This window comes from Streptomyces sp. NBC_01471, assembly GCF_041438865.1.
Classification (GTDB): domain Bacteria; phylum Actinomycetota; class Actinomycetes; order Streptomycetales; family Streptomycetaceae; genus Streptomyces.
Genome location: NZ_CP109450.1, coordinates 857930 through 915194, shown reverse-complemented (window position 1 = coordinate 915194; position 57265 = coordinate 857930). Strand labels below are relative to the sequence as shown.

Genomic DNA, 57265 nt, shown 5'->3' with positions numbered 1-57265 from the left:
CCGTTGCGTGAGACCAGCTGGCGGTACGCGGTGGAGTTGACCAGGCCGGGGGCGGCGGCCTCCTCCCAGCTGAGGTGGCCGGGCTTGGGCATCAGCTGGTTGGACTTGACGAGAGCGATCTCAGCGAGGCCGCCGAAGTTGGTCTCGAAGCCCCAGATGCGCTGCTCGGGGTCGAGCATCGTGTCGTTGTGGCCGTCGGAGCTCTCCAGCTCCACCGAGAGGCAGTGCGCGACGACTTCGTCGCCCGGCTGCCAGGCGTTGACGCCGGGGCCGGTCCGCAGTACGACCCCCGCCAGGTCGGAGCCGATGACGTGGTACGGCAGGTCGTGGCGCCTGGTGAGTTCGCTGAGCTTTCCGTACCGCTCCAGGAAGGAGAACGTCGAGACGGGCTCGAAGATCGAGGTCCAGACGGAGTTGTAGTTCACCGAGCTGGCCATGACGGCCACCAGGGCCTCGCCGGGGCCGAGTTCGGGCACCGGCACGTCCTCGACGTGCAGGGACTTGCGGGGGTCCTTGTCGCGGCTTTCGAGGTCCGCGAACATCTCGGCCTCGTCCTTGTGCACGGTCACCGCGCGGTACGAGTCGGGGAGGGCCAGGGCGGCGAAGTCGGCCGCCGTGGCAGCGCTGGAGCCGCTTGCTGTGTCGGTCCGCGACTGGATCGCGTCCAGGATTTCCTTCACGGTGCTGCCTCCGGCGAAGCGTGTTGGGGGAGGTGGTCGGGGTGCGCCCCGCGGGAGGCGGGGCTGCTGCTGTGGAGGTGTGCCGTCGGTTCGGCGTGAGGTGGAGCGGCCGCGCCGTGGTGGGGCGCTGAAGGTGCCTGTGACGCAGGCGTCCGGGCGCGTGAACACGTGGTTCACGGGGACAGCCGGATTGCGAAGGTCGCTGCACGCCGGCCGCTCGGACACCTTCAACGTATGGCACCCCGTGCCAAGCCGCAAGACACTGAGTGCCAACAAATTCTCTCAGTTGTCACCCACGGGTCACGGATGAGCAAAACCCGATGGGAGCCCGATGGGACCCGAGAACCCGATGGGAACCCGGAAAACGGCCGCACCCGCAGGGGCGGCCGTCACGGTGCGGATCGGCTGGGTACTGGTCGGGTCGCGTTCAGCGCTTCCGCAGCGCCTGCTCGATGGTGCGCATGACCTCGTCGAGCGGGGCGTCGGTACGCGCCACCGTCACCAGCACCTCACCACTGCTCCGCACGGTCGCGGCCGGGGTGCGCTCAGCGGTACGGCCGGCGCCTATCCCGGTGCCGAAGGTGTCCCGGACGATGGCGAAGGCGTGGTCGAGCCGGGCCTCCACGTCGCCCTGGCCGCCGGCCCGCAGCCAGCGGCGCAGCACATGGTTGTGCGCGGTGACCACGGCGGACGCCGCCACCTCGGCCAGCAGCGGGTCGTCGTTGCCGTCGTGCTGCTCGTGCTCGTCGAAGTGGCCCAGCAGATAACGGGTGAACAGCCGCTCGTAGCGGGCCACCGAGGCGATCTCCGCCTCCCGCAGGGTCGGCACCTCACGGGTCAGCTTGTACCGCGCCACCGAGACCACCGGCGACGCCGCGTACATCCGCATGACTTCCTTGATGCCCCGGCACACGGTGTCCAGCGGGTGCTCGTGCGGCGGCGCCGCGTTCAGCACCGCCTCGGCCCGCACCAGTGTGTCGTCGTGGTCCGGGAAGATCGCCTCTTCCTTGGAGCGGAAGTGCCGGAAGAAGGTCCGGCGGGCCACCCCGGCCTGCGCCGCGATCTCGTCGACGGTCGTCGCCTCGTACCCCTTGGCCGCGAAGAGCTCCATCGCCGCCGAGGCCAGTTCGCGGCGCATCTTGAGCCGCTGAGCGGCCGCGCGGCTGCCTGCGGCGCTCTCAGGGGCGTCGGACGACGCCTTCTTGCGGACAGGCCGTCGGACGGGGCCGGTGAGCTCGGGCATGGTCCGAACGTACTGCATCGGGCTGTCGGAACGTGGCGCCGGGCTGCTGGAACCGGGCCGCTCGCCCGGTTCCAGCAGCCCGCCCCAGTCGCCCTGCGCATCAGCGACGGGCATACTCGCGGAATCCGCGCCCGGTCTTGCGGCCGAGGCAGCCCGCCGCCACCAGATGTTCGAGCAGGGGCGCGGGGGCGAGGCCCGGGTCGCGGAACTCGCGGTGCAGCACCCGCTCGATGGCGAGCGAGACGTCCAGGCCGACCACGTCCAGGAGCTCGAAGGGGCCCATCGGATAGCCGCCGCCCAGCTTCATCGCCGCGTCGATGTCGTCGAGCGTCGCGTAGTGCTCCTGGACCATCTTGACCGCGTTGTTGAGGTACGGGAACAGCAGCGCGTTCACGATGAAACCGGCCCGGTCGCCGCAGTCCACCGGGTGCTTGCGGACCTTCGCGCAGACCTCACGGACCGTGGCGTGGACGTCGTCGGCGGTGAGGACGGTACGGACCACCTCGACCAGTTTCATCGCCGGGGCCGGGTTGAAGAAGTGCATCCCGATGACGTCCTGCGGGCGCGAGGTGGCCCGGGCGCAGGCGATGACCGGCAGCGACGAGGTCGTGGTGGCGAGCACCGCGCCCTGCTTGCAGACCTTGTCGAGCGTCTCGAAGAGCTGCTGCTTGACCTCCAGGTCCTCGGCCACCGCCTCGACGGCCAGATCCACCCCGGCGAACGCGTCGAGCGAACCGGCCGGGGCGATCCTGGCCAGCGTCTCGTCGCGGGCCGCCGCGGTCATCCGCCCCTTGTCGACCGAGCGGGCGAGCGACTTGGCGACACGGGCCTTCGCCGCATCGGCCTTCTCCGGGCTGCGGGCAGCGAGCACCACGTCGTAACCGGCCTTGGCGAAGACCTCGGCGATGCCCGACGCCATCGTCCCCGAGCCCGCGACGCCCACCGACGTGACCGGGCGGGCGGCGGTGGCCTGCGCACCGTCGAGCGGGGTGAGGGCGTCCCGCACCACGTCGGCACTGCCAGGCTCCTCGTACGAGTAGAAACCGCGGCCCGACTTGCGCCCGGTCAGCCCGGCGTTGCTGAGCTGCTTGAGGATCGGGGCGGGGGCGTGCAGCCGGTCCCGGGACGCGGCGTACATCGCCTCCAGGACGGTGCGCGCGGTGTCGATGCCGATCAGGTCGAGCAGCGCGAGCGGGCCCATCGGCAGCCCGCAGCCGAGCCGCATCGCCGCGTCGATGTCCTCGCGGGACGCGTACTTGGCCTCGTACATCGCCGCTGCCTGGTTGAGATAGCCGAAGAGCAGTCCGTCGGCGACGAAACCGGGGCGGTCGCCGACCGCGACCGGCTCCTTGCCGAGGTCGCGGGCGAGTGCGGTGACGGCGTCGACGGCCGTCGGCGCGGTCAGCACCGAGGAGACCACCTCGACCAGTTTCATCGCCGGGGCCGGGTTGAAGAAGTGCAGGCCCAGGACGCGTTCGGGGTGCGCGGTGTCGGCGGCGAGCCGGGTCACCGACAGGGCGTTGGTTCCGGTGGCCAGGACCGCGCCGGGGCGGACGATCCCGTCCAGGGCGCGGAGGACCTGCTGCTTGGTCTCGTACGACTCCGGCACGACCTCGATCACCAGGTCGGCGTCGGCCGCGGCCTGCAGGTCGGAGAAGGTGCGGAACCGCGCGAGGACGTCCAGCCGCTCCTGGCCGGTGAGGCGCTCCCGCCGCACGGCGCGGGCGGTGGAGGATTCCAGCGCCGTCACGGCGCGGGCCGCCGCGTCGGCGCTGACGTCGATTCCGATGACCTCGCGTCCGCCGCGGGCCAGGACTTCGGCGATGCCGGTGCCCATGGTGCCGAGGCCGACCACGGCGATGGTGTGGAGAGGGATGTCCATCAGGGGACTCCAGGGATGAGTGACGACTGAGGGGCCGCACGCGGTGCCGGCCGTACACGGGGTGCGCCGGGGCGTGCGTGAGGTGTCGTGAGAGGGGCCGACGGGCCCGGTCCCGGGGCCACGTCGTACAGAACTGCGGGAAAATCGCTGAGAACAGCTGAACCGACAGACACTCGTGGCGGCTGCGTCACCAGGCCGCGCCGAGGTGGTACGAGCGGGGGTGGTGTCCCGCTCACTTGAGAGTAACCGGCGAGTAACGAGCGCGCCATACCTGGTGGATGGTGATCTGGATCGCAAAGGCCCCGTTCGTGGCCCGCGAGAGGTTCTACGCTGCTGGCATGGACTCCGGTGAATCCGCCACGGATGAGGAATTCCGGTCGCTCAATGACCGGCTGCGTACCGAGGCGGGAGGCTCCGCGGCGTACGAGCGGCTCGCCGCCACCGCGGACCACGAGGAGCTGGCCGGGGTCCTGACCGAGGCCGGACGGCCGCTGTGGGCCAGGGAGCTGGCGGCGTTCCGGCTGGGCTGCGCCGGGGACCGCCGGGCCTTCGAGGCCCTGGTGCTGCTGCTGAACCACCGTGACCCGGAGCGCTGCGTCCCGGCGGCCCACGCGCTCGCCCGGCTCGGCGACCCGCGCACCGCCCGCGCCGCAGCGGCCCTCGCGACCAATCCGCTGCGCACGGCGTACGCGCTTCAGCCGGTGCGGCTGCTCACGGAGTTACGGGCCCCCGAGTCCGCACCCGCGCTGATCCGCACGCTGGCGCCGCTGCTGGCACCCGACGGCCCCCATCCGCGGGTCGCGCTCGGCTGTGTCGAGGGGCTGGGGCTGCTCGGCGACCCGCGCGCCCGTCCGGTGCTCGAAGCGGCGCTGGCCCGCCCGGTGCTGCACGCCGCCGCGGCACGGGCGCTGGGGCTGCTCGGGGAGGGGATCCCGTCCGGGCCGGGCCCGGCGAGCCCCGCCTGATCGAATCGAAGGGCCCGCGGGGCCCGTTCAGATCAGTGCGAGCTGGGTGGGCGCCGCGGGTGAGGTCTCCGGTGGCGCCGGGATCCGGCGCGGCACACCGCGCTGGGCGGGGCCGATGCCGTACTCGGCGGCCAGTTCGTGCACCTGGCGGGTGATCCGGCGCTGGTACCACTTGGGGGCGTACGCCCCCTCCGCGTACAACCGCTCGTAGCGCCTGACCAGTTGCGGATGGTGCTCGCCGAGCCAGGACATGAACCATTCGCGCGCCCCGGGCCGCAGATGCAGCACGAGCGGGGTCACCGAGGTCGCCCCGGCGGCCGCGACGGCGCGGACCGTGGCGCGCAGCTGGTCCGGGTGGTCGCCGAGGAACGGGATCACCGGCGCCATCAGCACACCGCAGCCGATTCCGGCGTCGGTCAGGGTGCGTACGGCACCGAGCCGGCGCAGCGGTGCGGGGGTGCCCGGCTCCACCGTGCGCCACAGCTCCTCGTCCACGAAGCCGACCGAGACGGAGACGCCGACGTCGGTGACCCGGGCGGCCTGCTGGAGCAGCTCCAGATCGCGCAGGATCAGCGTGCCCTTGGTCAGGATGCTGAACGGGTTCGCGTAGTCGCGCAGGGCCGAGATGATGCCCGGCATCAGCCCGTACCGTCCCTCCGCCCGCTGGTAGCAGTCGACATTGGTGCCCATGGCGATGTGCGCGCCCTGCCACTGGCGGGAGGCGAGCTTGGCGCGCAGCAGCTCCGGCGCGTTGGTCTTCACGACGATCTGCGAGTCGAAGCCGAGTCCGGTGTCGAGGTCCAGATAGCTGTGGGTCTTGCGGGCGAAGCAGTACACACAGGCGTGGCTGCAGCCCCGGTAGGGGTTGACCGTCCATTCGAACGGCATGCGGGAGGCGCCGGGCACCCGGTTCACGATCGAACGGGCCCGCACCTCGTGGAAGGTGATCCCGCGGAACTCCGGGGTGTCGACGGTGCGGGTGATCACGGAGTCCGCCCCGAACAGTGCGGCGTTCTCACCGGTTCCGGCGTCCCCCGCGGTGCCGTTGTTCCCGCCGTTCTCGGTCAGCTGGTCCCAGCGCATGGCGCCTCCTCGATAGCACGTACTCGTGAATAGAACACCTGTTCCCATGATTCGTGCAACCCGGATTTCCGTGCCCGCACCCGAGGTGGTTGGCTCAGCACGCGGTTCATCACACCGACCGAAGAACGACAGCTGGAGGAACTGGTATGGCGCAGGTAGAGGCCACCACGGAGCGGATCATCGCGGCGGACGCCGAGGCGGTGTTCGACGCACTCGCCGATTACAGCGGCACGCGCGAGAGGCTCCTGCCCGCCCACTTCAGCGAGTACGAGGTCCGGGAGGGCGGCGACGGCGACGGCACGCTCGTCCACTGGAAGCTCCAGGCCACCAGCAAGCGCATCCGGGACTGCCTGCTCGATGTGACCGAGCCGACCGACGGTCAGCTTGTCGAGAAGGACCGGAACTCCTCCATGGTGACCACCTGGACGGTCACCCCCGCGGGGGACGGCAAGTCAAAGGCAGTCGTCTCCACCGTGTGGAACGGCGCCGGAGGCATCGGCGGCTTCTTCGAGAAGACCTTCGCCCCCAAGGGCCTCGGACGCATCTATGACGAGATGCTCGCGAAGCTCGACGCCGAAGTGGCCAAGTAGGCCGCCCTCCTGCGGTCTCGCCAACCCGCCGCGTAACCCCTTCGGGCGGAAATGATGCTCACCGGTTCGAGTGGTTTTCTGTACGGCCCCGTTGTGCGCCGTAGGGGCTCCCACCGGCCCTGAAGCCCCCGGCGTGCGCCTCGCGCGCCAATCGTCGCGCTTGCACCCCTTGTCGTCGAATGCGAGAAAAGGGCGGCGCAGGCGCGACGAGGGGAGCGGTACGTGGGTGGAATCACTCTGGTGAAGGACGGTCCGGACGGCCGGACCGATGTCCTGACGGAGGCGGCGGTCGTCCCGCCCCCGGCACCCCCGGCGGCGGGGGAGCAGCCCGAACTCAGCCCCAGCCGGGTGCGGATGGTCTTCTTCGGGCTGATGCTGACGCTGCTGCTCGCGGCGCTCGACCAGATGATCGTGGCGACCGCGCTGCCGAAGATCGTCGGTGAACTGCACGGCCTGGACAAGATGTCCTGGGCCGTCACGGCGTATCTCCTCGCTTCCACGATCGGCCTGCCGGTCTACGGAAAGCTCGGCGACCTCTTCGGCCGCAAGAGCATCTTCATGTTCGCGATCATCGTCTTCGTGATCGGCTCGGCCCTGGCCGGCTGGTCCCGGACGATGAACGAACTCATCGCCTTCCGCGCCGTCCAGGGCATCGGGGGCGGCGGCCTCATGATCGGCGTGCAGGCGATCATCGGCGACATCGTGCCGCCGCGTGAACGCGGCCGTTTCATGGGGCTGATCGGCGCGGTCTTCGGACTCGCGTCCGTCGCCGGGCCGCTCATCGGGGGCTTCTTCACCGACCACGCGTCCTGGCGCTGGTGCTTCTACATCAACGTGCCGTTCGGCCTGATCACGCTGGCCGTCATCGCGGTCGTGCTGAAGCTTCCGAAGCCGACTGCCAAGCCCCGCCTGGACATCCTCGGCGCCCTGCTCCTGGCCGCCGCCTCGACCTGTCTGGTGCTGCTGACCACCTGGGGCGGCAACGAGTACGCCTGGGGCTCGCACACCATCGTCGGTCTTGCCGCCGGATGTGCCGTGTCGACCCTGCTCTTCCTGGCCGTCGAGCACCGGGCGCCCGAACCGATCATCCCGCTGCGGCTGTTCCGTGACGCGATCTTCAATGTGACGGCGCTCGTCGGGGCCGTCGTCGGGGTCGCGCTCTTCGGCGCCGCCAGCTATCTGCCGACCTTCCTCCAGATGGTCGACGGTGCCAGCGCCACCGAGTCGGGGCTCTTCATGCTGCCGATGATGGGCGGTGTCGTCATCGCCTCCATCGTCTCCGGACAGCTGACCAGCCGCACCGGGCGGTACAAGATCTTCCCGGTGCTCGGCAGCGCGATCTCGGCCGTCGGGATGTGGCTGCTCTCCCGTCTGGAGACCGACACCCCCCAGCTCACGTACAGCATCTGGATGGCCGTGCTGGGCATCGGTATCGGGCTGATCATGTCGGTCCTGGTGCTGGCCGTGCAGAACTCCGTGGCACCCCGCGACCTCGGCACCGCCACCAGCGCCAACAACTACTTCCGGCAGATCGGCGGCAGCGTCGGCGCGGCCATTTTCGGCGCGCTCTTCGCGGGCCGCCTCACGGACGCGCTCAAGGTCCGCATCCCGTCCGGCGCGCAGCTGCCCGACCCCGAGTCGATCACTCCGCAGCTGGTCCGCTCACTGCCGCCCGCGCTGCGGGACGGCTACATCCGGGCGTACGCCGACGCCATGCCCCGGATCTTCCTCTACCTGGTGCCGGTGCTCGTGCTCGGCCTGTTCATCGCCTTCTTCCTCAAGGAGAAACCGCTGGTGTCCCACAACGTCCCCACCGCCGCACCGGATGCCGCCGTGCCCGCCGCCCGAGTCCCGGAAGCCGCGTACGTCCCGGGCGTCCCGGTCTGCGGGACCGTCCAGCACTACGACGGATCCACCGTGCCGCGCGCCGCACTCACCCTCATCGACATCACCGGACGCCAGATCGGGCGCGGTGCGAGCGGCGAGGACGGGCGGTACGCGCTGAGCGTGCCCGGATCCGGCTCGTACGTCCTCATCGCGGCGGCGGGCGGTCACCAGCCGCAGGCCGTCAGCGTCACCGTCGGCGAGCGCCCCGTCGACCTCGACGTGGTGCTCGGCGGCGCCGGACGGCTGGCCGGGACCGTGGTCACCGCGGACGGCACGCCGGTGCACGACGCGGCCGTGACCCTCACCGACGTACGCGGCGAGGTCGTCGCCTCCACCCGCAGCGGGCGGGAAGGCGGGTACGTCATCAACGAGTTGGTGGCCGGCGAGTACACCCTCGCCGGAAGTGCCCCCGCGTTCCGCCCCGCCGCGATGCCGGTGAGTGTGCAGGCAGCACGGGAGACCCGGCAGGACGTCGAACTCGCCGGTGGCGCGGTGCTGCGCGGCACCGTGCGCGCCAGCGGCGGCAGGCCGGTCGAGGACGCGCGGGTGACGCTGCTCGACGCGGCGGGGAACGTGGTGGACACCCTCACCACGGGCCCGGACGGCACGTTCCGTTTCGTGGATCTGTCGTCCGGTGAGTACACGGTGATCGCGGCGGGCTACCCGCCGGTGGCAACGGTGCTCCAGGTCGCGGGCGGCGGGCGCACCGAGCGCGATCTCCAGCTCGGACACGAGGACTGATCCACCGGGACCGGCTCGTGCGGTTCGGCCCCGCGGCGGGTGCGCCGGGCCCGGCGCACGCCGGGCGCACCACCCGCAGGGGCCGATTCCGCCGATGCCCCCCGGGCGCCGCGGGCGGAGCCGTACGGTGGAGCCACGTACCGCAGAGCCATGCGGCCGGGAAGGAGCCTTCCAGCCATGGACGTTGGTGTACCACCGCAGAGGCCGGACCGGCGGCGTGATGCCGCGGCGGGCCGTGTGCCGCTCGCCGTGGTGGTCGTCGACGCCGAAGGGCTGGTCTCGCACTGGTCGACGGGTGCCCGCCGGCTCTTCGGTGTCCCGCGGCAGGACGCGGTCGGCTGCGCCGCCGGTGAACTGCTCCCGGTCTCCGGGGTGTTGCGCCGGGAGGGGGAGCGCGGGCCGGACGGTTCGTACGCGGACTTCGGCCCCGAACTCGACAGCTCGATCAGCGGGATCGTCGCCTATCCGTCAGCCGGCCGGGCCCGGCTGGACGAGCCGCTGCACGGCCGTATCGACGTGCTCTGGTGGGCGTACCCACTGATCGGCCCCGATCCCGGGCGCCTCCTCGTCCTCGCGGCCGACGCGGCGCTCTTGGCGGACGGCGGCGAGGGCGGAGCCCCCGGGACCATAGCCCCGGCCTTCGCGCTCCACACGGACTTCCCGGGCTACCGGGAGCTGGCCGGACGGCTCCCGGAGATCCTGCCGAACATGAGCGTCCGGGAAGCGACCGGGATCGTCGCCCAGGTCCTCGAACTGGGCTATCCCGTAGTGGAGTTCAGCCGACGCGAACAGGCCCCCGTCACCCCGGACTGGGGTGTGCCGCGACACACCCCGCGCGGCCCGGCCGGTGACGGTCCCCGGGACACGCCCGACGCCTCCCTCGCGGTCCGTGCGGCGCCCCGCCCCGAACTCGACCTGGAGTACGCCGCGGTCCGCGAGCGGCTGGAGTTCCTCAACGAGGCCAGCGGGCGGATCGGGACCTCCCTCGACCTGGAACGCACCATCCGCGAGGTGACCAGCGCCGCCGTTCCGCGCTTCACCGACTTCGCGGGCACGCATCTGCGCGCCGCGGTGCTCGCGGGCGAAGGCTTCCCCGACGGACCGCCCGACGTCACCACCGTCTGGCACCGGGTCTGGGTCGAGCACAACGACGAACCGGGCCGCTGGGACGACACCGTGCCGGTGGGCGAGGCCATCGCGTTCCCCGAGCACACCCCGTTCTTCCAGTGCATGGTCACCGGCGAGCCCGTTCTCGTGCGGCACGTGGACGAGGAGCTGAGCAACCGGATCTCCGGCGAGTTCGAGAAGCGCGACCTGCGGCCGCTGATCACCCACCGGTCGCTGCTGATCGTGCCGTTGAAGGCCCGTGACGTGGTGCTCGGCTTCATGGTGCTGATGCGCCGGCCGGGCCGTGAGCCCTTCGACGCCATGGACCGCACCACCGGCGCCGAACTCGCCGCCCGCGCCGGGCTCGTCCTCGACAACGCCCGTATGTACACCTATCAGGAGAACGTCGCCGAGACGCTCCAGGACAGCATGCTGCCCACGGTCGAACCGCGGATGGCCGGCTGTGACATCGCCACCCGCTATCTGCCGGGCGCCCGGCTCGGACGCGTCGGCGGCGACTGGTTCGACTCGGTGAAGCTGCCCGGTTCGCGGACCGCGCTCGTCGTCGGTGACGTCATGGGGCACGGGCTCAACTCGGCCGCGATGATGGGCCAGTTGCGCACGGCCGTACTGACCATGGCCACCATGGAGATGCCCCCCGCCCAGCTGCTGCGCAACCTGGACGACCTGGCGCAGCGGCTCGGTGAGACGTATCTGGCGACCTGTCTGTACGCCGTCTACGACCCGATCCGCGCCGAACTCCAGATCGCGAACGCCGGACACATCCCGCCGGTCCTGGTCCGTGCCGCCGACGGCCGGGCCGAGCTGCTCGATCTGCCGACCGGTGCGCCCATCGGCGTCGGGGGTGTCGCCTTCGAGACCGCGACCGTACGGGTGAGCCCCGGTGACCGGCTGGTCCTTTGCACCGACGGTCTGGTCGAGGTGCGCGGCCAGGACATCGGGGCCGGGCTCGCCGCGCTCTGCGCATCGGCCGCGCACCCCGCCGCCTCCATGGACGACGCCTGCGACACGATCATCCGGGCGCTGAACCCGAGCGGCGGCCGCAAGGACGACGTGGCGCTGCTGATGGCCAGGGTCAACGGGATCCCCGCCGACGACGTCGCACAGTGGCGGCTCGCCCTCGACCCCCGCGAAGTGGCGCGGGCCCGGCGGCTGGTCCGCGGGCAGCTGCTCGACTGGGGACTGCCGGACGCGGTGGGGCAGGCCGAGCTGATGGTCAGCGAACTGGTCACCAACGCCGTCAGGCACGGCCGTACCCACGACGTCGGGCTGCGGCTGGTCAGGACGGCCGCCCTGCTCTGCGAGGTCAGCGACGACGAACCGGCGCCCGCCGTGCTGCTCGGCGCGTCCGGCGACGACGAGTCCGGCCGCGGGTTGCTGGTGGTGAGCGGTCTCGCCCGCGAGTGGGGCACCAGCGCCACCGCGCACGGCAAGACGGTCTGGTTCGAACAGACGCTGACCCGGATGGCGCACTCCGGAGCCGGCACCGGGTGAGAGGGGCCGCCACGGACGTCCGAGTCCGTCCGCGCTCTTGCCCGCATCCACGCCGGAGCGGTAGTCGTTCTCCGGCAGAGCACCGCGGGTGTCATGGACTTTGGGAGTACGTATGGACGTGTCGTCGCAGTACCGGAAGGCGTGGGAAGGGTTCTGGTCGGCCACATCGGACACCCCGGGCGAGGCGATCTGGGACTCGGATCCCTCGCTCACCTCCGTACCGCACACCGAGCTGCTGCTGCCGTACGCCGACACCGCACTGCCGGTCGTGGACCTCGGCTGCGGTAACGGCACCCAGACCCGCTACCTGTCCACCGTCTTCGCCCGCGCGCTGGGCGTGGACCTCTCGCACGCCGCGATCGGGCACGCCCGCCGGGCGGACACCGCGGGCGTGGCCGAGTTCGCGCAGCTCGACCTGGTCGACGCGGACGCGGTGCGGGACCTGAGCCGGCGGATCGGCGACACCAACGTCTATATGCGGGCGGTCATCCACCAGAGCGAACCCGAGGCGCGCCCGGCCGTCGCCGCGGCTGTCGCGGCGCTGCTGGGCGCGCGGGGGCGGGCCTTCGTCGTGGAGCTGACGCCCGCGTCGAAGGAGCTGCTCCAGAAGGCGTCGGAAGCCCTCGGCGGGCCGCCCGGGAAACTGCGCAGGGTCATCGAACACGGGCTCAAACCGGCCGACGCCTCGGAGGAGGAGGTACGCGAACTGCTCCTCGGCGCGGGGCTGACGGTGCTGGCGAGCGGTGACACGGCGCTGGCCCAGACCGAACACCTGGCCGACGGCACCCGGATCGATCTGCCGGCCCGCTGGTTCGTGCTCGCCGCCGCTTCCTGAGAACACTGCTTCCTGAGAACACCGCTTCCTGAGAACACCCGGGTGGGTGGGTCAGCCGGGTCCGTCGTCGTAGGGCGGCAGGATGTCCACCTGCCCGGGAGCGAGCTGCTCGACCAGATCGGCCAGTTCCAGACAGGCCAGCTCGATCTTGCCGCGGATGTTCTTCTGCTCGGTGACGATCGCGGACAGCAGCAGGGCGGTCAGCGCCACCGAACCGTTGAACACGGCCACATTGGCCGTCGCCTCGAACAGGGTCCGGTGACTGAAGGGGCCGTTGTAGCCGGTCGCCGCGAGGACGGCGAGCACGGAGGCCAGACAGGCGCAGGGTGCGCTGCCCGGCAGCTCGAAGCGGAGTGCGGCCCAGATGAGCAGCGGGAACACGAGGAAGAGAAGGGCGAGTGTGCTCCGCGTGGCCACCACGGTGACCACGACCGCGACGACGGCCAGTGCGCTCGCCTCGAGCCACCGGTCGGTGGCCCGGGGGAGCCTGGCTCTGCGCAGCACGAGCAGGACCGGAGTGGCGACGAGCACCCCCATCGCGTCACCGGCCCACCACGCCGACCAGACCGGCCCGAAGTCCCGGAGGGGGAGCTTGCCGGTCGCCGCCAGCGTGCCGCAGCCGACGCTCGCACTGACCAGCATCGCCACCATGGCGCCCAGGAAGACCAGAGCCACACCGTCCCGCAGCCGGTCCAGCTCCGGGCGGAAGCCCACCCTGCGCAGCAGCAGGAACGCGCAGACCGGAGCCAGGGTGTTGCCTGCCGCAATGGTGACACCGGGCTCCGTGAGGGTGTTGTTGATCGTGGCGATGGACAGCAGGGCACCGACGGCGATGCCGGGCCAGATACGCAGTCCCAGATAGAGCAGGGCGCTGAGTGCGACACCGGTGGGCAGCCAGAGCGGTGTGATCACCGCACCGTCGACCACCACCTCCCTGAGGAGGCCGAGGCGCGCCGCTCCGTAGTACGCGGCGGCCACCAGCAGCAGCTGCACGGCGACCACTGTCGGCCGCCGGGTGTCCGGTGCGAACAGAGCAGTCGCCATCAAGTGCGCCCCGGGGAGAAGAGTCGATTTGATCCGGTATTCCCCGTGCGACCCGTGGATGCGCAGGATCCCGGGAAGTTAGCTGATCCAGACCAACCGGACCGCTGGCGCGTGCCCCGATGTCCCGCCGCGGGAAGCGCGAGGCGTCCCCGCCGCCCGAACTGGCGGGGGACGGGGGCGCTCCGTGTTGTGTCGGCCCTGCCCGAGGGCCGGAGAACCGGTGCCAGTGGTGTGTACCTCTGGTGGCCGCACAGTCCCTGGCCTGGGCATTCACCGGCGAGTACGGTGGGGCGCTATGAAGATCCTCATCAGCGCCGACATGGAGGGCGCGACCGGTGTGACCTGGCCCGGTGACGTGCTGCCCGGCAGTGCGCAGTGGGAGCGCTGCCGGTCCCTGTTCACGTCCGACGTGAACGCCGCCGCCCTCGGGTTCTTCGACGGGGGCGCCGACGAGGTGCTCATCAACGAGGCCCACTGGTCCATGCGCAATCTCCTGATCGAGCAGCTCGACGAGCGGGTCCAGATGCTCACGGGCCGTCATAAGTCGCTGTCGATGGTGGAGGGCGTCCAGCACGGCGACGTCGACGGGATCGCCTTCGTCGGGTACCACACCGGCGCCGGCATGGAGGGTGTACTCGCCCACACCTACCTGGCCAACTCGATCACCGGGGTCTGGCTCAACGGCGTACGGGCGAGCGAGGGCCTTCTCAACGCACATGTCGTCGCCGAGTACGGAGTCCCCGTGGTGCTCGTCACCGGCGACGACCTGGCCTGCGCCGATGCGCTGGGCTACGCGCCCGGGGCCCGTACGGTCGCGGTGAAGGACCACGTATCGCGGTACGCGGCGGTCTGCCGCACCCCGGCCCGTACGGCCTCCGACATCCGGTCGGCCGCGGCGGACGCCACCGCGCTCGCCGTGCGACACGAACCCGTGACCGGTACGGCCTTCACGGTGGAGCTGGAGTTCGACGCGGAGCATCTGGTGGGTGCGGCGACCGTCGTTCCGGGGGTCAGGCGCACGGCCGAACGGCGTGTCGCCTACACGAGCGAGACGATGTATGAGGGCATTCGGACCTTCAAGGCGGTCACGACGCTCGTCTCGTCCGCGGTGGAGGAACAGTATGGCTGACGTGAACCCGATGGAAGCGGTCCCGCTGGATGTCCGGGCGCTCGACGAGGTGGTGGACTTCACCTCGGAGCTGATCCGGATCGACACGACCAACCGGGGCGGCGGCGACTGCCGGGAGCGGCCCGCCGCGGAGTACGTCGCCGAGCGGCTGGCCGGTGCGGGGATCGAGCCGACGCTCCTGGAGCGCACTCCCGGACGTACCAACGTGGTCGCCAGGATCCCGGGCACCGACCCGTCGGCGGACGCGCTGCTGGTCCACGGGCACCTCGACGTGGTGCCCGCCGAGCCGGACGACTGGTCCGTGCACCCGTTCTCCGGAGAGATCCGGGACGGGGTGGTCTGGGGCCGCGGCGCCGTCGACATGAAGAACATGGACGCGATGGTCCTGGCGGTGGTGCGGGCCTGGGCGCGGGAGGGCGTGCGCCCCCGGCGCGACATCGTCATCGCCTACACGGCCGACGAGGAGGCGAGTGCCATCGACGGCTCGGGCTTCCTCGCCGACCACCACGCCGCACTCTTCGAGGGCTGTACCGAGGGGATCAGCGAGTCCGGTGCCTTCACCTTCCACGCGGGCCCCGATCTGCCGGTCTACCCCATCGCGGCCGGTGAGCGCGGCACGGCCTGGCTCAAACTGACGGCGCACGGCAGGGCGGGACACGGCTCCAAGGTCAACCGGGACAACGCGGTCAGCAGGCTCGCCGCCGCCGTCGCCCGGATCGGCGAACACGAGTGGCCGGTGCGGCTCACCCCGACCGTGCGGGCCGCGCTCACCGAGATCGCCGCACTGCACGGCATCGAAGTGGACACCACCGATCCGGACTTCGACGTGGACGCACTGCTCGCGAAGCTGGGCCCGTCCGCCGCGCTGGTCGAGCCGACCGTCCGCAACAGCGCCAACCCGACGATGCTGGACGCCGGTTACAAGGTCAATGTGATCCCCGGGCACGCGACGGCGTACGTCGACGGCCGGATGCTGCCCGGCGGCGAGGACGAGTTCCGTACGACCCTCGACCGGCTCACCGGGCCGGACGTCGACTGGGAGTTCGACCACGGCGAGGTCGCGCTCCAGGCACCGGTCGACTCGCCCACGTACGCGAAACTGCGCGCGGCCGTCGAGAAGTTCGCCCCGGAGGGGTATGTGGTGCCCTACTGCATGTCGGGGGGTACGGACGCCAAGCAGTTCTCCCGGCTGGGGATCACCGGGTACGGGTTCTCGCCGCTGCGGCTGCCCATCGGCTTCGACTACCAGGCCCTGTTCCACGGGGTCGACGAGCGGGTGCCGGTGGACGCGCTGCACTTCGGCGTCCGGGTGCTCGACCACTATCTGCGTACTGCATAGGGGAGTTGTCAGCATGACATCCACCGGAGCCTACGGAACGTGGCCTTCGCCGATCGACGCCGCGCTCGCCGCGTCGCAGGACGGCCGTCCCGAGTTCGTCGGCACGGTCGGTGAGGAGGTGTGGTGGACCGCGCCGCGCCCCGCCGAGGGCGGCCGCCGCGCGCTGGTGCGGCGGCGGGAGGACGGCAGCGAGGAGACGGCGCTGCCCGCTCCGTGGAACGTCCGGAGCCGGGTCATGGAGTACGGCGGACAGCCCTGGGCCGGGGTGGCGCGTCCCTCGGGCGGACCACTCGTGGTCTTCGTCCACTTCGCCGACCAGCGGCTCTACGCGTACGAGCCGGACGCGCGGGGCGGCACGGCGCAGCCGAGGCCGCTCACCCCGGTCTCCGCCGTGGGCGGCGGGCTGCGCTGGGTGGACCCGGCGATCCACCTGGACCGCGGTGAAGTCTGGTGCGTACTGGAGGAGTTCACCGGCGGATCGCCGACCGATGTACGCCGGGTGATCGCGGCCGTACCGCTGGACGGCTCGGCCGCCGGGGACCGCACGGCCGTACGTGAACTCTCCGACGGCGGGCACCGCTTCGTCACCGGCGCACGGCTCTCGCCGGACGGGCGGAGCGCCGCGTGGCTGGGCTGGGACCATCCGCGGATGCCGTGGGACGGGAGCGACGTCATGGTCGCCGACGTCACGGGCGACGGCCGCTTCGAGGGGGCCCGGCACTTCGCCGGAGGACCCGACGAGTCCGTCGCCCAGGTCGGCTGGGCGGCGGACGGGCGGCTGCTGTTCGCGTCCGACCGCACCGGCTGGTGGAATCTCTACCGGGCGGATCAGGACGGCACCGCCGTCGCACTCTGCCCCCGCGACGAGGAGTTCGGCGGACCGCTCTGGAAGGTCGGCCAGAAGTGGTTCGAGCCGCTGGACGACGGACTGATCGCGGTCGTCCACGGAGCGGGCACCACCTCGCTCGGTGTGCTCGACCCGGAGACCGGCGAACTCGTCGACGCGCCGGGCCCCTGGAGCGAGTGGGCCCCGGCCCTGTCCGCGGACGGCAGCCGGGTGGTCGGCCTCGCGGCAGGCCCGCGCTCCACGTTCGAAATCGTGGAGCTGGACACCGGCACCGGCCACACCCGCGTCATCGGCGCCCCGCACCGGGACGCGGTGGACCCCGCCTACTACCCCGATCCGCGCAGCCGCACGTTCACCGGGCCCGGCGGCCGCGAGATCCACGCCCACATCCACCCGCCGCACAGCCCGGACCGGACCGCGCCGGACGGTGAACTGCCGCCCTTCGTGGTCTGGGCGCACGGCGGCCCCACCAGCCGTACGCCGCTCGTCCTCGATCTGGAGATCGCCTACTTCACCTCGCGCGGCATCGGCGTGGCCGAGGTGAACTACGGCGGTTCGACCGGCTACGGACGGGAGTACCGCAACCGGCTGCGCGCCCAGTGGGGCGTCGTGGACGTGGAGGACTGCGCGGCCGTCGCCGGGGCGCTCGCGGACGAGGGCAGCGCCGACCGGGCGCGGCTCGCGATCCGCGGCGGCAGCGCGGGCGGCTGGACCTCGGCCGCCTCGCTGGCGTCGTCCGGCGTCTACGCCTGCGGCACCATCATGTACCCCATCCTCGATCTGACCGACTGGGCGTCCGAGGACGGCACCCACGATTTCGAGTCCCAGTACCTGGAGACCCTCATCGGCCCGTTCGCCGAGGTCCCCGACCGCTACCGCGACCGCTCGCCCGCCCAGCACGCGGACCGGGTGTCCGCGCCGTTCCTGCTGCTCCAGGGGCTGGACGACGTGATCTGCCCGCCCGTGCAGTGCGAGCGGTTCCTGGAGCGGATGGCGGGCCGGGGCGTACCGCACGCGTACCTCACGTTCGAGGGTGAGGGGCACGGATTCCGCAGGGCCGACACCATGATCCGCGCGCTGGAGGCCGAACTCTCCCTGTACGCGCAGACCTTCGGCATCGAGCGGCCCGACATCACCGCCCTGGAGCTGAACAAGTGAGCAGCCCCCCGGCACCCCGCACCACGGCACCCCTCGCACAGCCGTCCCTCACGCTGCCGTCCGCCGCTGCGCCCGGTCCCGCGCCGCCCGGCCGCACCGCGCCCGCCCTCGTCCCGCTGACCCGGCCGGCCCGGCTGCGGCCGGGGGCCAGGGTCGCCGTCGTGTCGCCCAGCGGGCCGGTCCCGGAGGAGCGGCTCACGGCCGGGCTCGCCATCCTCCGCGGCTGGGACCTGGACCCGGTGGTGATGCCCCATGTGCTCGACAGGCACCCGCGGTTCGGATATCTGGCGGGCGCGGACGAGGCGCGCGCCCGCGACCTCCAGACGGCCTGGTGCGACCCGGGGTTCTCCGCGGTCCTCTGCGCGCGCGGCGGATACGGCGCACAGCGCATGGCCGACCTGGTGGACTGGGCGGCGATGCGCGCCGCCGGGCCCAAGGTGTTCGTCGGCTACAGCGATGTGACCGCGCTGCACGAGGCGTTCGCGGTGCGGATGGGCCTCGCCACCCTGCACGGACCGATGACCGCGGCGCTCAGCTTCATCGAGAACGCGGAGACGCAGGAGTCCCTGCGCGCCACGCTCTTCGAGCCCGACACGGTCCGCACGCTCGGCCTCGGCACCGCCCGCACCCTGGTCCCCGGGCGGGCGGCCGGCGTCACCTTCGGCGGCTGCGTCTCGCTGCTCGCCGCCGAGCTCGGCACACCGCACGCCCGCCCCACGGGGCGCGGCGGGCTGCTGCTGATCGAGGACATCGGCGAGGAGGGCTACCGCATCGACCGGATCCTCACTCAGCTGCTCCGCTCGGGGCTGCTGGACGGGGTCGCGGGCATCGCACTCGGCTCCTGGGAGGGCTGCACTCCGGGCGACGAGGTGCGGGCGGTGCTGCTGGACCGGCTCGGCGGTCTCGGTGTCCCGGTGGCCGGGGAGTTCGGCTTCGGGCACTGCTCCACGGCGCAGACGATGCCGCTCGGCGTCCCCGCCGTCCTCGACGCCGGTGCGGGCACCCTCACGCTGGACGTCCCGGCCCTGGTCTGAAGCGTCGGGCGAGACCGTAGCCTGGCCCGATGTCAGACACCATCGCATATCTCGCCTCCGGGCCCCGGGTGGGCGTACGCCCCTTCTCGTACGAGGACGCCGGGGAATTCACCGCGCTGGTACGCGAGAGCAGGGAGCTGCAGCAGCCCTGGCTCGCCCCGCCCGCCGACCAGGAGAGCTATCTCGTCTACGCCCGGCGGCTGATCGAGGACCCCGCCAAGGCGGGCTTCCTGGTCTGCGAACGCGAGGGCGATGCGGCCGGACGCATCGCGGGGTTCATCAACATCAACAACATCGTCGAGGCCGCGTTCCGCAGCGGGGCGCTCGGTTACGGCGCGTTCGCGCACGCCGCGGGCCGGGGCCTGATGGGGGAGGGCCTGCGCCTGGTGATGGCGTATGCCTTCGGGCCGCTCGGCCTGCACCGCCTCGAGGCCAACGTCCAGCCCGCCAACCTGGCATCGCTGGCGCTGGTCCGCCGCGCCGGCTTCCGGCTGGAGGGGTACTCGCCGGACTTCCTCTTCATCGACGGAGCCTGGCGGGACCACGAACGCTGGGCGTTCACCGCGGAGATGACGGTCCGCTGACAGCTGTGCCGCCGGACGATCGGTGGCCAGCTCCTGGACGGGGCCGGGCTGCTGCCGGGCCGGTCAGCGGCCCTTGCGGTTGATCTTCATGGTGTCCATGTCCGTCACGGTCGAGCGCAGCGGCCCGAAGCCGTGCCCCAGCTCCTTCAGCGCGGACTCGGCCCGGTCCTCGGCGATGGCGCCCGCCATCTCCTCGCCGTCCGCCGCGTCGGAGACGACGACATAGCGGAACGAGAAGTGCTTCAGCGCCTTGTCGTAGGTCAGCGACCCCTGCTCGGTGAAGTGCATCTGCGTCAGACCGTGGTCGTCCACATCGGCGAGCAGCCGGGTCCGCGAAGTGTCCGTCAGCCCGTCCCAGGTGCCCCGCACGATGACCCGGTAGGTGTGCGGCTCGGCCGGCTCGGCCATCTCGTCAGTCCTTGTCTCGTTCGTACACCGTTCCCGGTGCAGGGTACGGGGCGGGCCGCGGCCGGTGTCCACTCTTTTTCGGGGGCGCCCCTGCGGACCTGCCGTCGGGGCGTCCGGCAAATCGGCCGGCGGGAACCCCTGGTCAGACCCGCCCCGCCGGTGTTCCATGGTCATCAGGGGAGGGGCCGGGCGGACGGCTGCCCCCACGAGCGAGTGAGGTTGCCTTGGCCACGACCGTGCGACGTGCCGTAATGACGCTGCCCGCTGCCCCGCTGGGGCCGGAGAACCCGCTTCCGGCGCTGCGCCCGCTCGACGAGACGCACACCGTGGACGCCGAGGGGCGCGCCGGACTCCCGCACGACATGGCCCGCCAGGTCGGGTACGAGCCGCTGACCAGCGTGCTGCCCGTGCGCGTCCTCGACGGCTACGGCAGGGAGCGCACGCCCACCGGCATCGACACCATCGTGATCGAGAACGACCGGCTGCGGGCCACGGTGCTGCCCGGCCTCGGCGGCCGGATCCACTCCCTGTTCCACAAGCCGTCCGGCCGGGAGCTGCTCTACCGCAACCCCGTACTCCAGCCCGCCGACTTCGCGCTCAACGGCGCCTGGTTCTCCGGCGGCATCGAGTGGAACATCGGCGCGACCGGACACACCGCGCTCAGCTGTGCCCCGCTGCACGCGGCGCTGGTGACCGCACCCGACGGCGGTGAGATGCTGCGGCTCTGGGAGTGGGAGCGGCTGCGCGACCTGCCCTTCCAGGTCGACCTCTGGCTGCCGGCCGACTCCGACTTCCTCCACGTCGGCGTCCGGATCCGCAACCCGCACGAGCAGCCGGTGCCCACCTACTGGTGGTCCAACATCGCCGTGCCCGAGGGTCCGTCGACCCGTGTCCTCGCCCCTGCCGACGAGGCCTGGCACTTCGGCTACGAGCGCAGCCTGCGCCGCGTCCCGGTGCCGGACTGGAACGGGGCCGACCGCACGTACTCCCTCCGCAGCGAGTACCCGGCCGACTACTTCTACGAGGTTCCGCGCGAGGCGAGGAAGTGGATCGCCTCGCTGGACGGGGACGGCCGGGGCCTCGTCCAGACATCGACCGACCAGCTGCGCGGCCGGAAGCTCTTCCTGTGGGGTTCGGGCACCGGCGGCCGGCGCTGGCAGCAGTGGCTGACCGAACCGGGCACCGGTGGGTACGCGGAGATCCAGGCGGGTCTGGCCCGCACCCAGCTGGAGCACGTACGCCTGGAAGCGGGCGCCGAGTTCAGCTGGCTGGAGGCATACGGGCCGCTCGAAACGGATGCGTCGGCCGTCCACGGCGACGACTGGGCCGCGGCCCGCGGCGAGGCGGCGGCCCGGCTCGAAGCCGTGCTGCCCAGGGCCGCGGTCGAGGCCGCCTTCGAGGCGTGGCGCGGCTGCGTGGACCGTGAGCCGCACACGATGCTCGCCACCGGGTCCGGCTGGGGCGCGCTCGAAGTGCTGCGCGGCGGACACCAGCTGCCCGGGACGCCGTTCGACGCGTCGGCGCTCGGCGAGGACCAGCAGCCGTGGGTCGAGCTGTACCGCTCAGGTGCTTTCCCGGCGCCGCGCAAGGACACCCCGCCCGGCCCCTCCCTGGTCTCCAGGCACTGGCGGGACATGCTGGAGACGGCGCTCGCCGAACCCCTGACCGAGTACCACCTGGGGATCGCCCAGTGGCACGGCGGCGACCGGGCCCAGGCGGTGCGCAGCTGGGAGCGCGGCCTCGAACTGGCCCCGTCCCGCTGGCCGCTGCTGCGCTGCCTCGCGGTGGCCGACCGGTACGAGGGCCACGACGGGCGGTCGGCCGACCGCTGGGCCGAGGCCTTCGACGACCTCTGCGCGGAGCCCCGCGACGGCGGGACCTGGACGGCGGTCACGGCCGCCCTGGGGCGCGAGGCGATCGATGTCCTGCTCACGGTGGGACGCACCGCGGACGCACGGCGCGTCTGGGACCGGCTGGACCCGGAGACCCGCGCCCGCGGCCGGTTCCGTCTGATCGAGGCCCAACTGCTGCTCGCCGAAGGGGACTCCGGGGCGGCGCGCGCGGTCTTCGACGCGGGCTTCGAAGTGGCGGATCTCCGCGAGGGCGCGGAGATCCTCAACGAGGTCTGGTCGGCCCTCACGGACGATCCGCTGCCGGAGGAGTACGAGTACCGGATGCGGCCGCAGAGCTGACGCCGCAGAGCTGACGCCGCGGAACTGACGGCCCCGGCAGCCGTACGGCTGCCGGGGCCGTACGGCTCAGGCGGTGGAGCCGGTTCCGGTTCCCGCCCCGTCCCCGTTCCTGTCGACGTACTCGAACACCGACCCGTCGGGGTGGACCGCGATCAGATTGCGGCCCACCGGGGTCGGTACCGGCCCCGCGATGACCTGTGCGCCGACCTCGGTGAGCGTGACGAGAGCCTCGTCGACATCACGTACCGCGATGGTGGCCGTCACCTTGCGCAGAATCTCCAGCTCCGACTCCGGACCGCTCATCAGAAGGAAGAAGCCGACCGCGGCGACGGACACCCCGCCGCGCTCGAAGCGCAGCGCCTTGGCGCCGGTCAGGCGTTCGTAGAAGAACACCGAAGCTTCGAGGTCGTCGACGCAGATACGCAGCGTGGTTCCCAGGATCTCCATGCGGAGAAGCCTAGTTGACGCGGAATCGGGCCGGCGGCCCGGAACCGGCGGGCCCGCTCCGGCCGGTGCCTCAGACCCGGCAGAGGACCTCGCCGTGCGGTACCAGGAACCAACCGTCCTCCTGCGCGCCCCATTCGCGCCAGGCGCCGGCGACCGCCGCCAGCTGCTCCGGCGTCGCGTGGCCGCCCTCGACCGCCTGCTGCGCGTAGACCGACTGGGTCGTACGGTCCGCCCACAGCCCGCTCCACCAGGCCCGCTCCTTCTCGGTGGCGAAGACCCAGTTGGTGGCCGTCGACCTGATGTCGGTGAAGCCCGCCTGCCTCGCCCAGGAGAACAGCCGCCGCCCGGCGTCCGGTTCGGCGCCGTTGCCGCGGGTGACCCGGTGGTACAGCTCCAGCCAGTCGTCCATCACCGGGGACTCCGGATACCAGGTGAACGCGCCGTAGTCGCTCTCGCGCACGGCGACGATTCCGCCGGGTTTCGTGACCCGCCGCATCTCGCGCAGCGCCTGCACCGGATCGCCCACGTGCTGGAGCACCTGATGCGCGTGGACCACGCAGAAGGTGTCGTCCGGGTAGTCCAGCGCGTGCACGTCCGCGACCGCGAAGTCGGTGTTGTCCAGGCCGCGTTCGGCGGCCAGCGCACGCGCCTTGTCCAGTACCGCGGGCGCCCTGTCCACACCGGTGACGCTGCCCTGCGGCACCAGGGCCGCCAGATCGGCGGTGATGGTGCCGGGGCCGCAGCCGATGTCCAGGATCCGCATGTGGGGCTTGAGCTCGTCCACCAGGTACGCCGCGGAGTTGGCGGCGGTCCGCCAGGTGTGCGAGCGCAGCACCGACTCGTGGTGGCCGTGGGTGTAGACGGCGGTCTCTTCCGGCATGGCGGATCTCCCTGTTCGACGTCGAACTCATCCGAAGTGGTGCCACCACCGTAGATGTTCTTGCCGAATAGTGAGATATGTATCTCGCATTCTGATACGCGCGATCGTGCGCCGATCACTTCGCGGGGGGAGGGCCGGGGACGGCGCCTGCCGCCAAGCCGGGGAAACGTGTGCGCGTCGCGGCTCACCGGGTACGCGGTGCTGTGCGACCGGGACAGGCTGAGCAACCGGGTACGCCCACGGAGGGCGCGGCCCGCTCGACACCGCACCGCCGGCCCCCTGAAGGTCCGGTCGCGGGAAGGGAACAGCAATGACCACGGATCAGAACGCGGAACTCTTCGAACTGGCCCAGCAGCTCCGCGTGGACGCGGTGCGCGCCGCGGACGCGGCAGGCTCCGGGCACCCCACCTCATCGATGTCCGCGGCGGATCTCGCCGCCGTACTGCTCGCCCGGCACCTGCGCTACGACTTCGGCCGGCCCGACCGTCCCGGCAACGACAGGTTCGTCCTCTCCAAGGGGCATGCCACACCGCTCCTGTACGCGATGTACCTCGCGGCGGGGGCCATTGACGACGACGAGCTGCTCACCTTCCGCAAGAAGGGCAGCCGCCTCGAAGGACATCCGACGCCGCGCATCCCCTGGGTCGACGTGGCCACCGGATCACTGGGGCAGGGGCTGCCGGTCGGAGTGGGCATGGCGCTCGCGGGCAAGTGCCTGGACCAGCTGGACTACCGCGTCTGGGTGCTGAGCGGGGACAGCGAGATGGCCGAGGGCTCCGTCTGGGAGGCGGCCGAGCACGCCGGATTCGAGAACCTCGGCAATCTGACCCTCATCGTCGACGTGAACCGGCTCGGACAGCGCGGGCCCACCCGGCACGGCCGGGACCTCGCGGCGTACGGGCGCAGGCTGCGCGCCTTCGGCTGGCACACGGTGGAGATCGACGGACACGACATCGCCGCCGTCGACGCCGCGTACGAGGAGGTGCGCGCCGTCACGGACCGCCCCACCGCGATCATCGCGGGCACCCGCAAGGGACGCGGGGTGGCCGACGTCGAGGACCGCGAAGGCATGCACGGCAAACCGCTGCCCGACGCGGCCGCGGCCGTCGAGGAGCTGGGCGGCCGGCGGTCCATCCGGGTCGATGTCCACCAGCCCGCCGACGTACAGCCGCGCCGGATCACCGGCAGCGGGGAGCTCGTGCTGCCGCGCTACGAGAAGGGCGACGAGGTCGCGACGCGCAACGCGTTCGGCGAGGCGGTCACCGCCCTCGGTACGGCCCGGGGCGACGTCGTGGTCCTGGACGGGGAGGTCGGCGACTCGACCCGCGCCGAGTTCTTCTCGAAGAAACACCCCGAGCGGTACTTCGAGTGCTACATCGCGGAACAGCAGCTGGCGGCGGGCGCGGTCGGGATGCAGGCGTGCGGTTATGTCCCGTTCGCGTGCAGCTTCGCCTCGTTCCTCACCCGGGCGCACGACTTCTTCCGGATGGCGGCGATCGGCGAGGCCGACATGAACGTCGTCGGCTCGCACGTCGGTACGGCGATCGGCCAGGACGGGCCGTCCCAGATGGGTCTTGAGGACCTGGCGATGTTCCGGTCGATCCACGGCAGCACGGTCCTGTACCCGAGCGATGCCAACCAGACGGCCCGGCTCGTGGCCGAGATGGCGGACGCGCACGGTATCCGCTATCTGCGGACGAACCGCGGGGAGACCCCGGTCATCTACGGTCCCGACGAGGAGTTCCCTGTCGGCGGCAGCAAGGTGCTGCGCTCCGGCGCGAACGACGAGCTGACCCTGGTCGGGGCGGGCCAGACCCTCCACGAGTGCCTGGCGGCGGCCGACATCCTGGCGCAGGAGGGCATCGCCGTGCGGGTGATCGACCTCTACTCGGTCAAGCCGGTGGACGCGGGAACCCTGCGGACCGCGGCGGACCAGACGGGCTGCCTGGTCACGGTCGAGGACCACCACCCCGAGGGCGGCCTGGGGGACGCGGTCGCCGAGGCGTTCGCGGACGGCAGGCCGGTGCCCCGGCTGGTCCGGCTCGCCGTCGGCAACATGCCGGGGTCGGCCACGCCGCAGGAGCAGCTGGCCGCGGCCGGTATCGACGCCCGGAGCATCGCGGCCGGCGCCCGGCTGCTGGTGGAGAAAGCGGTGATCCGCCCGGGCGCGGCCGGCTGAGCGGGCTCCCCCGAGAGGCACCCACCGGGTGGCCGGCCCGGCCACCCGGATTCCCGCCGGTGGGAGGGGGTACCCGGTGGCTCATGGGACGCAGTGACGCACAGACGGCCGGAACACCGGCTCAGGCCAGGGCTTCCGCACGGCGGAGAAGCACCAACGGGACCACTCGGACGACGTACGGGAGCACCGCATGAGTGAGGCCCCGGACAGCGGGACGGACGGAGCGTCCGACCGGAAGACCAGGGTGACGGTCCTGGTGGCGCTCGCCGCCAACCTCGTCATCGCCGTGGCCAAGGCGGCCGGCGGTGTCTTCGCGGGCTCCCCGGCTCTGCTCTCCGAGGCGGCGCACTCGGTCGCGGACAGCCTCAACGAGGTGTTCCTGCTCTTCGCGCTCCGGCGGAGCAAGCGCCCCGCCGACCCGCGGCACCCTTTCGGCTACGGCAAGGAGCGCTTCTTCTGGGCGCTGCTCGCCGCCGTGGGCATCTTCGTCATGGGCGGCTGCTTCTCCGTCCTGCAGGGGATCGAGGCGCTGCGCGGCGGCGGCGAACAGGAGTCCACCACGGGATACGTCGTGGGGCTCGTCGTACTGGGCGTCGCCCTCATCGCCGAGGGCACCTCACTGGCCCGCGCCGTCCTCCAGGTGCGCGGTCAGCCGGGGAGCGGCATCGGCAAGGACCCCGCGCTGCGGACCGTCATCGCCGAGGACGGCACGGCCGTGGTCGGCGTCCTGCTCGCCATGGCGGGGATGGCCCTGCACATGGTGACCGGACAGATCGCCTGGGAGGCCTCGGCCTCGCTCGCCATCGGGGCGCTGCTCGGCTATGTCGCCTACCGGCTCGGCAGGGACGCCCGCGACCAGCTGATCGGGGAGTCCGCCGACCCCGAACTGCGCCGCGGCATCGAGGAGATGCTCGCCGCGCAGCCCGAGATCGACGAGGTGTCCTCGCTGCTCACGATGCGGCTGGGGATGGACTCGACACTGGTGGCCGCCCGTATCGACCTGGTGCCGGGGCTGGAGAGCGAGCAGATGGAACTGATCTCGATGCGGATCAAGGCCTCCATCGAGAAGACCTGGCCGGAGGCCGACCAGGTCTATCTCGATGTGACGGACGCCGCTAGAGCGGCAGCGGACGATACACCGTGAGCGCCTCGTCGTCCTTGTCGATCCAGAGCGTGGCCGGTGCCTCGGTGATCTCCCCGTCGAACGCGAGCGGTGTGCCGGGCGTGAGTCCGGCGACCCGGACCCGGCGCAGCCGCTCCGCCGCGTGGACGGGGGAGCGGGACAGCGGCCCCGCGAGCGCCGCCGCCAGCAGCCGCAGCCCCGGCAGCCGCCCGCCGTGCACCACCCGGACGTCCAGCAGGCCGTCCGCCAGATCGAAACGCCGTCCGGGGGTCGGCCCCATCTGCTGGTACATGCCGTTGCCCGCGAACAGCGTCCACAGGGTCCGCTGCTCGCCCTGGAACTCGGCCCGGAGCGGCCGCTGCGAGCTGAGGACCCGCACCGCCGCCAGCACCCCGGCGGGCCAGCCGCCGATCTTCGGGGACCAGTGCTCCCTGATCCGTACGAGCTCCGGGTAGGAGCCCAGGCTGAAGGTGTTGAGGAAGTGTCCCGGCTCGCCGCCGGGTCCGTCCGGGCCCGGTGTGAAGCGGCCGAGATCGACCTTCACGGCGTCGCCGGACGCCAGCGCCCGGCAGGTGTCGTGGACTTCCTCGATCCCGATGTCGTACGCGAAGTGGTTCAGCGTCCCGCCGGGGAAGACGGCCAGCGGCACACCGTGCCGGGCCGCGACCACGGCCGCCCTGTTGACCGTTCCGTCGCCGCCGCAGATGCCCAGGGCCCGGCAGTTCCGCGCCGCCTTCTCCAGGGTGGCCACCAGCTCGCCGGGGTCGCACTCCACCACCTCCGCGAGCGGCAGCGCGTCCCTGACCAGGGCCGACCTGGCCGCGGCCGACCCCGACGCCCTGTTGACCACCACGACGAGATTCTCGCCGCCGGGCAGCACCGGCGCCTCGGTGTGCGGACGGCCCGGGGCGGGCAGCTGGTCGCGGGTCGGCACGAGCCCCCGCACCGCGAAGGCGGCCCCCACACCGAGCGCCGCCCCGATGACCACGTCACTCGGATAGTGCACGCCGGTGTAGACGCGGGAGGCGGCGACGCTGATGGCGAGCGGCGCCACGACCGCGCCCCAGCCCTTCGACTCCAGCGCGACACCCGTGGCGAAGGCGGCGGCCGACGCCGCGTGCCCCGACGGGAACGACGTGGTGACCGGCTGCCGCTTCAGCTGCCGCATCACCGGTACGGCGTCCAGTATCGGTCTCGATCTGCGGACCGACCCCTTGGCCACCGTGTTGGCGACGGCCGAGGCCACGGCCAGCGAGGCCATCCCGCGCACGGCGGCCCGCCGCGCCCGGGTGGAGCGGCCCACCGCGGCGATCCCGGCGGCGGCGCCGAACCAGAGCAGTCCGTGGTTGGCACTGCGGCTCAGCCGGGGCAGGACCGGCGCCGCGGCCGGCCAGTGCCGGGCAGCCGCGGACCGGAACAGGGCCTGGTCCCGGGCCCCGAACCAGCCCGTGAGCCGTTCGAAGCGGACCGGGCCGCTGTGGGGGACGGCGGATGCCATGGAATCAGTCCTCTCGGTGAGCGCTGCGCGCGTTTTGGCCGGCTGCCCGTACGGCGGCCGGCCCTGTGCAGCGGTTCTGCTGACTGATCGTCGTACCCCGTCCGGGCCGGGAGATGCTTGCGCCGGCCCCGGCGCGTCGCCGCACGTCGCGGCGCCACCGGCCGGCGTGCGCGCCGTAAGCCCGGACCGCGGGCTCCGTCCCCCGCCCGGAGGGCCCCGGTGGCCACGGTCGCCCGGTCGGGCAAACCTACGTATAAAGGTCTCTGGGGGGCCGGCGACAGCGGAGGTGCGGGCATGCAGCGGACGGTTCCGGAGAGCCGCGGCCCTGTCCGCTACGGTCCGCCCGCCCCCGGCCCCGGCCTGCCCGTGCTCTCCGAACTGGCTGCCGCACTCACCGGCGCGGCCTTCCGTACCGACCCCGAGCCGCCCGGCGGCGGGACCGCGCTGCGGGCGGCGGCCTGCGGATACTGGACCCGCCGCGGACTCGGCTGCGCGCCGGGTGACACGGTCGCCGCCGGCGGCGCCCAGTCGCTGCTGCTCGCACTCCTCGCGGCGGACGGCGGCGACCTCATGCTGCCCCGCCCGTGCCCCGCCTGGTGGATACCGCAGGCACGTCTCGTCGGGCGGGCCGCCTACCCGGTGCCCACCCCCGCGGAGTGCGGCGGAGTGCCCGATCCGTACGCGCTCCTGGAGACCGTACGCAGAGTGCGCGCCGAGGGAGGCGACCCCCGGCTGCTGCTGCTCTCCGTCGCCGACGACCCCACCGCGACCGCCGCTCCGCCCGAGCTGCTGCACCAGGCCTGCGAGGCCGCGCTCTCCGAGGGGCTGCACATCATCAGCGACGAGACCTGGCGCGACACCGGACACCGGCCGGACGAGACCGTGCTGCTCAGCCCCGCCGAGATGTGCCCGGACGAGGTGACCGTCCTGTCCGACCTGGCGGGTTCGCTGACCCCGACGGCCTGGCCGGTGGCCGTCGCCCGGTTCCCCGACACGGCGGACGGAGCCGCCCGGCGCGCCAGAACACTGGACGCGCTCACCGCGATCGGGGCGGCGGTGTCCGCACCGGTCGCCGCCGCTGCCGCCTGCGCGCTGGGCGAACCCGCGGCCGTACGGGAACGGGCGGTGCGGGCGGCCCTGCTGCACGCCCGGGTGGCCACCGCGGCCCATCACGCGGTGCTCGCCGCGGGAGCGCTCGCCAGGCCTCCGCAGGCCGGGCGCCATCTGTACGCGGATCTGGGGCCGCTGCGCTCCGGCCTGGCCGCCCTGGGTGTCACCGACGCGATGGAACTGGAGGACTACCTGGGGCGGCGGCTCGGCACACCGGCGCCCGGAGGCCACCGCTTCGGCGACGATCCGGCCGCACTGCGGGTGCGGTTCGCGACGGGCCCCCTCGTCGGGACGACCCCCCAGGAGCGCCTGGAGTCCCTCAACTCGGCCGAGCCACTCGAACTGCCGCATGTGGCAAGGGCGCTGAGGACCTTTGCGACAGCCCTGGAGCAACTGCGATGAACGACTCACCGCCACCGGACGGAGCCCTTCGATGACGGAACAGACCGAGAGCTCCCTCGCCGAGCCGCAGCCGCACGCACCGGGGACGCAGACCGGGCAGCCCGTCCCCGTCGCGAAGAAGACCGCGAAGAAGACCGCGAAGAAGACCGCGAGGAAGACACAGCCCCGGCCGCACACCCGGCCCGGGCCCCGCACCCGTACACCCGGCATCCTGCGTCCGCCCGGCGAGATCAGGCTCTGGCCGAAGTCCTTCGCCGACCGGCTCACCGCCCCGCTGCCCGGTGTCCGGGCCATGGCCAGACTGGCCCGTGAGGGCGCTGTGCGGCCACGCCCCGACGGGCTGCGTGACATCCCGCTGCTGCCGTACGCCCCCGCGCCGCTCCCCGAGGCCGACGCCACCACCATCGCCGTCACCTGGGCGGGACACGCCAGCTGGGTGGTGCGCATCGGCGGTCTCACGGTCCTCACCGATCCGGTCTGGTCGCGCAGGATCCTCGGGACGCCCGCCCGGGTCACCCCCGTCGGGGTCCGCTGGGCCGACCTGCCGAAGATCGACGCAGTGGTCATCAGCCACAATCACTACGACCACCTGGACGCCCCCACCGTCAAGCGGCTCCCGCGCGACACCCCGCTCTTCGTCCCGGCCGGACTGGCCCGCTGGTTCCGGCGCCGCCGGTTCACCCGCGTCACCGAGCTCGACTGGTGGGAGTCGTCCGAGACCGGCGGTGTCCGCTTCGACTTCGTGCCCGCCCACCACTGGTCCAAGCGCACCCTCACCGACACCTGCCGTTCGCTCTGGGGCGGCTGGGTCCTCACCGACCAGCAGGGCCGGCGGGTGTACTTCGCGGGCGACACCGGGTACGGCCACTGGTTCGGGGAGATCGGCCACCGCCATCCCGGCATCGATCTGGCGCTGCTGCCGATCGGGGCGTACGAACCGCGCTGGATGCTCGGGCCCGTGCACACCGACCCGGAGGAGGCGGTGGCGGCCTGCGAGGACCTGGGCGCGCGCCGGATGGCGCCGATGCACTGGGGCGCGTTCCTGCTCTCCGCCGAGCCGGTGCTCGAACCGCTCACCCGGGTGCGTGCGGCCTGGGAGCTGGCGGGCCGCCCGCGCGACGAGCTGTGGGACCTGCCGGTGGGCGGGTCCAGGGTGCTCCAGGAGGTCCCGGCCGACTGACCGGTCACGTGCGTCCGGGCCGACCGACCGGTCAGGTGTGTCCCGGCCGACCGACCGGTCAGGTGCGTCCCGGCCGTGCGGCCCTTCAGTATCCGGCCGGGCGGACCAGACCCGTCTCGTAGGCGAAGACCGCGGCCTGGGTCCGGTCGCGCAGGCCCAGCTTGACCAGGATCCGGCTCACGTGGGTCTTCACGGTCTGCTCCGCCACCACCAGCTGTCCGGCGATCTCCGCGTTGGACAGCCCCTGGGCGATGAGGGAGAGAACCTCGGTCTCGCGCTCGGTCAGGTCGCCGGCCCGGCCCTTCGGCGCGGTACGGGGGGAGTTGGTCACCCGGGAGAACTCGGCGATGAGGCGTTTGGTGATGTTCGGCGCGAGCAGCGCGTCACCGGCCGCCACCACCCTTACGGCACGGGCGAGTTCGTCCGCCGACGCGTCCTTCAGGAGGAAGCCCGCAGCGCCCGCGCGGAGCGCCTCGTACACGTACTCGTCGAGATCGAAGGTCGTCAGCACCAGGACCCGCACGGCCGCGCCGGCCGGCCCGGTGATCCGCCGGGTGGCCTCGATGCCGCCGAGTCCGGGCATCCGGATGTCCATCAGGACGACATCCGGGGCGAGTTCGGCGACCCGGGCGACGGCGTCGAGCCCGTCGACGGCCTGGCCGACGACCTCGATGTCCGGCTCCGCGTTGAGCAGGACCGTGAAGCCCTGCCGGACCATCATCTGGTCGTCCACGATCAGCACCCGGATGGTCATGAGGGCCCCTCCAGGGGAAGTATCGCCGCCACCTCGTACCCGCCGCCGGGGGTCGGACCGTCGGCGAGGTCGCCGCCCAGCATGACGGCGCGCTCCCGCATGCCCAGCAGCCCGTGGCCGGCGCCGGATGCGGTCGCGGGTGCGGGCGGTCCGGCCGGTGCGGTGTTGGTGACCCGTACGCCGACAGCGGACGACCGGTACGCGATCTCCACCTGTACCTCCGCTCCGGGCGCATGGCGCAGCACATTGCTGAGCGCTTCCTGCACGATACGGAACGCCGTCAGCCCGACGCCGGGCGGCAGCGGCCGGGACCGTCCGGTGGTCCCGGCCGTGACGGTCAGTCCTGCCGTACGCACCCGGCCCAGCAGGGCGTCCAGTTGGTCCAGGGTGGGCTGCGGCGCGTGCCGGAGGCCGTCGGCCGACGCGTCGTCCTGGCGCAGCACCCCCAGGACCCGCCGCAGTTCGGTGAGCGCGGTGACCGCGTTCTCGCGGATGCCCGCGAGGTTCTCCCGCAGCTCGTCCGACGGATCGTCGACCAGATGCGGGGCGACCTGGGCCTGGATGGAGATGACCGACATGTGGTGCGCCACGACGTCGTGGAGTTCGCGGGCGATCCGGTTGCGTTCCTCCAGGAGTGTGCGCAACGCCCGCTCCTCGGCCGTCAGTTCCGCCTGGGCGTCGGTCTCCCTGCGGGCCTTCCGCAGGCCGCGCAGCGAAGAGGCGACGACCACGACGGCGATCAGGGCGGGGGCCGCGCGGTCGAGATCGTAGGTGTGCGGTCGGGCGGTGAAAACGGTGCAGGCCACGCCGGTGAGCAGGGTCACCGCCAGCGCCCCGCCCGCCCGCCGGGGCCGGACCCGCAACGCCAGCAGGAACAGCGTCCCGCCGGTCAGGAACATCCCGGGGACGGTCCGCGGGTAGGGCACGTCGGGGCCGATCTCCTGCCCGGTGCAGACCGCGGTGGCCGCCAGCAGGACCGTCGATGCCCACAGGCAGCCACGGGGCGGAACAACCCGGCGACGAGCGCGCCGCCCTCGGCGATACCGAGCAGCACCGTGAGGACGGGGATGCTGCCGCCGCCGGCCGGCGCGAGACTGTTCGCCTGCATCGGGGCGAGCAGAGCCGCGCAGAGGACCACCAGGACCACGAACACCGGCCGCCAGGAAGAGTATCCGGGCTGCCCCATGGCCGGCCGGGTGTCGGCGGGCTCCAGCAGATCGTGCAGCAGGGTGCGCGGCGCCCGGCGCACAGCGGCCCGCCCCCGCTCCTGCCACCGCTCTCCCCGTGCCACCTCAGGCATGGTCATGATGTGTCTCCCCCTGCGGGGCGAGCACCCCGGTCCGTACGACTGTGCTGTGTCCGCGTCGTCCGCGCCGCCCCTGCTCGTACGTGTGGAACGCCGCCCAGCACACCAGCAGCGCCGCGGCGAACACCGGCAGCCAGGCCAGCCGGGCGAGCACCCAGCCCCAGCCGTCCGGGACGGTGTGCAGGCCAGGCAGCGCCCGGCCGGTGAGCATACCGACGGCGGTGACGGCCATCATCGCAGTCTGGTGCCAGAGGAAGGCGGTCATCGCGGAGAGATTGACCAGTGCGACGGCGGCCCGGGCGGCAGGGCGTGCCGGTATCCGGCGCAGCGGGCCGAGCAGCAGCAGAGCGGCTCCGCACTGGGCGAGACCGAAGGTGACGGCAGCGAGGGTGGGCGGATCGATGTTGGATGTCCGGGAGCCCGGCACTCCGACCATGGACGCCGGGTAACCGGCCCACAGGACGAGCCCCGCGGTGGCCGCGGCGCCGCCCAGCAGCAGAGTCCAGGCCGTCCGGCGGTCCCTGAGTCCGCCGCGCGCCCAGGCCGCGCCCAGGCAGTACGGAACGAGCCAGCCCGCCGCCACATTGATCCAGCCGAGCCAGGACGGCCCGCCCAGACCGAAGCGGATCAGGTCGACATGCAGCACGACGGCGATCGGCCACAGCGGGTGCACTCCGGTGACCAGCGGGGTCGCCGCGGTGAGTCCCGCGAAGACCAGCAGGAACCAGAGCGGGGACAGCACCAGCTTGAGCAGCGTGTACACGGTCGCCGTCCCGACGCCCGCCACGAGCATCACCGCAGCCGCCACGGCCCACACCATCAGCAGGGCGGTCACCGGCCGGCTCAGCCGCACCAGCCTGGCCCCGAGCCACTGCCGGTACGTGACACCCCGGCCACGGGCCGCCGCGTAACCCGCCGCGCCCACCTGACCGCCCACCAGGAAGAAGACCGCCAGGGTCTGCAACAGCCACGAGGCCGGCGCGAGCCGGGGCATGTGCTGAAGCGGGCTCGCGCCGTGCACCGTGCCGCTGTCGGTGACCAGTGCGGTCACCAGCCAGTGGCCGAGCACCACACCGAGGATCGCGAGGGCACGCAGCGCGTCGACGGCCCGGTCGCGGCCGGGCGGGGTCGCGGACTCGATCCGCCGGACGAGGTCACGCATGGCGGACCTCCCCGGAAGGGACCTGTCCGGAGACGATCCGGGCGAGGTTCGCCAGCGACAGTGAACCGGGCTTCAGATAGTCGCTGTGGCCGCCGTCGCCCGCGTCGAAGACCCGGGCGCCGAAGCCGGCCGCGACCGGATCGGCGCCGAGACCGACGGTGACGAACGGCAGCGGGATCCGTACGTGGGGCACGTCGGCGATCCAGTCGTGGCGGCCCCGGGCGGCCCAGACGGTGGCCCGGGTGCGCAGGGCGGCGGCGCTCCCGCGCCCCGCGCCGGGGCTGCCGTACAGCACGATGCCGGCGACATCCAGACCGGCGGCGGCCCGCCCGCAGACCACCGAACCGTAGGAGTGGCAGAGCAGCGAGATCCGGGCGGCCGGCGCGGCCCGGCCCAACTCCCTTACGAAGTGGCGCAGTACGGGGGCCGCGTCGTCCGCGCGGCCGGTGGTCAGCACATCGGTGCTCACCGTGGCGGGTGCCGCGTACCCGAGCCAGGCCACGACGGCGGCCCCGTCGCCCAACTGCCGCCGGAGCGCCGTCGCACCGGCCAGCAGACGTCCGTACTCGTCGAGGCCGGTGTCCGACCCCGGGACCAGTACGGCGATCCGCCGGGCCCGCGACAGATCGCCGAAGACCTCGGCGGTGTGGCCGCCGGCGCGCCCGTCGAAGGAGAGGAAGCTGCGCCCCGGCCGGGCCATGGCGCGCAGCGAACGGGACCGCCCGGGGTCGCCGTTGGCCAGGGCCTCCCGTCCCGCCGCCCTGATGTCGGAGCGCGTCGTGGCATACCGCACGGCCAGGGCCGCCGGGGCCACGGTCCGCAGCGGGGCGAGGGCCGTCGGCGCGGGTGCGGGGACGGCCGCCGGGCGGGCCGCACCCGACACCGGCACGGCCACCGAAGCGGTGACGAGTGCGGTGAGCAGGGCGCGGCGCAGTCGGCTGCTGTGCGGGCGGGACGCCATGGGTGGTCCTTCCGTACCGGATGGCTCTGCGTACTTCCGGTACCGAAGTTATGGATCACACCGGGTGTTGGGCGTCCCGCCGGGGAGCGAACCTCGCGCGTCACTCCCAAGTACTACGGGTAGGAGAGGGGTAGTGCGAACAGGGTCCGGCGGAAGGGCAGTTGGCGGGCCGGGGAAGGGCTCAGCGGGGCGCGGGCGATCCGCTGCGCGTCCTGAGCCTGCGCCACGCGGCGGGCGCCCCGCTCACCAGCAGGGTGAGTGCGACCGCGACGACCACGCCCTTCCAGGGCTCGTCGAAGAGCGACCCGCCGAGTATGCCGATGAGCTGGTACGCGGCGGCCCAGGCGAGACAGGCCGGGATGTCGCCGCGGGCGAACCTGCGCAGCGGCATCTCACCGAGCAGACAGGCCAGCATCACCGGAATCCTCCCGGCCGGGACCAGCCGGGAGAGCACGAGCACCGACTTGCTGTGCTGGTCGAGCTGCTCCTGCGCGTTGGCCAGCCGCGCCTGCGGCGCCCGCCTGCGCAGCGCCTCCAGCCAGCGTGAGCCCTTCCTGGAGCGCACGCCGCGCCGCCCGAGCCAGTACAGCGCGATGTCTCCGAGGAAAGCGGCGCAGGAGGCCACGGCGAACACGAAGAGCAGCGCCAGCGGATCGGTCTGGTGGAAGGCGACCACGGCCGCTGAACTCACCAGCGCGCCCGTGGGCACCACCGGCACCAGGGATCCCAGGGTCACCAGCAGGAAGAGCGACGGATACCCGACGGCCTGCTGGGTCGACTCCGGGGGCACCTGGCTCACCAGTTCATGTATCACCCGGCCACCTCCGGCCGCACCAGTTCACCGTGTGCGAGCCGGTACACCGAGACCTCGGGCGCCAGCAGCGCCGCCTGCCGTACGAACTCGTCGCCCGGCGTGTGGAATTCGTGCGGGCGCACACCGTCCATCCCGACCGGCCAGAACGTGCCGTAGTGCACGGGGACGGCGGAGCGTGGCCGCAGGACGGTCAGCGCCTCGGCGGCCCGCCGGGCGTCCAGATGCTCCTGCCCGAGGAAGGGGCCCCAGCCGCCGACCGGGAGCAGCGCCACATCGATCTCGCCCACGGACTCGGCCATGGCGTCGAACAGGCCGGTGTCCCCGGCGAAGTAGGTCCGCGCCTCACCGCTGACCACGAAGCCGAGCGCGGGCGCGCGCTGCGGGCCGAAGGGCATCCGGCGGCCGTCGTGGCGTGCGGGCACCACGCGGACGACCAGATCCGCGACCCGTACCTCGTCGCCCGCCCGGACCTCGGTGATGGCCAGGCCGAGCCGCCGCAGCCCCGGCACGGCGCGGACCGCGCCGCGCGGCACGATCAGCGTGGTGCCCGGCGCGAGGCGGGCCAGCGACGGCAGATGCAGATGGTCGGCGTGCAGATGCGAGACGAGGACGGCCCGGGCGGCTGCCGCGCGGGGCGGCGGCACCGCGCCGCGGCGGCGCCTGAGGTGGGCCAGTCTGCGGGTGAACAGCGGGTCGGTCAGCACCCGGACCCCGGAGTCCTCGACCGTACACGTGGCATGTCCCCACCAGGTCACATCGACCGGCACCTGCCGCCTCCTCACGTCTGGTCGCTTCTGGCCGCGTCTCGTCGCGCCGGACTCCACGCGACTCTATGCGGCCCGCTGCCCGGACAGCGTGTCACGTCTGTCCCGGTCCACGGCGGGGTAGCGATCAGGCGAAACGGGAGGAGGCTCCGTGACCCTGTACTCGGAGCAGTGTCCGCGCTGCGGAGGTGTCCTCGCCGTCACGCAGGACGGCTGGAAGATCTGCCACTCCTGCGGGTACTCGTCCCCGCCGTGACCCGTGTCACGAGGGACCCGGCGGAGCTGCTGCCGCCCGGCGGCCGTGGCCCGGGTGCTGTCCGGTCCTGTGAAAAGCTGGCCGCCGGGCCCACCCGGGGTCCCTCAGGACGTGAGGTGGAAGAGGCGTGGCCGCAGGGCGATGGCGCAGGGCGGGCAGCGCTCTGTTCCGGGTGATCGTGGTGTGGGCCGTGTCCACCCTGACCATGCTCGCGCTCGCCGGGCTCCTGCCGGACTTCCAGCTGGAGTCCGACAACGGCGACAGCGCCACCACGGTCGCGATCACCGCCGGGTGGGGCGCAGCCGCGTTCGGCCTGCTCAGCGCGCTGGTCTGGCCCCTGGTGGTGCGCGCGCTGCTGCTGGTCCCCGCCCTTGTCCTGGGCCTGCTGGTCTTCTTCCTCAACGGCTCGCTCCTGCTGGTCGCCCTGGACCTGATACCGAACGGTCGCGGCACGTCCAACCCCGAGACGGCTGTCGTGGTCGCCGCCGTGATGTCCGCCGTCGCCTCCGCCACCTCCACCGCGCTCACGGTGCGCGACGACGAGGCGTACCGCCGCAGGCTCTCGCGGCTCGCCTCCCGCAGACGGCGCAGACGCGGCGAGGACACGGGGCGGGGCGGTCCGCACGGGACGGTCTTCCTCCAGCTCGACGGGGTGGGCCACGCGGCGCTGCTGCGGGCGGTCCACGACGGGCTGATGCCCACCGTCGCCGGGTGGATCGGCTCCACCCACCGGCTCGACGCCTGGCGCACCGACTGGTCCAGCCAGACCGGCGCCAGTCAGCTGGGCATCCTGCACGGCTCCAACCACGACATCCCCGCCTTCCGCTGGTACGAGAAGGAGACCGGCGACGTGATGGTCTGCAACCGGCCGGCCAGCGCCGCCGAGCTCCAGCGCCGGGCGGTCGCGCGCACCGGCGACGGCGGGCTGCTCGGCATGGACGGCGCGAGCCGCGGCAACCTCTTCAGCGGCGGCGCCGACGAACTGGCCCTGGTGCTCTCGGTCGCCGCACGGCGGGACCGCGACCACCGCTCCCGGGCCGGCTACTTCGCGTACTTCTCCGACCCGGCCAACGCGGTCCGTACCGCGATCTCGTTCTTCGCGGAGGTCGGCCGCGAGATCGGTGAGTCGACGCGGGCCCGCGCCCGGCAGGAGGAGCCGCGGATCAAGCGCGGTGGCCTCTACCCGTTCATCAGGGCCTTCGCGACCGTGGTGGAGCGCGACGTGGTGGTGTCCGCGGTGATAGGCGACATGTTCGCCGGCCGGACCGCGGTCTATGCCGACCTGGTGGCGTACGACGAGGTGGCGCACCACAGCGGGCCGCACAGCAGGGACGCGGCCAAGGTGCTGGCGCGGCTCGACCGTTCGCTGGCGCTGATCGCGAAGGCCGAGGACCACGCACCGCGCCCGTACCGCATCGTGCTGCTCTCGGACCACGGGCAGAGCCCCGGGCAGACCTTCGAGGGCGCGTACGGACTGACGCTCAAGGACCTGGTGCGGGCGGGCTGCGGGCTGCCGGTCCCGCGCCGGGCCCAGCGGACGAGGAGCGGCTCGGAGGCACGGGCCGCGGTCCGTGTGGTGCTGCACCGGCCGGTGCCGGCCGGCGACGAGACCCCGCCGGACCCCGGCTCCGACCCGGTCGTGCTGGCCTCCGGGAACCTCGGGCTCATCTCCTTCCCCGACGTGCCCGGCCGGATGACGCGCGAGCAGCTGGACCGCCGCAACCCGGCGCTGCTGCCCACCCTGGCCAACCATCCGGGGATCGGGTTCCTGCTCCTGGCGAGCGAGGAGCACGGTTCGGTGGTGCTGGGTCCGGACGGAGCCGAGGTGCCGGTCGCCCGGCTGGCCGACGGCGAGGGCCCGCTCGCGGGCTTCGGGCCCGGTGCGGCCGACGCTGTACGGAGGACGGACGCGTTCCCGCATGTCGCCGATGTCATGGTCAATTCGATGTACGACCCGGAGACCGGCACCGTGCACGCCTTCGAGGGGCAGATCGGCTCGCACGGCGGCCTCGGCGGCGAACAGTCGGCGCCCTTCCTGCTGGCGCCGCTCGATCTGTCGGCACCGGTGGACGAGGGGCAGGAATTGATCGGCGCCGAACAGGTGCACCGCGTTCTGCGGCGCTGGCTGTCCGAGAGCGCGGGCCCCCAGGTCCCGCTCGGCACGGCGGTCCCGGTGGCGGGCGGCGCCGCACCCGACGGCACGGACTGAACAGCACGGCCCGGTCCGGGTCCCGCCACGCTCCGGCTGCTGTCGGTGCTGACAGCGTCCGTTCCGGTGCCGGGCCCCGGCTCGCGGGGCCCGGCACCAACAGCGGTCAGCCGGTGATGATCGCCGGGTCGCTCACCCCGGGCCTGCCGGTCTCGACATGTCCGGCCAGCCGGCGCAGATAACCGCCGTCCAGGTCCGAGACCACGGTCAGGTCGTACCACTGCCGGGTGGAGCGCAGGTCCACCGTGTGGACCACGGTCTTCCCCTTGCGGACCGTGAAGGTCTCGCTCTTCCCGCCGTACGCGTTGCTGACGGTGAGGTGGCAGTCGGCGCCGCCCGCGTTGGTCATCGTCAGCTCGACCGAGCCGTCGCCGGCCCGGTGGCGCGCGGTCACCTCGGGGCCCGCGGTGGAGCCGGGGCCCTTGAACGTACGGAGGAAACCGTTCGGGCCGAACACCGAGAGATCGTAGGAACCCTTGGAGTAGGAGGTGTTCCAGGTGTCCGAGAGCTTCTTGCCCGCCTCGGCGGTGTACGTCCACGGCCCGTCGCCGCGGTTGGCCGACGTCACCGTGAAGCAGGCTCCGGCGTCCGCGCCCCCGCTGAAGGTGAGCGTGAACTTCCCGTCGGCCGGCGCCGCCTGCCCGTCCACCAGCGGGGCGTAGGGCAGCGGACGGGACGGCCGCGACCCGGCCTCCTGCTTGGGCAGCGCCGGGTCCGCGGGCGCCTTCGGTACGTAACTGTCGTGCCGGTCGTTGTCCGGCGGCCGGAAGCCGGCGGTGTCGGGCAGCGTGGCGGGCCTGGTGTTCTGCAGACCGAAGTCGAAGGCCGACGTCAGGTCACCGCAGATGGCCCGCCGCCAGGGCGAGATGTTCGGCTCCGCCACACCGAAGCGGGCCTCCATGAAGCGGATGACCGAGGTGTGGTCGAAGACCTCGGAGCAGACGTAGCCCCCGGTGCTCCAGGGGGAGACGACGGTCATCGGGACGCGCTGGCCGAGGCCGTAGGGTCCCGCACCGTAACTCGCGTCGCCGGGGAAGTAGTCGAGCGAGGTGTCCACCGTGGAGGCGCCCCGGTCGGCGGAGGCCGGCGGGAACGGCGGGAGGGCGTGGTCGAAGTAGCCGTCGTTCTCGTCGTAGGTGACGAAGAGCGCCGTCTTGCTCCACACCTCCGGGTTCGACGTCAGCGCGTCCAGCACCTGGGAGACGTACCAGGCACCGTAGTTCGCGGGCCAGTTGGGGTGCTCGGAGAAGGCCTCGGGGGCGGCGACCCAGGAGACCTGGGGCAGCTTGTCCGCCTTCACGTCGGCCCGGAGGATGTCGAAGAAGCCGTCGCCGTTCTTGGCGTTCGTGCCGGTGCGCGCCTTCTCGTACAGCGGGTCGCCGGCCTTGGCGTTGCGGTACGTGTTGAAGTACAGCAGCGAGTTGTCGCCGTAGTTGCCGCGGTAGGCGTCGTCGATCCAGCCCCAGGAGCCGTCCTTGTCCAGGCCGTCACCGATGTCCTGGTAGATCTTCCAGGAGACCCCGGACTTCTCCAGGCGCTCCGGGTACGTCGTCCAGTCGTACCCGGCCTCGGCGTTGCCGAGTACCGGGCCGCCGCCCTTGCCGTCATTGCCGACGTGACCGGACCACAGGTAGTAGCGGTTGGGGTCGGTGGCCCCCATGAACGACGAGTGGTAGGCGTCGCACACCGTGAACGCGTCGGCCAGCGCGTAGTGGAACGGGATGTCCTTGCGGGTCAGATGGGCCATCGTGCCCGCGGACTTGGCGGGAATCCACTGGTCGTACTTGCCCTGGTTCCAGGCCTTGTGGCCGCCCGCCCAGTCGTGGTCGAGGCCGGCGATGAACTTCATGCCGAGATCCTCGGCGTCCGGGTGGTAGGGCAGGACGTCCTTGGTGCCGTCCGACTGGTACCAGACCGGCTTGCCCCCGACGGGTGTCACCGGGCGGGGGTCGCCGAAGCCGCGAACACCCTTCATGGAACCGAAGTAGTGGTCGAATGAACGATTCTCCTGCATCAGGACGACGATGTGCTCGATGTCCTTGATCGTTCCCGAGCGGCGCTTCGCGGGGATGGCGGCGGCACGGTCGATGCTGTTCGAGAGGGCCGAGAAGCCCGCGGTCGCGCCCGCGATCTGGAGGAAGCGGCGCCGATTGAACTGAGGCATGTGGAGGGGGACCTCTCGTGGTGTGAGGGGATTGATCCAGCCGAGTCTTCCCAGACGAGGGGGTGAAAGGGAAGAGCTGGTGGCAGGCAAGTGGCGGAACACGGCATATGAAGCGAACAACTCAGCCGATTCCGGTCAGCTTTCGCAGAACTTGTTCATACAACTCGTTCCCTTGGCCCGCCTTCGCGCACCACGCGGCCCGCCTTCACGCCGAGGGCGCCGCCCCGGCCCGCTTCGGCTCCGTGAAGACCACCGGCACCTCGTTGCCCCGCACCAGCTGCCCCAGTAACGCCGCCAGCCGGTCGCGCTCCGCCGGACCCGCTCCGTCGGCCAGCGCCTCCATCCGCACGCTCGCGTCGGCGCAGAAGTCGCCGGACACCCTGGCGCCCTCGTCGGACAGGGCGACCCGCACCGCGCGTCTGTCCAGCGGATCCGGCTCCCGGTGCACCAGCCCGCGCCGCTCCGCCCGGTCCACGAGACCGGTCAGGCTGGACTTCTCCAGGCCCAGCATGGTGCTCAATTCCCCCATGCCGCGCGGCTGAGCCATCAGTACGCAGATCAACTGGGCCTGCTGCACGGGCAGTCCGTACTCCCGGCTGGCTTCCGTGTACACGGCCTGGACCAGGAACGACGTCCGCACCAGCGCGGCCGCGATCCCCATCGGCTCCTCACTCCTGATCATCGCCATCGGGTCAGCATAGGGCGGACGGTTCGCATCGCGAACGATTCCGGCAGGTGTGCCCCGCCCCGCCGCCCGCGTTGCGGCGGCGCACCGGGCGGGCGAAGGTCGGAGGGCGAGTACGAGGAGGACCCACCCATGCCCATCGCCACGGTGAACCCTGCCACCGGTGAAACGCTCCAGACCTTCGAGGCGCTGGGCGCCGAGGAGATCGAGCGCCGTCTGGCGGCGGCGCACGCCGCCTTCCGCTCCTACCGCACCACGGAATTCGCCGAGCGGGCGCGGCTGCTGAACCGCGCCGCCGACCTGCTGGAGAGCGAGCAGGCGGACATCGCGCGCACGATGACCACCGAGATGGGCAAGCCGGTCGCCGCCGCCCGGGCCGAGGCCGCCAAGTGCGCCAAGGCGATGCGCTGGTACGCCAAGCACGCGGCCGAGCTGCTGGCCGACGAACACCCGTCCCGGGCCGACGCGGAGGACTCCGGCGCCGGCCGTGCGTACACCCGCTACCGCCCGCTGGGCGTCGTGCTGGCCGTCATGCCGTGGAACTTCCCGCTCTGGCAGGTCGTACGGTTCGCCGCGCCCGCGCTGATGGCCGGAAACACGGGCCTGCTCAAGCACGCGTCGAACGTGCCGCAGACCGCCCTCTACCTGGGCGAACTCTTCGAGCGGGCCGGATACCCGCAGGGCTGCTTCCAGACCCTGCTGATCGGCTCCGGCGCGGTCGAGGCGATCCTGCGCGACCCCCGGGTGGCCGCGGCGACCCTCACCGGCAGCGAACCCGCAGGCCGCTCGGTCGCGGCCGTCGCGGGCGACGAGGTCAAGAAGACCGTCCTGGAGCTGGGCGGCAGCGATCCGTACATCGTGATGCCGTCGGCCGACGTCGGGCGGGCCGCGCGGATCGCGGTGACGGCCCGGGTGCAGAACAACGGGCAGTCGTGCATCGCGGCCAAGCGCTTCATCGTCCATACGGATGTCTATGACGCGTTCACGGAGGAGTTCACCACCCGGATGGCCGCACTGACGGTCGGCGACCCGCTGGACGAGTCGACCGACGTCGGGCCGCTCGCCACCGAGCAGGGCCGCACCGATCTGGAGGAGCTGGTCGACGATGCCGTACGCAGGGGAGCGACCGCGCTCTGCGGCGGCGGGCGGCCGGAGGGGGACGACCGCGGCTGGTTCTTCTCGCCCACCGTCCTGATGGGCATCACCACCGATATGCGCATCCACCACGAGGAGGCGTTCGGCCCGGTGGCCACCGTCTACCGGGTGACGAGCGCCGACGAGGCGGTGAGGGTGGCCAATGACACTCCGTTCGGTCTGAGTTCCAATGTCTGGACCCGGGACGACGGGGAAGTGGATCTGTTCGTACGGGATCTCGAAGCGGGGGGTGTTTTCTTCAACGGCATGACCGCCTCCCACCCGGCCCTGCCGTTCGGCGGGGTCAAGCGCTCCGGGTACGGGCGCGAACTCGCCGCCCACGGGATCCGCGAGTTCTGCAACATCACCACGGTCTGGCACGGCGCCGATCCCGGTGAGTGACCTGACCGCCCCCCCCCGCACCCGTCCCCGTTACCCAGCGCGATCCGACAAGGAAAGTGAGCACGATGGCCGACACGGACAACCAGGACACGCTCGTCACGGTGGCGCTCACCGGCCACTCGAAGGAGGACGCGGCGGCTGTCTTCGGCGCGCTGCGCTCGGCCTTCCCCAGCGACCGTGCACCCGAGGACAGCCCGCAGACGGAGATTCCCGGCAGGCCGACCGTGTGGACGGCGTCCTACGAGGTGCTGGACGCGGACCCGGGACCGCTGCGCCCCGCCGGCCTCACGGCACCGGTCACGGCCACCGTGCAGGGCGGCTATCACGCCGTCGACGTGATGCGGACCGCGCTGGGCACCGTGTTCTCCGTCGAGGAGCAGGGCGAGGCCCTCGGTGACCAGGAGAAGGAACTGAACCTCCAGCTGGAGAACAAGTAGCCCGCCGGCCCGCACCGGATCACATCCGGTGCGGGAGCCGCACCACCGTGAGGAAGAAGTCGTCGATCTGGCGCACCGCGGACATGAACTGCTCCAGATCGACCGGCTTGGTGACATAGGCGTTGGCGTGCAGCCGGTAGCTGCGCAGGATGTCCTCCTCGGCCGATGACGTCGTCAGCACCACGACGGGGATGTCGCAGAGCTCCGGATCCGACTTGACCTGTTCGAGCACCTGTCGGCCGTCGTACTTGGGCAGGTTCAGATCCAGCAGCACCAGATCCGGGCGCGGCGCGGAGGCATGGGCGCCGCGCCGGTAGAAGAAGTCGAGCGCCTCCTCGCCGTCCCGCACCACATGAAGCGTGTTGCCGATCTTGTTGTCCGCGAACGCCTCACGGGTCATCAGCTCGTCGCCGGGGTCGTCCTCCACGAGCAGGACCTCGATGGGCTCGACAGGGGTGTTCACGGGGTCTCTCCCTGGGGTGTGGTGGAGCGGTCGGCCGCGAGGGCGGGGTCGGGGGCGACCGGGAGCGTGAAGTGGATGCACGCGCCCTCCGCCACCGACTCGTCCAGCCAGATCCGGCCGCCGTGGAACTCGACGATCTTCCGGCAGAGCGCGAGCCCGATCCCGGTTCCCTCGTACTCGTCCCGTGCGTGCAAGCGCTGGAAGATCACGAAGATCTTCTCGGCGAACTCCGGGGCCACCCCGATGCCGTTGTCCGACACGGTCACGTGCCAGCTGTCGCCCTCGGCGGTGCAGCCGACGGTGACGACGGAAGGGTGCCCGGCCCGGCGGAACTTGACCGCGTTGCCGATCAGGTTCTGCCAGAGCATGGCCAGCGACGTGGGGTCACCGGTGACCTCGGGCAGCGGGTCCGGGCGTACGACGGTCGCCCCCGACTCCTCGGTCACCAGCGCCAGATTGGCCAGCGCCCGGTCCAGGGAGGTGCCCAGGCCGACGGTCTTCCAGCCGTCGAGGACCCTGCCGACCCGGGAGAAGGTGAGCAGGTCGTTGATGAGGACCTGCATCCGCTTGGCCCCGTCGACCGCGAAGTCGATGTACTGCTTGCCCCGGTCGTCCAGCTCGTCGCCGTACCGCTTCTCCAGCAGCTGGCAGAACGAGGCGACCTTGCGCAGCGGTTCCTGGAGGTCGTGCGAGGCCACATAGGCGAACTGCTCCAGCTCCGAGTTGGACCGCCGCAGCTCCTCGGTCTGCCCCGCGAGCAGCGTCTCGCGCTCCAGGGAATCGGCCAGCTCGTCGGCGAGCCGCCGCCGCATGTCGTCCACGGCCGCTCCGACGGCCCGCACATCGGCGGGGCCCGTGACCTCGATCCGGTGGTGGAACTCCCCGCCGCGTACGGTCTCCGACGAGGTGCGCAGCGCGTACAGCGGACGGCCCACGATCCGGTGCAACAGCACGCTGAGCGTGACCACCACCAGGGCGAAGGCCGCGAGCAGGGCGATCAGAACCCGGTTCTGGGTACGGCGGGACGCGTCAAGACCGGACCGAGCCCGCGCCGCTTCGGCCTCGATGTGGCGCTGCTGGACGGCCATGTCGGCCCGCAGCCCGTCGAAGGCGGACTTGCTCCGCGCGACGCGCCCGGCCGACGCGGTCCCGCGGCCCTCGGCCCGTACGGCGGCGATCAGCGGCCCGGCCTGTTCGCCGCGCCATTTCAGCGCGGCCAGCCGGATCCGTTCCAGGTCCTGCGCGTAGGGGCGCCCGGTTCCGATGAACGTGCCGACCCTGGCGCGGTACAGCCGCTCGTCCCGGATGCCCTGCTCGTACGGTTCCAGGAAGGACTCGTCGCCGCTGAGCGCGTAGCCACGGACCCCCGTCTCCTGGTCGAGGAGCGCCTTCTGGAGCTGGAAGGAGGCGGAGCGGGCGGGCTGGATGCGGTCGACGAGTGCGGTGGTCCGGTCGTTGGTACGGGCGAGGAAGACACCGCCGACGGCGGTGCAGCCGCAGACCACGACCACGAATCCGGCGAGGATCAGATGGACCCAGTTCTGCACCGAGAGGCGTGACCGGAAGCCCGGCCGGGCCGGGGGCGCCGCCGGACGGTCACCGGACGGCCCCTCCCCGCCCGGCGTGGTGTTCCCGATGTCGCTGTGCTCGCCGCTAACGGTCTGACTGCTCACGATGAGCCGGCCCCCATCCCAGGTGCAGGACGGCCACGTCGTCCGCGAGCCCTCCGTACGGCGCTGCCCCTTCGGTCGCGCCGCGCACCAGCGCGTCGACGAACCCGGTGGCGGGCAACGCCCCGTGTCTTCGGGCGAGATCCAGCAGCCCCGCTTCCCCGAGCCGGGACTCCGGACCGGTGCGGCCCTCGAACAATCCGTCGGTGAACAGCACGATCTGCCCGCCGCTGGGCAGCGGCAGCTCGGTCTCGGTCCACCGGGCGGCGCCCGGCACCAGCCCCAGGGCCATGCCGCCGCCCGGTTCGGTCCAGCCGACCTCCGCGCCGTGCCGGACGAGGAATCCGGGGTGCCCGGCCCGGGTGACGCGTACGGTGCGGCCGCCGGGCGGGAAGACCAGCGAGGTCACGGTGGCGAAGATGCTCGGATCGGAGCGCTCGGCGACGAGGATCTCCTCCAGCAGCCTGATCTGCTCCAGGTGCTCCATCGCGCACAGCACGGCGCTCCGCCAGGCGACCCGCAGACACACGCCGAGAGCCGCCTCGGCCGCCCCGTGGCCCGAGACATCGCCTATCACCGCGTGCACCGTCTGGTCGGCGGTCTGCACCACGTCGTAGAAATCGCCGCTGAGCAGTCCGTGGGCCCGCCCCGGGGTGTACCGCGCGACGGCCTCGAAGTCGCGCCCGCGCAGCAGCGGCACGGGCAGCAGCCCCCGCTCCAGCCTGGCGTTCTCCTCGGCCATCAGCCGGTTGGCCTGGAGCGCGGCGGCCGACTGCTCGACCTGCTTGCGCTGGAGGGCGTAACGGACGGCGCGGCTCCGAGACTCCGGTTCGAGCCGGTCCTTGACCAGGTAGTCCTGTGCGCCGGTGGCGACGGCGGCCAGCCCGGCGTCGCCCTCGGCGAGTCCGGTGAGCACCACGATCGCCACATCGGGGGCCGCGCCGACGATGCGGGTGACCGCGTCGAGCCCCTGGACGTCCGGCAGATGCAGATCGAGCAGTACGCACACCGGTGTGCGGCAGGTCCGCAGGAACTGCTGGGCCGCGGCCAGCGTCTTGCACCAGCTGACGGGAGAGTCCAGATCGCTGTCGGCCAGCATCTCCTCGACGAGGAGAGCGTCGCCCGCGTCGTCCTCGACCAGCAGCAGGATCGCCTCGATGTCGCGGAAGGACTCACCGGTCACCGTCAGGAGCTGCTGCCGGTTCCTCGCGGCAGGTACCGCAAGACGTGCCGAAGCGGGCACCTGTATCTCGGACACGCTCCACCCCCACCCCAGCCCGACGGCGCGGGTACTGGGGCGCCGTATCGCCGCGAGCATATGCGACCGGGGCCGGGACCGGCGACGGCCGGTCGGACAACATTCCGCGTCCGCCGAGAATGCGCCGGGAGAATTCCGGGCCCGAATTCCGTCGGAGTGCCGGTGCGACACGAGGGGACGGGATTCGTACGTCACGTCGATCCATTTACCGAGGTGGGAGAATGAGACAAAAGGAGGCGAAAATGGAATACGTCATGCAGGCCCATCTCCAGGAGGGTTCGTCACCCTCGGACGAGCACCCCAGGGTGGAGTGGTGGCACATCGCGCACCTCGGCGAAGCGACCGCCCTGTGCGGACGCGAACTGGACCCGGCCGCACCCAAACAGTCGACGGATGTCTGGGGCACCCCCGAGAGCCAGCCTTTCTGCCACACCTGCGGCGCCCTGTATCTGCGGCAGGTGCCCTAGGAATCTCCGTTCTCCCGGTGCCCCGCGCCCCGTCGCCCGACCGGCCCCGCCGGTCAGGCCGCCAGTGACCGCAGATACGCGACCGTCGCGGGATCGGCCGGGAGGAACGTCTCGATCGCCAGCTCGGCCACCGTCACGTCCATCGGTGTGTTGAAGGTGGAGATGGACGAGAGGAAGGACAGCACCCGCCCTTCGTGTTCGATCTCCAGCGGCAGTGCGAAGTGCGGAACGGACCCGGGCACCCGCCCCGTCCGCCCGTCCGCCGAAGCGGGAACGGGATAGGCGGCGACCTCCTCGTACAGTTCACGCAGCGAATCGGAGCGGGCCAGTGCCAGCTGGCGCTCCATCTGGTGCAGCAGATGCCCCCGCCACTCCCGGAGATTGCGGATACGGGGTGCGAGCCCGGAGGGGTGCAGCGTCAGCCGCATCGCGTTCAGCGGGGGCGTGAGCAGCCGGTCGGGGACCCCTTCCAGCAGCATCGCGATGCCGCGGTTGGCGGCGACGACGTCGTACCGCCCGTCGACCACCAGCGCCGGATACGGCTCGTATCCGAGCAGGAGCTGGTTGATCCCCTCGTGCAGCGCGCCCATCGAAGGGTCGTCGAGCATGGTCTCCGCGTACCGCGGCGCGTAGCCGGCCGAGAGAAGCAGGGCGTTGCGCTCACGGACGGGCACGTCCAGGTGTTCGGCGAGGCGCAGCACCATCTCCTCACTGGGGCGGGCGCGGCCCGTCTCGATGAAGCTGATGTGGCGGGCCGACGAGTCGGCCCGCAGGGCCAGCTCCAGCTGACTGACCCGGCGCTGTCTGCGCCAGTCGCGCAGCAGTGGCCCTACTCCGGTGTCGGGAGCGACAGTTGTCATCCCCAGACCGTAACGTCGCGCAGACAGTCTCCCGGAAGGAACCCCGCACATGCCCGCAGAACCGCTGACGCGGAAAGAGACCGAGGACCGGCTGCGCGAGCTGCCCGGCTGGTCCCTGGACGGCGACCGCATCGTCCGTTCCTACCGGCTGCCCGGACACTTCGCCGCCACCGCGATGGTGGTCCACATCGCGCAGATCCAGGAGGAGCTGGGTCACCACTCCGATCTGACCCTCGGATACAACTCGGTGGCGCTGAGGGTGCACACACATGACGCGGGCGGCGCGGTCACCGCCAAGGACTTCGAACTGGCCCGGCGGGTCGAGGAGGCCGCTCCCGGTCACGGCGCCCGCTGAGGATGTGTCCGATGCGCTACGGGTGCCCGGGCCCGGACGGCTGGGCCCGGGCCCGGATACGCGGGGCGGCAGGGATCAGGCGCCGATGGCCATGGTGGCCGGGTCGGCCCCCAGCCGCTTGCCCTCGTCGAGTGCGGCGATGGCCGCCAGGTCGTCGGCGTCCAGCTCGAAGCCGAAGACGTCGATGTTCTCCTTGATCCGCGACGGTGTCACGGACTTCGGGATGACCACGTTGCCGGTCTGCAGATGCCAGCGCAGCACCACCTGGGCGGCGCTGCGGCCGTGCTTCTGCGCGATGGCGACCACGGTCGGGACCTCCAGCAGCCCCTTGCCCTGGCCGAGGGGGGACCAGGCTTCCGTGTGGATGCCGTGCTCCGTGTGGAAGGCGCGCGACTCGGCCTGCTGCAGGTGCGGGTGGAGCTCGATCTGGTTGAGGGCCGGGACCACAGAGGTCTCGCCCAGCAGGCGCTTCAGGTGCTCCGGAAGGAAGTTGGAGACCCCGATGGTCTTCGCGCGGCCGTCGGCGTGGATCTTCTCGAAGGCCTTGTACGTGTCCACGTAGGCGTCCTTGGAGGGGACCGGCCAGTGGATCAGATACAGGTCGACGTAGTCCAGGCCCAGCTTGGAGAGCGAGGTGTCGAAGGCGCGCAGGGTCGAGTCGTAACCCTGTTCGGAATTCCACAGCTTCGTGGTGACGAAGAGTTCGTCACGGGCGATGCCCGACGCGGCGAGCGCCTTCCCTGTGCCCTCCTCGTTGCCGTATATCGCAGCGGTGTCGATGCTGCGGTATCCGGCTTCCAGCGCGGTGCCGACGGCCTTCGTGGCCTCGTCGTCGGCGACCTGCCAGACCCCGAAGCCGAGCTGCGGCATCCGGGTGCCGTTGTTGAGGGTGATGAAGGGGACCTTGCTCACGAGCGGTCGACTCCTTTTGGTGCGTGATGGTGAGTACGTCATCGGTTGATACGCCCCTGGACAACGATCACATGCCGCTGCCCATTCCCCCAAGGAGGTCTCAGCGGTAAAGCGCCTCGACCTCTTCGCTGTACGCCGTCTCGATCGCCTTGCGCTTGAGTTTCAGCGACGGGGTGAGCAGGCCGTGCTCCTCGGAGAACTGATGGGCGAGGATCCGGAACGTCCGGATCGACTCGGCCTGCGAGACCAGGGTGTTCGCCGCCACCACGGACCGCCGGACCTCCGTCTCCAGATCCGGATCGCGCACCAGGGCGGCCGGGGTCATCTGCGGTTTTCCGTGGAGGGAGAGCCAGTGCGCGACCGCCTCCTGGTCGAGCGTGACGAGCGCGGCGACGTACGGCCGGTCGTTGCCCACGACCAGGCACTGCGCGACCAGAGGATGGCCCCGTACACGCTCCTCCAGACCGGTCGGCGAGACGCTCTTGCCGCCGGAGGTCACCAGGATCTCCTTCTTGCGGCCGGTGATCGTGAGATAGCCGTCGTCGTCCAGCGATCCCAGGTCGCCGGTGGAGAGCCAGCCGTCGTGGAGTACGCCGTCGGTGGCCTTGGAAGAGTTGAGGTACCCGCCGAACACGTTCCGGCCGCGCACCCACACCTCGCCGTCGTCGGCGATGTACACGGTGGCGCCGGGGATGGGCTGGCCGACCGTGCCGTAGCGGGTGCGCTCGGGCGGGTTGGCGGTGGCCGCCGCCGTCGACTCGGTGAGTCCGTAGCCCTCGTAGATCGAGATACCGGCGCCCTCGTAGAACAGACCGAGCCGCCGGTCCATCCCCGAGCCGCCTGACATCGCGTGCCGCACCCGGCCCCCCATCGCCTCGCGCACCTTCGCGTAGACGACCTTCTCGAAGAACTGGTGCTGCATCCGCAGGCTCGCCGAGGGGCCCGGACCCACCCCGAACGCCTTGTGCTCCATGGCCTCCGCATGGCGCACCGCCACCTCGACGGCCTTGTCGAACGGGCCTGCCTTCCCCTCGGTCTCGGCCTTGCGGCGCGCCGCGTTGAAGACCTTCTCGAAGATGTAGGGCACGGCGAGGATGAACGTCGGCCGGAAGGCGGCCAGATCGGGCAGCAGCGCACGGGCCGCGAGCTCGGGCTGGTGGCCGAGCTTCACCCGGCCGCGTACGGCGGCGACCTCGACCATCCTGCCGAAGACATGGGCGAGCGGCAGGAAGAGCAGGGTGGACGAGGTCTCGCCGCGCTTGGAGCGGAACACCGGCTCCCAGCGGGCGACCATGGTGTCGGCCTCGTACATCAGATTGGCGTGGGTGATCACACAGCCCTTGGGGCGGCCCGTGGTGCCGGAGGTGTAGATGACGGTGGCGACCGAGTCAGGGGTCACGGCCCGCCGGTGGCGGTGCACCACCTCGTCGTCGATGCCGGCGCCCGCTTCGAGGAGTTCGTCCAGCGCGCCCGCGTCCAGCTGCCAGAGCCTGCGCAGTGCGGGCAGCCGGTCGATCACCGAGCCGATGGTCATGGCGTGGTCCTCGTGCTCCACCATGCACGCGCTGACCTCGGAGTCGTACAGCATCCAGAAGACCTGCTCGGCGGAGGAGGTCGGGTACACGGGCACCGGCTGGGCGCCCACGGACCAGAGCGCGAAGTCGAAGAGCGTCCACTCGTAGCGGGTCCGGCACATGATCGCCACCCGGTCGCCGAACCGCACCCCGTCGGCAAGCAACCCCTTGGCGAGCGCGAGCACCTGATCCCGGAACTCTCCGGACGACATGTCGTACCAGCGCCCGTCCTCCTTCCGGCCGAGGGCAGGCCGGTGGGGATCGTCTTCGGCGTGATCGAACACGACGTCCGCCAGTCCGCCGACCTGGGGCGCCGTCACTATGGGTGGGACAGTGAACTCGCGCAAAATGACCTGCTCCTATGTGACGCTCCGCACAGCGCCGTGACGCTACCCCAACGCGAGATCCGGCGGGAGAGGGTTCCGGTGACCGGTTTGTGGGGGTATCGCGGGGCTCCGCAGAGGCCCGGCAGGCGAAATCTACCCACATGGTGAAGCGTTGGGCACCCTCCTGACTGAACGGTAAGTTCCGCGAGACGGAATCTCCACCGAATCTGTACGGAGAAGGCACGGAGGCCGCTCAACCCCTGTGACCTGCGGAGGTCGTGCGGGGCCGGGCGTTCCGCGGGCGGCAGTCTCCTGTGACGTCCCCGTGATCCCCCTGTGATCGCAGGGCGCCACGGGACGCCGGGGAAACGCAGAGGGCGCCCGCACGATCCGTGCGGACACCCTCGGTCCATCGTCACTGTCACCGGCACCGGCGCATCGTCACCGGTACGTCGTCATGAGCACATCTCACCGGGACGCGGCGCCCACCGGCTCCTCGGTACGCACCGGCGGCCGCTCGGCCGGAGCGGGCCGCAGGAAGGCCAGTACCGCGATCCCGGCGACCAGGCCCAGGATGCCCGCGACGAGTGCGGCGCCGTTGAGCCCCGACGCGAAGGCGCCGTGCAGCGTGGCATCCGGGATCCGGGAGCGCAGCGCGGACGCCCCGCCGCCCGCCAGGACATGGGCGGCGGTGTGCGCCTGCCCGGAGGGGCCGGGCAGCGTCCCCTCCATCCGGGAGGTGAGCACGGTGCCGAACACCGCGACGCCCAGCGCGAACCCGAGCTGGCGGAAGGTGTTGACCGCGCCGCCCGCCATCCCGGCGTTGCGCGGCGGTACGGAGGCGAGCGCCGCGCCCGCGAGCGCGGGCGACACCAGACCGACCCCGATCCCGGCCAGTACCAGCCCGGCCGAAAGGCCCGTCCAGTCCGATCCGGCGTCCAGCGTGGCCTCGGCCAGTGCCCCGGCGCCGATGAGGACCAGCCCGCCGCCGATCACCAGCCGGGGCGACCTGCCGTGCAGCAGCCGGCCACCGACGGCCGCCACCACGAACGAGGCCACGGCCAGCGGCAGTACGGCGAGCCCCGCCCGTACCGGACTCATCCCGAGCAGGGTCTGGAGCCAGATCGAGGTGTAGGGGAGCACGCCGAAGGCGGCCGCGTTGAAGGCCAGCGCGCCCACCATCACCACGGCGAACGACGGGCGGCGCAGCAGCCCCAGATCGAGCAGCGGATGGGCGGCGCGCCGTTCGACGACCACGAACGCGGCCAGCGCCACCACGGCGACGGCCACAGCGGCCCCGGTACGGCCGGAGGCCCAGCCCACGGTGTCCGCGCGCACCACGGCGAAGGTCAGGGCCCCGGCGAACACCGCGAAGGCCACGGTGCCGGCCCAGTCGACCCTGCGGTCCGCCTGCCGCTGCGACTCGGTGACCGTACGCAGCGTGATCCAGATCGCCGCCGCACTCACCGGCAGATTGACGAAGAAGATCCACCGCCAGTCCAGCGTCTGCGTCAGCACCCCGCCGAGCACCGGACCGATCGCCGCGGCGGCGCCGCTCACCGCACCCCACACCCCGAGCGCGACGCCGCGGTCCCGTCCCTGGTAGGCGGCGCCGAGCAGCGAGAGGGTCGTCGCGAACATGGCGGCGCCCCCCACCCCCTGGAGCCCGCGCATCGCGATGAGCATTGCCGGGCTCGTCGAGAGGCCGCAGGCCAGTGAGGCCAGCGCGAACAGCGCGGTGCCCGCCGCGTACAGCCTGCGCCGCCCGGTGACGTCGGCCGCCGCCCCCGCGCCCAGCAGCAGCGCGGCCAGCGCGAGCGCGTAGATGTCGATCACCCACTGGAGATCGGAGAGCGACGCCTTCAGCGAACCCGCCATGTCGGGCAGCGCCACGATCACGATCGTCACATCGAGCAGCAGCATGAAGGTGCCCAGACAGACCGCTATGAGCGGCCCCCACTTACGCATTCGTTCTTCTCCCTGTGCGCCGTGTTCCACGGCCGGCTGTCCGGACCGCTTCCGGACCCCCGTACGATCGGCGGTGGACGGCGAGATCCCCTAACCGCGGCCGGATATTCGCCGGAACCCGACATCAGGAGGCGAGAATCCGTGGAATCACCTGACTTCGACGAGCTCGACCTCCAGCTGCTGCACGGGCTCGAAGTCAACGCACGGGTCTCTTTCAGCCGGCTCGCGGCCGTACTCGGCGTCTCCGACCAGACGGTCGCCCGCCGGTACCGGCGGCTGCACACCGAGGGCGGGATGCGCGTGGTCGGGGTGCGCGACGCGGCGAGTCTCGGCCAGGACACCTGGATGCTCCGGCTGCGCTGCGCGCCCGACGCCGCAGATTCGATCGCCAGGGCGCTGGCCCGCCGCCCCGACACGGCCTGGATCGGACTCACATCGGGCGGTACGGAGGTGGTCGGCCAGACGAGCGCGCGCACCCGGGGCGAACACGAGGCGCTGCTCCTCGGGAAGCTGCCGCGCACCCCGAGCATCACCGAGATCAGGGCTCACCAGCTGCTGCACCGCTTCTACGGCGGCCCGGCGGGCTGGCTCGCGAAGAGCCGCGCCCTCACCGACGCGCAGGTGACGGCGCTCCGTCCGCCCGGGACGGGGCGGACGGACGGGGCCGGAATCACCGCGGAGGACGAGCCGCTGGTCACCGCGCTCGAACGCGACGGCCGTGCCACCTTCGCCGAACTCCGCAAGGCGACCGGCCGTTCGGAATCGGCGGTGCGCCGCAGACTCGACCAGCTGCTGGGCTCCGGCACGCTCTTCATCGACGTGCAGTTCGACTCCGAGCAGTTCGGGTACGGCATCGCGGCCCTGCTGTGGATCACCGCTGCCCCTTCCGCCCTGGACTCCGTCGGGCGGGCGCTGGCGACCCACCGGGAAGTGGCCACCGCGAGCGCCGTCTCGGGGCCGTGCAACCTGTTCGCGGTGGTGGTCTGCCGCGACACCCCGGAGCTGTACGCGTATGTGAGCGCGCGCCTCGGGCTGCTGGAAGGGGTCCAGCACGTGGAGTGCACACCGATGCTGCGCCGGGTCAAGCAGCTCACGTACGAGGAGGGGCTCACCGGCCGCACGCTCTCCTAGACGGGACTGACCCGGCAGGTTCTAGAGCTGATGGTGCAGCCGGTCGGCGCCCCCCAGGATCGCCGATGCCAGGGCGTCGGCGGCCTCCTCGGCGCTTCCGCCCGCCCGGCCGTGCAGCAGGACGAAGTCCACGTCACCGAGGTCGGGCAGCCCGGCCCTGGCCGGGATCTGGGTGAGGCCGGGCGGGATCAGGCCGCGGGTGTGCGCCATGATGCCGAGGCCCGCGCGGGCCGCCGCGATCAGTCCGCTGAGGCTGGTGCTCGTACAGGCGATGCGCCAGGCGCGGCCGTCCTCCTCCAGCACCTCCAGCGCTCGGGCGCGGGTGATGCCGGGCGGCGGGAAGAGGATCAGCGGGAGCGGGCGTTCGGGGTCGATGCGCAGCCGGGGGGCGCCGATCCAGGTCAGGGCGGAGCGCCAGACCAGCTCGCCGTGGGTGTGTCCGGCGCGCCGCTTGGCGAGCACCAGGTCGAGCGAGCCCGCCGCCAGCTGCTCGTGCAGGGTGCCGGAGATGCCGACGGTGAGTTCCAGATCGACCTCGGGGTGCTCGGTGCGGAAGGACTCCAGGATCTCCGGCAGCCGGGTCAGTACGAAGTCCTCCGACGCCCCGAACCGCAGCCTGCCGCGCGGCCTGGTGCCCGCGAAGAAGGCCGCCGCCCGCTCGTGCCCCTGGAGGATCGTCCGGGCGAAGCCGAGCATCGCCTCGCCGTCCTCGGTCAGCTCCACGCTGTGGGTGTCCCGGGTGAACAGCATCCGGCCCGTCGCGTCCTCCAGCCGGCGGACATGCTGGCTCACCGTCGACTGGCGAATCCCGAGGCGGTGGGCTGCCTGGGTGAAGCTCAGGGTCTGCGACACGGTGAGAAAGGTGCGCAACTGCGCCGGTTCGTACATGCGCCCGAGGTTATCGCGCACCGTGATGTCAGTCAGAGTGGTATGCAGGATTCCCGATGATGGGAATCCCGTGGACGATAGGCAGGGCACCTTCGGAACCCTGAGAGCAAGTGGAGACCATGAGCCGCCGAAAGTTGCAGTTTCCGTCCTGGCTGCCGATCGATCCGTACATCCTGGCGCTGATCGGCACCGTCGCGGTGGCGGCGCTGCTGCCGGCCCGTGGCACGGCGGCCGACGTGGCCGGGGGTGCGTCCACCGGGGCGGTGGCGCTGCTCTTCTTCCTCTACGGAGCCCGGCTCTCGACCGCCGAGGCGGTCGAGGGGCTGAAGCACTGGCGGCTCCATATCACGGTCCTGGCCTGCACTTTCATCGCGTTTCCGCTGCTCGGTCTCGCGGCGAAGGGCGTCGTGCCGTTCGTACTGACGCCCCCGCTCTACAACGGGCTGCTCTTCCTCTGCCTGGTGCCGTCCACCATCCAGTCGTCGATCGCCTTCACCTCGATCGCCCGCGGCAACGTACCGGCGGCGATCTGCGCCGGTTCCTTCTCCTCACTCGCCGGCATCGTGGTGACGCCGGTGCTCGCGGCGCTGGTGCTGGGCAACAGCGGGGGCGGTTTCTCCGCCGACTCCCTGCTGAAGATCGTGCTGCAACTCCTGGTGCCGTTCCTGGCGGGGCAGTTGCTGCGCCGCTGGGTGAGCGGTTTCCTCGTACGGCACAAGAAGGTCCTCGGCTATGTCGACCGCGGGTCGATCCTGCTGGTCGTCTACACCGCGTTCAGCGAGGGCATGGTGCGTGGCGTCTGGCACCAGGTGAGCTTCGTCCGGCTGCTGGGGCTGCTGGGGGTCGAGGCGGTGCTGCTTGCCGTCATGCTCACCCTGAGCTGGTACGGGGCCAAGCGGCTCGGCTTCGACCGCGGCGACCGGATCGCCATCCAGTTCGCCGGGTCGAAGAAGAGCCTGGCGGCCGGACTGCCCATGGCGAGCGTGCTGTTCGGTGCGCAGGCCTCGCTGGCCGTGCTGCCACTGATGCTCTTCCACCAGATGCAGCTGATGGTCTGCGCGGTGATCGCCAAGCGCCGCTCGCGGGACCCGCTGCACGAAGAGGTGGAGACGCCGGTTCTGTCCGCGACCGCTACGCGGTGACCAGCACCACCTTGCCGAGGTTGGCGCGGGACTCGATGAACCGGTGGGCCCGCGCGGCGTCCTCCAGCGGGACCTCGGCGTGTACGGCGGTCCGCAGCAGCCCGGTGCGGTGCAGCTCCCA

49 protein-coding genes (2 of these 49 cut by a window edge) are annotated in these 57265 nt (G+C 72.0%); 22 read left to right on the top strand and 27 right to left on the bottom strand.

Going from position 1 to position 57265, the window contains the following annotated elements; genetic code table 11:
- From ccrA to OG285_RS03970, 3 genes are all read right to left on the bottom strand, one after another.
- Positions 1-680, bottom strand: the start of a protein-coding gene (gene ccrA, locus OG285_RS03980; protein ID WP_356831023.1) for a crotonyl-CoA carboxylase/reductase. Its footprint begins 718 nt before the window's first position; the window shows 680 of its 1398 coding nt (coding positions 1-680); its start codon is at positions 678-680; the stop codon falls past the left edge of the window.
- Positions 681-1107: 427 nt separating this feature from the next.
- Positions 1108-1923: a TetR family transcriptional regulator gene (locus tag OG285_RS03975; protein ID WP_266851409.1), complete on the bottom strand. Its 816-nt coding sequence runs from the start codon at positions 1921-1923 to the stop codon at positions 1108-1110.
- A 100-nt stretch (positions 1924-2023) separates the two neighbouring features.
- Positions 2024-3805, bottom strand: a complete 1782-nt coding sequence (locus OG285_RS03970; protein WP_356831020.1) for a 3-hydroxyacyl-CoA dehydrogenase family protein — start codon at positions 3803-3805, stop codon at positions 2024-2026.
- 338 nt (positions 3806-4143) lie between these two features.
- On the opposite strand from OG285_RS03970, the gene OG285_RS03965 reads away from it, so the two are divergent.
- The gene (locus tag OG285_RS03965; protein ID WP_356831018.1) at positions 4144-4770 is read left to right on the top strand and encodes an adenylosuccinate lyase; all 627 of its coding nucleotides are present in this window, start codon (positions 4144-4146) and stop codon (positions 4768-4770) included.
- 27 nt (positions 4771-4797) lie between these two features.
- Here OG285_RS03965 and OG285_RS03960 read toward each other — a convergent pair whose 3' ends face one another.
- Positions 4798-5853 (bottom strand): Rv2578c family radical SAM protein, encoded by a 1056-nt coding sequence (locus OG285_RS03960; RefSeq protein WP_356831016.1) that lies wholly within the window; start codon positions 5851-5853, stop codon positions 4798-4800.
- Positions 5854-5999: 146 nt separating this feature from the next.
- Here OG285_RS03960 and OG285_RS03955 point away from each other — a divergent pair, with 146 nt between their 5' ends.
- The 4 genes from OG285_RS03955 to OG285_RS03940 all read left to right on the top strand — a co-directional run bounded on the left by OG285_RS03955 (position 6000) and on the right by OG285_RS03940 (position 12528).
- Positions 6000-6443 carry an SRPBCC family protein gene (locus OG285_RS03955; RefSeq protein ID WP_356831014.1) on the top strand — a complete coding sequence of 148 codons (444 nt, stop codon included), beginning with the start codon at positions 6000-6002 and terminating at the stop codon, positions 6441-6443.
- Positions 6444-6665: 222 nt separating this feature from the next.
- Positions 6666-9071: an MFS transporter gene (locus OG285_RS03950; RefSeq protein ID WP_371790176.1), complete on the top strand. Its 2406-nt coding sequence runs from the start codon at positions 6666-6668 to the stop codon at positions 9069-9071.
- Positions 9072-9248: 177 nt separating this feature from the next.
- A complete protein-coding gene (locus OG285_RS03945) occupies positions 9249-11693 on the top strand; it encodes a SpoIIE family protein phosphatase (RefSeq protein WP_371790175.1) in 2445 nt (814 codons plus the stop codon).
- 112 nt (positions 11694-11805) lie between these two features.
- A complete protein-coding gene (locus OG285_RS03940; RefSeq protein WP_371790174.1) occupies positions 11806-12528 on the top strand; it encodes a class I SAM-dependent methyltransferase in 723 nt (240 codons plus the stop codon).
- 51 nt (positions 12529-12579) lie between these two features.
- On the opposite strand, the gene OG285_RS03935 is transcribed toward OG285_RS03940, so the two are convergent.
- Complete coding sequence (locus OG285_RS03935; protein WP_356831009.1) at positions 12580-13572, bottom strand: MASE1 domain-containing protein; 993 nt, start codon at positions 13570-13572, stop codon at positions 12580-12582.
- A gap of 295 nt (positions 13573-13867) precedes the next feature.
- On the opposite strand from OG285_RS03935, the gene OG285_RS03930 reads away from it, so the two are divergent.
- From OG285_RS03930 to OG285_RS03910, 5 genes are read left to right on the top strand one after another with little or no spacing between them, the layout of a single operon-like run.
- The gene (locus OG285_RS03930) at positions 13868-14701 is read left to right on the top strand and encodes a M55 family metallopeptidase (RefSeq protein ID WP_356831007.1); all 834 of its coding nucleotides are present in this window, start codon (positions 13868-13870) and stop codon (positions 14699-14701) included.
- On the top strand, positions 14694-16040 hold the full coding sequence (locus OG285_RS03925; protein WP_356831005.1) for a M20/M25/M40 family metallo-hydrolase: 1347 nt from the start codon (positions 14694-14696) through the stop codon (positions 16038-16040). Before OG285_RS03930 ends, OG285_RS03925 begins: the two co-directional genes overlap by 8 nt.
- Positions 16041-16053: 13 nt before the next feature.
- Entirely contained in the window at positions 16054-18045 is a 1992-nt protein-coding gene (locus tag OG285_RS03920; RefSeq protein ID WP_371790173.1) for a prolyl oligopeptidase family serine peptidase, read from the top strand.
- Between the two features lie 53 nt (positions 18046-18098).
- Positions 18099-19079 carry an LD-carboxypeptidase gene (locus tag OG285_RS03915; RefSeq protein ID WP_371793441.1) on the top strand — a complete coding sequence of 327 codons (981 nt, stop codon included), beginning with the start codon at positions 18099-18101 and terminating at the stop codon, positions 19077-19079.
- Positions 19080-19108: 29 nt separating this feature from the next.
- Complete coding sequence (locus OG285_RS03910; protein ID WP_356831001.1) at positions 19109-19663, top strand: GNAT family protein; 555 nt, start codon at positions 19109-19111, stop codon at positions 19661-19663.
- A gap of 63 nt (positions 19664-19726) precedes the next feature.
- On the opposite strand, the gene OG285_RS03905 is transcribed toward OG285_RS03910, so the two are convergent.
- Complete coding sequence (locus OG285_RS03905; protein WP_371790172.1) at positions 19727-20071, bottom strand: DUF6204 family protein; 345 nt, start codon at positions 20069-20071, stop codon at positions 19727-19729.
- Positions 20072-20322: 251 nt separating this feature from the next.
- Here OG285_RS03905 and OG285_RS03900 point away from each other — a divergent pair, with 251 nt between their 5' ends.
- Positions 20323-22263, top strand: a complete 1941-nt coding sequence (locus tag OG285_RS03900; protein ID WP_371790171.1) for a DUF5107 domain-containing protein — start codon at positions 20323-20325, stop codon at positions 22261-22263.
- Between the two features lie 66 nt (positions 22264-22329).
- On the opposite strand, the gene OG285_RS03895 is transcribed toward OG285_RS03900, so the two are convergent.
- Positions 22330-22710 carry a VOC family protein gene (locus OG285_RS03895; protein ID WP_371790170.1) on the bottom strand — a complete coding sequence of 127 codons (381 nt, stop codon included), beginning with the start codon at positions 22708-22710 and terminating at the stop codon, positions 22330-22332.
- A 70-nt stretch (positions 22711-22780) separates the two neighbouring features.
- Entirely contained in the window at positions 22781-23590 is an 810-nt protein-coding gene (locus OG285_RS03890) for a methyltransferase domain-containing protein (protein ID WP_371790169.1), read from the bottom strand.
- A 310-nt stretch (positions 23591-23900) separates the two neighbouring features.
- Between OG285_RS03890 and OG285_RS03885 the strand changes: the two genes are divergently transcribed.
- Together OG285_RS03885 and OG285_RS03880 are read left to right on the top strand one after the other, a co-directional pair.
- Entirely contained in the window at positions 23901-25769 is a 1869-nt protein-coding gene (locus OG285_RS03885; protein WP_371790168.1) for a transketolase, read from the top strand.
- Positions 25770-25959: 190 nt separating this feature from the next.
- Positions 25960-26913 carry a cation diffusion facilitator family transporter gene (locus OG285_RS03880; protein ID WP_356830989.1) on the top strand — a complete coding sequence of 318 codons (954 nt, stop codon included), beginning with the start codon at positions 25960-25962 and terminating at the stop codon, positions 26911-26913.
- Here the strand turns inward: OG285_RS03880 and OG285_RS03875 are convergent.
- Positions 26885-28390, bottom strand: a complete 1506-nt coding sequence (locus OG285_RS03875; protein ID WP_371790167.1) for a bifunctional phosphatase PAP2/diacylglycerol kinase family protein — start codon at positions 28388-28390, stop codon at positions 26885-26887. The genes OG285_RS03880 and OG285_RS03875 overlap by 29 nt on opposite strands.
- Before the next feature lie 294 nt (positions 28391-28684).
- Here OG285_RS03875 and OG285_RS03870 point away from each other — a divergent pair, with 294 nt between their 5' ends.
- Together OG285_RS03870 and OG285_RS03865 are read left to right on the top strand one after the other, a co-directional pair.
- Entirely contained in the window at positions 28685-29902 is a 1218-nt protein-coding gene (locus tag OG285_RS03870; RefSeq protein WP_371790166.1) for an aminotransferase class I/II-fold pyridoxal phosphate-dependent enzyme, read from the top strand.
- 31 nt (positions 29903-29933) lie between these two features.
- Complete coding sequence (locus tag OG285_RS03865; RefSeq protein ID WP_371790165.1) at positions 29934-31082, top strand: MBL fold metallo-hydrolase; 1149 nt, start codon at positions 29934-29936, stop codon at positions 31080-31082.
- Between the two features lie 85 nt (positions 31083-31167).
- Here OG285_RS03865 and OG285_RS03860 read toward each other — a convergent pair whose 3' ends face one another.
- The 7 genes from OG285_RS03860 to OG285_RS03830 all read right to left on the bottom strand — a co-directional run bounded on the left by OG285_RS03860 (position 31168) and on the right by OG285_RS03830 (position 36846).
- A complete protein-coding gene (locus OG285_RS03860) occupies positions 31168-31836 on the bottom strand; it encodes a response regulator transcription factor (protein WP_356830981.1) in 669 nt (222 codons plus the stop codon).
- Positions 31833-32762, bottom strand: coding sequence for a sensor histidine kinase (locus tag OG285_RS03855; protein WP_371790164.1), 930 nt, complete (start codon positions 32760-32762; stop codon positions 31833-31835). The genes OG285_RS03860 and OG285_RS03855 overlap by 4 nt, the downstream gene beginning before the upstream one ends.
- The gene (locus tag OG285_RS03850; RefSeq protein WP_371790163.1) at positions 32726-33142 is read right to left on the bottom strand and encodes a hypothetical protein; all 417 of its coding nucleotides are present in this window, start codon (positions 33140-33142) and stop codon (positions 32726-32728) included. Before OG285_RS03850 ends, OG285_RS03855 begins: the two co-directional genes overlap by 37 nt.
- Complete coding sequence (locus OG285_RS03845) at positions 33129-34304, bottom strand: acyltransferase (protein WP_371790162.1); 1176 nt, start codon at positions 34302-34304, stop codon at positions 33129-33131. Before OG285_RS03845 ends, OG285_RS03850 begins: the two co-directional genes overlap by 14 nt.
- Positions 34297-35265, bottom strand: coding sequence for an alpha/beta hydrolase (locus OG285_RS03840; protein ID WP_371790161.1), 969 nt, complete (start codon positions 35263-35265; stop codon positions 34297-34299). Before OG285_RS03840 ends, OG285_RS03845 begins: the two co-directional genes overlap by 8 nt.
- A 181-nt stretch (positions 35266-35446) precedes the next feature.
- Positions 35447-36079: a DedA family protein gene (locus OG285_RS03835; RefSeq protein ID WP_371790160.1), complete on the bottom strand. Its 633-nt coding sequence runs from the start codon at positions 36077-36079 to the stop codon at positions 35447-35449.
- The gene (locus OG285_RS03830; protein WP_356830973.1) at positions 36076-36846 is read right to left on the bottom strand and encodes an MBL fold metallo-hydrolase; all 771 of its coding nucleotides are present in this window, start codon (positions 36844-36846) and stop codon (positions 36076-36078) included. Before OG285_RS03830 ends, OG285_RS03835 begins: the two co-directional genes overlap by 4 nt.
- Before the next feature lie 380 nt (positions 36847-37226).
- On the opposite strand from OG285_RS03830, the gene OG285_RS03825 reads away from it, so the two are divergent.
- Positions 37227-39308: a phage holin family protein gene (locus tag OG285_RS03825; protein ID WP_371790159.1), complete on the top strand. Its 2082-nt coding sequence runs from the start codon at positions 37227-37229 to the stop codon at positions 39306-39308.
- Between the two features lie 106 nt (positions 39309-39414).
- Here OG285_RS03825 and OG285_RS03820 read toward each other — a convergent pair whose 3' ends face one another.
- Positions 39415-41472, bottom strand: a complete 2058-nt coding sequence (locus tag OG285_RS03820; protein WP_371790158.1) for a phosphocholine-specific phospholipase C — start codon at positions 41470-41472, stop codon at positions 39415-39417.
- Positions 41473-41677: 205 nt separating this feature from the next.
- The gene (locus tag OG285_RS03815) at positions 41678-42160 is read right to left on the bottom strand and encodes a MarR family winged helix-turn-helix transcriptional regulator (protein ID WP_371790157.1); all 483 of its coding nucleotides are present in this window, start codon (positions 42158-42160) and stop codon (positions 41678-41680) included.
- A 129-nt stretch (positions 42161-42289) separates the two neighbouring features.
- Between OG285_RS03815 and OG285_RS03810 the strand changes: the two genes are divergently transcribed.
- Together OG285_RS03810 and OG285_RS03805 are read left to right on the top strand one after the other, a co-directional pair.
- On the top strand, positions 42290-43693 hold the full coding sequence (locus OG285_RS03810; RefSeq protein WP_371790156.1) for an NADP-dependent succinic semialdehyde dehydrogenase: 1404 nt from the start codon (positions 42290-42292) through the stop codon (positions 43691-43693).
- 65 nt (positions 43694-43758) lie between these two features.
- Positions 43759-44130 carry a hypothetical protein gene (locus tag OG285_RS03805; protein ID WP_356830965.1) on the top strand — a complete coding sequence of 124 codons (372 nt, stop codon included), beginning with the start codon at positions 43759-43761 and terminating at the stop codon, positions 44128-44130.
- Between the two features lie 19 nt (positions 44131-44149).
- Here the strand turns inward: OG285_RS03805 and OG285_RS03800 are convergent, their stop codons facing one another.
- From OG285_RS03800 to OG285_RS03790, 3 genes are all read right to left on the bottom strand, one after another.
- A complete protein-coding gene (locus OG285_RS03800) occupies positions 44150-44593 on the bottom strand; it encodes a response regulator (protein ID WP_356830963.1) in 444 nt (147 codons plus the stop codon).
- Positions 44590-46140, bottom strand: a complete 1551-nt coding sequence (locus OG285_RS03795; RefSeq protein WP_371793440.1) for an ATP-binding protein — start codon at positions 46138-46140, stop codon at positions 44590-44592. Before OG285_RS03795 ends, OG285_RS03800 begins: the two co-directional genes overlap by 4 nt.
- A 106-nt stretch (positions 46141-46246) precedes the next feature.
- On the bottom strand, positions 46247-47512 hold the full coding sequence (locus OG285_RS03790) for a PP2C family protein-serine/threonine phosphatase (RefSeq protein ID WP_371793439.1): 1266 nt from the start codon (positions 47510-47512) through the stop codon (positions 46247-46249).
- A gap of 251 nt (positions 47513-47763) precedes the next feature.
- Between OG285_RS03790 and OG285_RS03785 the strand changes: the two genes are divergently transcribed.
- Complete coding sequence (locus OG285_RS03785; RefSeq protein ID WP_356830961.1) at positions 47764-47988, top strand: hypothetical protein; 225 nt, start codon at positions 47764-47766, stop codon at positions 47986-47988.
- 53 nt (positions 47989-48041) lie between these two features.
- On the opposite strand, the gene OG285_RS03780 is transcribed toward OG285_RS03785, so the two are convergent.
- Complete coding sequence (locus tag OG285_RS03780; RefSeq protein WP_371790155.1) at positions 48042-48848, bottom strand: helix-turn-helix domain-containing protein; 807 nt, start codon at positions 48846-48848, stop codon at positions 48042-48044.
- A gap of 49 nt (positions 48849-48897) precedes the next feature.
- Here OG285_RS03780 and OG285_RS03775 point away from each other — a divergent pair, with 49 nt between their 5' ends.
- The gene (locus tag OG285_RS03775) at positions 48898-49203 is read left to right on the top strand and encodes a 4a-hydroxytetrahydrobiopterin dehydratase (RefSeq protein WP_356830957.1); all 306 of its coding nucleotides are present in this window, start codon (positions 48898-48900) and stop codon (positions 49201-49203) included.
- A 75-nt stretch (positions 49204-49278) separates the two neighbouring features.
- On the opposite strand, the gene OG285_RS03770 is transcribed toward OG285_RS03775, so the two are convergent.
- The 3 genes from OG285_RS03770 to OG285_RS03760 form a co-directional block, all read right to left on the bottom strand.
- Positions 49279-50115: an aldo/keto reductase gene (locus OG285_RS03770; RefSeq protein ID WP_356830955.1), complete on the bottom strand. Its 837-nt coding sequence runs from the start codon at positions 50113-50115 to the stop codon at positions 49279-49281.
- Positions 50116-50215: 100 nt separating this feature from the next.
- On the bottom strand, positions 50216-52036 hold the full coding sequence (locus tag OG285_RS03765; RefSeq protein WP_356830953.1) for an AMP-dependent synthetase/ligase: 1821 nt from the start codon (positions 52034-52036) through the stop codon (positions 50216-50218).
- A 447-nt stretch (positions 52037-52483) separates the two neighbouring features.
- Complete coding sequence (locus OG285_RS03760) at positions 52484-53983, bottom strand: MFS transporter (protein ID WP_371790154.1); 1500 nt, start codon at positions 53981-53983, stop codon at positions 52484-52486.
- 141 nt (positions 53984-54124) lie between these two features.
- Here OG285_RS03760 and OG285_RS03755 point away from each other — a divergent pair, with 141 nt between their 5' ends.
- On the top strand, positions 54125-55114 hold the full coding sequence (locus OG285_RS03755; RefSeq protein ID WP_356830949.1) for an Lrp/AsnC family transcriptional regulator: 990 nt from the start codon (positions 54125-54127) through the stop codon (positions 55112-55114).
- Between the two features lie 21 nt (positions 55115-55135).
- Here OG285_RS03755 and OG285_RS03750 read toward each other — a convergent pair whose 3' ends face one another.
- Positions 55136-56002, bottom strand: a complete 867-nt coding sequence (locus OG285_RS03750) for a LysR substrate-binding domain-containing protein (RefSeq protein ID WP_356830947.1) — start codon at positions 56000-56002, stop codon at positions 55136-55138.
- Between the two features lie 119 nt (positions 56003-56121).
- Here OG285_RS03750 and OG285_RS03745 point away from each other — a divergent pair, with 119 nt between their 5' ends.
- Positions 56122-57144: a bile acid:sodium symporter family protein gene (locus OG285_RS03745; RefSeq protein WP_371790153.1), complete on the top strand. Its 1023-nt coding sequence runs from the start codon at positions 56122-56124 to the stop codon at positions 57142-57144.
- On the opposite strand, the gene OG285_RS03740 is transcribed toward OG285_RS03745, so the two are convergent.
- Positions 57134-57265 carry the 3' portion of a zinc-binding alcohol dehydrogenase family protein gene (locus OG285_RS03740; RefSeq protein WP_371790152.1) on the bottom strand. It continues 795 nt past the right edge of the window, so 132 of the gene's 927 nt are visible here — the last part of the coding sequence; its start codon lies beyond the right edge, outside the window — the gene reads right to left on this strand; it ends in the stop codon at positions 57134-57136. The genes OG285_RS03745 and OG285_RS03740 overlap by 11 nt on opposite strands.

Excerpts from the sequence above, each read along its gene's own strand:
- OG285_RS03785 (WP_356830961.1), top strand. The coding sequence starts at position 47,764 with ATGGAATACGTCATGCAGGCCCATCTCCAGGAGGGTTCGTCACCCTCG.
- OG285_RS03805 (WP_356830965.1), top strand. The coding sequence starts at position 43,759 with ATGGCCGACACGGACAACCAGGACACGCTCGTCACGGTGGCGCTCACC.
- OG285_RS03910 (WP_356831001.1), top strand. The coding sequence starts at position 19,109 with ATGTCAGACACCATCGCATATCTCGCCTCCGGGCCCCGGGTGGGCGTA.
- OG285_RS03810 (WP_371790156.1), top strand. The coding sequence starts at position 42,290 with ATGCCCATCGCCACGGTGAACCCTGCCACCGGTGAAACGCTCCAGACC.
- OG285_RS03945 (WP_371790175.1), top strand. The coding sequence starts at position 9,249 with ATGGACGTTGGTGTACCACCGCAGAGGCCGGACCGGCGGCGTGATGCC.
- OG285_RS03875 (WP_371790167.1), bottom strand. The coding sequence starts at position 28,390 with ATGGCATCCGCCGTCCCCCACAGCGGCCCGGTCCGCTTCGAACGGCTC.
- OG285_RS03960 (WP_356831016.1), bottom strand. The coding sequence starts at position 5,853 with ATGCGCTGGGACCAGCTGACCGAGAACGGCGGGAACAACGGCACCGCG.
- OG285_RS03940 (WP_371790174.1), top strand. The coding sequence starts at position 11,806 with ATGGACGTGTCGTCGCAGTACCGGAAGGCGTGGGAAGGGTTCTGGTCG.
- OG285_RS03780 (WP_371790155.1), bottom strand. The coding sequence starts at position 48,848 with ATGACAACTGTCGCTCCCGACACCGGAGTAGGGCCACTGCTGCGCGAC.
- OG285_RS03890 (WP_371790169.1), bottom strand. The coding sequence starts at position 23,590 with ATGCCGGAAGAGACCGCCGTCTACACCCACGGCCACCACGAGTCGGTG.
- OG285_RS03905 (WP_371790172.1), bottom strand. The coding sequence starts at position 20,071 with ATGGCCGAGCCGGCCGAGCCGCACACCTACCGGGTCATCGTGCGGGGC.
- OG285_RS03745 (WP_371790153.1), top strand. The coding sequence starts at position 56,122 with ATGAGCCGCCGAAAGTTGCAGTTTCCGTCCTGGCTGCCGATCGATCCG.
- OG285_RS03860 (WP_356830981.1), bottom strand. The coding sequence starts at position 31,836 with ATGACCATCCGGGTGCTGATCGTGGACGACCAGATGATGGTCCGGCAG.
- OG285_RS03900 (WP_371790171.1), top strand. The coding sequence starts at position 20,323 with ATGACGCTGCCCGCTGCCCCGCTGGGGCCGGAGAACCCGCTTCCGGCG.
- OG285_RS03895 (WP_371790170.1), bottom strand. The coding sequence starts at position 22,710 with ATGGAGATCCTGGGAACCACGCTGCGTATCTGCGTCGACGACCTCGAA.
- OG285_RS03815 (WP_371790157.1), bottom strand. The coding sequence starts at position 42,160 with ATGGCGATGATCAGGAGTGAGGAGCCGATGGGGATCGCGGCCGCGCTG.
- OG285_RS03845 (WP_371790162.1), bottom strand. The coding sequence starts at position 34,304 with ATGCGTGACCTCGTCCGGCGGATCGAGTCCGCGACCCCGCCCGGCCGC.
- OG285_RS03920 (WP_371790173.1), top strand. The coding sequence starts at position 16,054 with ATGACATCCACCGGAGCCTACGGAACGTGGCCTTCGCCGATCGACGCC.
- OG285_RS03840 (WP_371790161.1), bottom strand. The coding sequence starts at position 35,265 with ATGGCGTCCCGCCCGCACAGCAGCCGACTGCGCCGCGCCCTGCTCACC.
- OG285_RS03865 (WP_371790165.1), top strand. The coding sequence starts at position 29,934 with ATGACGGAACAGACCGAGAGCTCCCTCGCCGAGCCGCAGCCGCACGCA.
- OG285_RS03820 (WP_371790158.1), bottom strand. The coding sequence starts at position 41,472 with ATGCCTCAGTTCAATCGGCGCCGCTTCCTCCAGATCGCGGGCGCGACC.
- OG285_RS03935 (WP_356831009.1), bottom strand. The coding sequence starts at position 13,572 with ATGGCGACTGCTCTGTTCGCACCGGACACCCGGCGGCCGACAGTGGTC.
- OG285_RS03925 (WP_356831005.1), top strand. The coding sequence starts at position 14,694 with ATGGCTGACGTGAACCCGATGGAAGCGGTCCCGCTGGATGTCCGGGCG.
- OG285_RS03750 (WP_356830947.1), bottom strand. The coding sequence starts at position 56,002 with ATGTACGAACCGGCGCAGTTGCGCACCTTTCTCACCGTGTCGCAGACC.
- OG285_RS03885 (WP_371790168.1), top strand. The coding sequence starts at position 23,901 with ATGACCACGGATCAGAACGCGGAACTCTTCGAACTGGCCCAGCAGCTC.
- OG285_RS03850 (WP_371790163.1), bottom strand. The coding sequence starts at position 33,142 with ATGACCATGCCTGAGGTGGCACGGGGAGAGCGGTGGCAGGAGCGGGGG.
- OG285_RS03975 (WP_266851409.1), bottom strand. The coding sequence starts at position 1,923 with ATGCCCGAGCTCACCGGCCCCGTCCGACGGCCTGTCCGCAAGAAGGCG.
- OG285_RS03760 (WP_371790154.1), bottom strand. The coding sequence starts at position 53,983 with ATGCGTAAGTGGGGGCCGCTCATAGCGGTCTGTCTGGGCACCTTCATG.
- OG285_RS03970 (WP_356831020.1), bottom strand. The coding sequence starts at position 3,805 with ATGGACATCCCTCTCCACACCATCGCCGTGGTCGGCCTCGGCACCATG.
- OG285_RS03870 (WP_371790166.1), top strand. The coding sequence starts at position 28,685 with ATGCAGCGGACGGTTCCGGAGAGCCGCGGCCCTGTCCGCTACGGTCCG.
- OG285_RS03930 (WP_356831007.1), top strand. The coding sequence starts at position 13,868 with ATGAAGATCCTCATCAGCGCCGACATGGAGGGCGCGACCGGTGTGACC.
- OG285_RS03775 (WP_356830957.1), top strand. The coding sequence starts at position 48,898 with ATGCCCGCAGAACCGCTGACGCGGAAAGAGACCGAGGACCGGCTGCGC.
- OG285_RS03955 (WP_356831014.1), top strand. The coding sequence starts at position 6,000 with ATGGCGCAGGTAGAGGCCACCACGGAGCGGATCATCGCGGCGGACGCC.
- OG285_RS03880 (WP_356830989.1), top strand. The coding sequence starts at position 25,960 with ATGAGTGAGGCCCCGGACAGCGGGACGGACGGAGCGTCCGACCGGAAG.
- OG285_RS03965 (WP_356831018.1), top strand. The coding sequence starts at position 4,144 with ATGGACTCCGGTGAATCCGCCACGGATGAGGAATTCCGGTCGCTCAAT.